Annotated in this window: 53 protein-coding genes and 2 pseudogenes (1 of these 55 only partly in view); 23 read left to right on the forward strand and 32 right to left on the reverse strand. The window is 63.5% G+C overall.

Translation table 11 applies throughout. The features are described from left to right. Window positions 1–365: 365 nt before the first annotated feature. On the forward strand, window positions 366–1,097 hold the full coding sequence (locus tag IAE33_RS09465; protein WP_201163379.1) for a hypothetical protein: 732 nt from the start codon (window positions 366–368) through the stop codon (window positions 1,095–1,097). Window positions 1,098–1,111: 14 nt separating this feature from the next. Here the strand turns inward: IAE33_RS09465 and IAE33_RS09470 are convergent, their stop codons facing one another. After that, complete coding sequence (locus IAE33_RS09470) at window positions 1,112–1,996, reverse strand: alpha/beta hydrolase (protein ID WP_201163295.1); 885 nt, start codon at window positions 1,994–1,996, stop codon at window positions 1,112–1,114. A 165-nt stretch (window positions 1,997–2,161) separates the two neighbouring features. Here IAE33_RS09470 and IAE33_RS09475 point away from each other — a divergent pair, with 165 nt between their 5' ends. Continuing rightward, window positions 2,162–3,238, forward strand: coding sequence for a metal-dependent hydrolase (locus IAE33_RS09475; protein WP_201163296.1), 1,077 nt, complete (start codon window positions 2,162–2,164; stop codon window positions 3,236–3,238). A 3-nt stretch (window positions 3,239–3,241) separates the two neighbouring features. Beyond that, entirely contained in the window at window positions 3,242–3,940 is a 699-nt protein-coding gene (locus tag IAE33_RS09480; protein WP_201163297.1) for a TraX family protein, read from the forward strand. Window positions 3,941–4,009: 69 nt separating this feature from the next. On the opposite strand, the gene IAE33_RS09485 is transcribed toward IAE33_RS09480, so the two are convergent. Beyond that, complete coding sequence (locus IAE33_RS09485; protein ID WP_201163298.1) at window positions 4,010–5,542, reverse strand: FAD-dependent oxidoreductase; 1,533 nt, start codon at window positions 5,540–5,542, stop codon at window positions 4,010–4,012. Between the two features lie 143 nt (window positions 5,543–5,685). After that, window positions 5,686–7,011, reverse strand: coding sequence for an MFS transporter (locus tag IAE33_RS09490; RefSeq protein WP_201163299.1), 1,326 nt, complete (start codon window positions 7,009–7,011; stop codon window positions 5,686–5,688). 161 nt (window positions 7,012–7,172) lie between these two features. On the opposite strand from IAE33_RS09490, the gene IAE33_RS09495 reads away from it, so the two are divergent. Then, entirely contained in the window at window positions 7,173–8,270 is a 1,098-nt protein-coding gene (locus IAE33_RS09495; protein WP_201163300.1) for a sugar diacid recognition domain-containing protein, read from the forward strand. Between the two features lie 108 nt (window positions 8,271–8,378). Then, complete coding sequence (locus IAE33_RS09500) at window positions 8,379–9,530, forward strand: glycerate kinase (RefSeq protein ID WP_201163301.1); 1,152 nt, start codon at window positions 8,379–8,381, stop codon at window positions 9,528–9,530. On the opposite strand, the gene IAE33_RS09505 is transcribed toward IAE33_RS09500, so the two are convergent. Further along, window positions 9,520–10,470 carry a site-specific integrase gene (locus IAE33_RS09505; RefSeq protein ID WP_201163302.1) on the reverse strand — a complete coding sequence of 317 codons (951 nt, stop codon included), beginning with the start codon at window positions 10,468–10,470 and terminating at the stop codon, window positions 9,520–9,522. The two genes, IAE33_RS09500 and IAE33_RS09505, sit on opposite strands and share 11 nt — an antisense overlap. 78 nt (window positions 10,471–10,548) lie before the next feature. Next, the gene (locus IAE33_RS09510; RefSeq protein ID WP_201163303.1) at window positions 10,549–12,789 is read right to left on the reverse strand and encodes a putative bifunctional diguanylate cyclase/phosphodiesterase; all 2,241 of its coding nucleotides are present in this window, start codon (window positions 12,787–12,789) and stop codon (window positions 10,549–10,551) included. A 162-nt stretch (window positions 12,790–12,951) separates the two neighbouring features. Between IAE33_RS09510 and IAE33_RS09515 the strand changes: the two genes are divergently transcribed. The 5 genes from IAE33_RS09515 (at window position 12,952) to IAE33_RS24555 (ending at window position 17,146) form a co-directional block, all read left to right on the forward strand. Further along, window positions 12,952–13,599 carry a TenA family protein gene (locus IAE33_RS09515; RefSeq protein WP_201163304.1) on the forward strand — a complete coding sequence of 216 codons (648 nt, stop codon included), beginning with the start codon at window positions 12,952–12,954 and terminating at the stop codon, window positions 13,597–13,599. Then, entirely contained in the window at window positions 13,596–14,258 is a 663-nt protein-coding gene (tenA, locus tag IAE33_RS09520) for a thiaminase II (protein WP_201163305.1), read from the forward strand. The genes IAE33_RS09515 and tenA overlap by 4 nt, the downstream gene beginning before the upstream one ends. A 57-nt stretch (window positions 14,259–14,315) precedes the next feature. Continuing rightward, complete coding sequence (codA, locus tag IAE33_RS09525) at window positions 14,316–15,557, forward strand: cytosine deaminase (RefSeq protein ID WP_201163306.1); 1,242 nt, start codon at window positions 14,316–14,318, stop codon at window positions 15,555–15,557. 373 nt (window positions 15,558–15,930) lie between these two features. Then, entirely contained in the window at window positions 15,931–16,917 is a 987-nt protein-coding gene (locus tag IAE33_RS09530; RefSeq protein WP_201163307.1) for a DNA-binding protein, read from the forward strand. A 55-nt stretch (window positions 16,918–16,972) separates the two neighbouring features. Next, window positions 16,973–17,146 carry a DUF6021 family protein gene (locus IAE33_RS24555; protein ID WP_236403970.1) on the forward strand — a complete coding sequence of 58 codons (174 nt, stop codon included), beginning with the start codon at window positions 16,973–16,975 and terminating at the stop codon, window positions 17,144–17,146. A gap of 57 nt (window positions 17,147–17,203) precedes the next feature. On the opposite strand, the gene IAE33_RS09535 is transcribed toward IAE33_RS24555, so the two are convergent. Further along, entirely contained in the window at window positions 17,204–17,473 is a 270-nt protein-coding gene (locus IAE33_RS09535; protein ID WP_201163308.1) for a hypothetical protein, read from the reverse strand. Window positions 17,474–17,731: 258 nt separating this feature from the next. On the opposite strand from IAE33_RS09535, the gene IAE33_RS09540 reads away from it, so the two are divergent. Beyond that, complete coding sequence (locus tag IAE33_RS09540; RefSeq protein ID WP_201163309.1) at window positions 17,732–19,288, forward strand: sensor domain-containing diguanylate cyclase; 1,557 nt, start codon at window positions 17,732–17,734, stop codon at window positions 19,286–19,288. On the opposite strand, the gene IAE33_RS09545 is transcribed toward IAE33_RS09540, so the two are convergent. After that, window positions 19,285–20,004, reverse strand: coding sequence for an MgtC/SapB family protein (locus IAE33_RS09545; RefSeq protein ID WP_201163310.1), 720 nt, complete (start codon window positions 20,002–20,004; stop codon window positions 19,285–19,287). The two genes, IAE33_RS09540 and IAE33_RS09545, sit on opposite strands and share 4 nt — an antisense overlap. Window positions 20,005–20,393: 389 nt before the next feature. On the opposite strand from IAE33_RS09545, the gene IAE33_RS09550 reads away from it, so the two are divergent. Further along, window positions 20,394–20,864, forward strand: a complete 471-nt coding sequence (locus IAE33_RS09550) for a sterol desaturase family protein (RefSeq protein WP_028634027.1) — start codon at window positions 20,394–20,396, stop codon at window positions 20,862–20,864. Window positions 20,865–20,867: 3 nt separating this feature from the next. Here IAE33_RS09550 and IAE33_RS09555 read toward each other — a convergent pair whose 3' ends face one another. Beyond that, window positions 20,868–21,767: a bile acid:sodium symporter family protein gene (locus tag IAE33_RS09555; protein ID WP_201163311.1), complete on the reverse strand. Its 900-nt coding sequence runs from the start codon at window positions 21,765–21,767 to the stop codon at window positions 20,868–20,870. A 181-nt stretch (window positions 21,768–21,948) separates the two neighbouring features. On the opposite strand from IAE33_RS09555, the gene IAE33_RS09560 reads away from it, so the two are divergent. The 6 genes and pseudogenes from IAE33_RS09560 to ku all read left to right on the forward strand — a co-directional run bounded on the left by IAE33_RS09560 (window position 21,949) and on the right by ku (window position 27,094). After that, entirely contained in the window at window positions 21,949–22,830 is an 882-nt protein-coding gene (locus IAE33_RS09560; RefSeq protein ID WP_201163380.1) for a Dyp-type peroxidase, read from the forward strand. A 91-nt stretch (window positions 22,831–22,921) separates the two neighbouring features. After that, a complete protein-coding gene (locus IAE33_RS09565) occupies window positions 22,922–23,827 on the forward strand; it encodes an aldo/keto reductase (protein WP_201163312.1) in 906 nt (301 codons plus the stop codon). Between the two features lie 4 nt (window positions 23,828–23,831). After that, window positions 23,832–25,115 (forward strand): NTP/NDP exchange transporter, encoded by a 1,284-nt coding sequence (locus tag IAE33_RS09570; RefSeq protein WP_201163313.1) that lies wholly within the window; start codon window positions 23,832–23,834, stop codon window positions 25,113–25,115. A gap of 204 nt (window positions 25,116–25,319) precedes the next feature. Next, window positions 25,320–25,439, forward strand: a pseudogene (locus tag IAE33_RS09575) (general stress protein); the annotation flags it as partial. A gap of 125 nt (window positions 25,440–25,564) precedes the next feature. Further along, window positions 25,565–26,152, forward strand: coding sequence for a 5'-methylthioadenosine/S-adenosylhomocysteine nucleosidase family protein (locus tag IAE33_RS09580; RefSeq protein WP_201163315.1), 588 nt, complete (start codon window positions 25,565–25,567; stop codon window positions 26,150–26,152). An 81-nt stretch (window positions 26,153–26,233) separates the two neighbouring features. Continuing rightward, on the forward strand, window positions 26,234–27,094 hold the full coding sequence (gene ku / locus IAE33_RS09585) for a non-homologous end joining protein Ku (RefSeq protein ID WP_201163316.1): 861 nt from the start codon (window positions 26,234–26,236) through the stop codon (window positions 27,092–27,094). 5 nt (window positions 27,095–27,099) lie between these two features. Here the strand turns inward: ku and IAE33_RS09590 are convergent, their stop codons facing one another. From IAE33_RS09590 to ligD, 5 genes are read right to left on the reverse strand one after another with little or no spacing between them, the layout of a single operon-like run. Further along, the gene (locus tag IAE33_RS09590) at window positions 27,100–27,759 is read right to left on the reverse strand and encodes a glycosyltransferase (protein WP_201163317.1); all 660 of its coding nucleotides are present in this window, start codon (window positions 27,757–27,759) and stop codon (window positions 27,100–27,102) included. Beyond that, the gene (locus tag IAE33_RS09595) at window positions 27,756–28,355 is read right to left on the reverse strand and encodes a class I SAM-dependent methyltransferase (protein ID WP_028634018.1); all 600 of its coding nucleotides are present in this window, start codon (window positions 28,353–28,355) and stop codon (window positions 27,756–27,758) included. The genes IAE33_RS09590 and IAE33_RS09595 overlap by 4 nt, the downstream gene beginning before the upstream one ends. Before the next feature lie 11 nt (window positions 28,356–28,366). Further along, on the reverse strand, window positions 28,367–29,122 hold the full coding sequence (locus tag IAE33_RS09600; protein ID WP_201163318.1) for a PIG-L deacetylase family protein: 756 nt from the start codon (window positions 29,120–29,122) through the stop codon (window positions 28,367–28,369). After that, the gene (locus IAE33_RS09605; protein WP_201163319.1) at window positions 29,119–30,162 is read right to left on the reverse strand and encodes an acyl-CoA dehydrogenase; all 1,044 of its coding nucleotides are present in this window, start codon (window positions 30,160–30,162) and stop codon (window positions 29,119–29,121) included. Before IAE33_RS09605 ends, IAE33_RS09600 begins: the two co-directional genes overlap by 4 nt. Window positions 30,163–30,193: 31 nt before the next feature. Then, window positions 30,194–32,683, reverse strand: a complete 2,490-nt coding sequence (ligD, locus tag IAE33_RS09610; RefSeq protein ID WP_201163320.1) for a DNA ligase D — start codon at window positions 32,681–32,683, stop codon at window positions 30,194–30,196. Window positions 32,684–32,828: 145 nt separating this feature from the next. On the opposite strand from ligD, the gene IAE33_RS09615 reads away from it, so the two are divergent. Together IAE33_RS09615 and IAE33_RS09620 are read left to right on the forward strand one after the other, a co-directional pair. Continuing rightward, window positions 32,829–33,293 (forward strand): hypothetical protein, encoded by a 465-nt coding sequence (locus tag IAE33_RS09615; protein ID WP_060483389.1) that lies wholly within the window; start codon window positions 32,829–32,831, stop codon window positions 33,291–33,293. After that, on the forward strand, window positions 33,290–33,514 hold the full coding sequence (locus IAE33_RS09620) for a metallothionein (RefSeq protein WP_028634013.1): 225 nt from the start codon (window positions 33,290–33,292) through the stop codon (window positions 33,512–33,514). The genes IAE33_RS09615 and IAE33_RS09620 overlap by 4 nt, the downstream gene beginning before the upstream one ends. 81 nt (window positions 33,515–33,595) lie before the next feature. Here IAE33_RS09620 and IAE33_RS09625 read toward each other — a convergent pair whose 3' ends face one another. From IAE33_RS09625 to IAE33_RS09640, 4 genes are read right to left on the reverse strand one after another with little or no spacing between them, the layout of a single operon-like run. Beyond that, window positions 33,596–34,549: a lysylphosphatidylglycerol synthase domain-containing protein gene (locus IAE33_RS09625; protein ID WP_201163321.1), complete on the reverse strand. Its 954-nt coding sequence runs from the start codon at window positions 34,547–34,549 to the stop codon at window positions 33,596–33,598. Next, complete coding sequence (gene clsB, locus IAE33_RS09630; protein ID WP_201163322.1) at window positions 34,549–35,751, reverse strand: cardiolipin synthase ClsB; 1,203 nt, start codon at window positions 35,749–35,751, stop codon at window positions 34,549–34,551. The genes IAE33_RS09625 and clsB overlap by 1 nt, the downstream gene beginning before the upstream one ends. Next, window positions 35,748–36,533 carry an endonuclease/exonuclease/phosphatase family protein gene (locus IAE33_RS09635; protein WP_201163323.1) on the reverse strand — a complete coding sequence of 262 codons (786 nt, stop codon included), beginning with the start codon at window positions 36,531–36,533 and terminating at the stop codon, window positions 35,748–35,750. Before IAE33_RS09635 ends, clsB begins: the two co-directional genes overlap by 4 nt. After that, the gene (locus tag IAE33_RS09640) at window positions 36,530–37,447 is read right to left on the reverse strand and encodes a DUF72 domain-containing protein (protein ID WP_201163324.1); all 918 of its coding nucleotides are present in this window, start codon (window positions 37,445–37,447) and stop codon (window positions 36,530–36,532) included. Before IAE33_RS09640 ends, IAE33_RS09635 begins: the two co-directional genes overlap by 4 nt. A gap of 181 nt (window positions 37,448–37,628) precedes the next feature. Here IAE33_RS09640 and IAE33_RS09645 point away from each other — a divergent pair, with 181 nt between their 5' ends. Next, window positions 37,629–38,180 (forward strand): ATP-dependent Clp protease proteolytic subunit, encoded by a 552-nt coding sequence (locus tag IAE33_RS09645; protein ID WP_201163325.1) that lies wholly within the window; start codon window positions 37,629–37,631, stop codon window positions 38,178–38,180. A 21-nt stretch (window positions 38,181–38,201) separates the two neighbouring features. Here the strand turns inward: IAE33_RS09645 and IAE33_RS09650 are convergent, their stop codons facing one another. Continuing rightward, entirely contained in the window at window positions 38,202–38,600 is a 399-nt protein-coding gene (locus IAE33_RS09650) for an NUDIX hydrolase (protein WP_201163326.1), read from the reverse strand. 91 nt (window positions 38,601–38,691) lie between these two features. Further along, complete coding sequence (locus IAE33_RS09655) at window positions 38,692–42,831, reverse strand: CheR family methyltransferase (RefSeq protein WP_201163327.1); 4,140 nt, start codon at window positions 42,829–42,831, stop codon at window positions 38,692–38,694. A 248-nt stretch (window positions 42,832–43,079) separates the two neighbouring features. Between IAE33_RS09655 and IAE33_RS09660 the strand changes: the two genes are divergently transcribed. Further along, window positions 43,080–43,349 carry a DUF6555 family protein gene (locus IAE33_RS09660; protein ID WP_028634005.1) on the forward strand — a complete coding sequence of 90 codons (270 nt, stop codon included), beginning with the start codon at window positions 43,080–43,082 and terminating at the stop codon, window positions 43,347–43,349. Between the two features lie 22 nt (window positions 43,350–43,371). Here IAE33_RS09660 and IAE33_RS09665 read toward each other — a convergent pair whose 3' ends face one another. Further along, window positions 43,372–43,542 (reverse strand): hypothetical protein, encoded by a 171-nt coding sequence (locus tag IAE33_RS09665; RefSeq protein ID WP_154660081.1) that lies wholly within the window; start codon window positions 43,540–43,542, stop codon window positions 43,372–43,374. A gap of 148 nt (window positions 43,543–43,690) precedes the next feature. Continuing rightward, window positions 43,691–44,305: a LuxR C-terminal-related transcriptional regulator gene (locus tag IAE33_RS09670; RefSeq protein WP_201163328.1), complete on the reverse strand. Its 615-nt coding sequence runs from the start codon at window positions 44,303–44,305 to the stop codon at window positions 43,691–43,693. A gap of 113 nt (window positions 44,306–44,418) precedes the next feature. Between IAE33_RS09670 and IAE33_RS09675 the strand changes: the two genes are divergently transcribed. Next, complete coding sequence (locus IAE33_RS09675; RefSeq protein ID WP_201163329.1) at window positions 44,419–46,041, forward strand: ATP-binding response regulator; 1,623 nt, start codon at window positions 44,419–44,421, stop codon at window positions 46,039–46,041. A gap of 19 nt (window positions 46,042–46,060) precedes the next feature. On the opposite strand, the gene IAE33_RS09680 is transcribed toward IAE33_RS09675, so the two are convergent. From IAE33_RS09680 to paaK, 11 genes and pseudogenes are all read right to left on the reverse strand, one after another. Continuing rightward, window positions 46,061–46,360: a hypothetical protein gene (locus tag IAE33_RS09680; protein ID WP_201163330.1), complete on the reverse strand. Its 300-nt coding sequence runs from the start codon at window positions 46,358–46,360 to the stop codon at window positions 46,061–46,063. Window positions 46,361–46,519: 159 nt separating this feature from the next. Then, window positions 46,520–48,574, reverse strand: coding sequence for a phenylacetic acid degradation bifunctional protein PaaZ (gene paaZ / locus IAE33_RS09685; RefSeq protein WP_201163331.1), 2,055 nt, complete (start codon window positions 48,572–48,574; stop codon window positions 46,520–46,522). A 35-nt stretch (window positions 48,575–48,609) separates the two neighbouring features. Then, window positions 48,610–49,842, reverse strand: coding sequence for an OprD family porin (locus tag IAE33_RS09690; protein WP_201163332.1), 1,233 nt, complete (start codon window positions 49,840–49,842; stop codon window positions 48,610–48,612). Between the two features lie 39 nt (window positions 49,843–49,881). Further along, window positions 49,882–51,450: pseudogene (locus tag IAE33_RS09695) on the reverse strand (cation acetate symporter); the annotation flags it as partial. Next, window positions 51,441–51,749, reverse strand: coding sequence for a DUF485 domain-containing protein (locus IAE33_RS09700; RefSeq protein ID WP_028633998.1), 309 nt, complete (start codon window positions 51,747–51,749; stop codon window positions 51,441–51,443). The gene IAE33_RS09700 and the pseudogene IAE33_RS09695, both read right to left, overlap by 10 nt. Before the next feature lie 173 nt (window positions 51,750–51,922). Then, window positions 51,923–52,999: a 1,2-phenylacetyl-CoA epoxidase subunit PaaE gene (gene paaE, locus IAE33_RS09705; protein ID WP_201163334.1), complete on the reverse strand. Its 1,077-nt coding sequence runs from the start codon at window positions 52,997–52,999 to the stop codon at window positions 51,923–51,925. Window positions 53,000–53,014: 15 nt separating this feature from the next. Next, the gene (paaD, locus tag IAE33_RS09710) at window positions 53,015–53,548 is read right to left on the reverse strand and encodes a 1,2-phenylacetyl-CoA epoxidase subunit PaaD (protein WP_201163335.1); all 534 of its coding nucleotides are present in this window, start codon (window positions 53,546–53,548) and stop codon (window positions 53,015–53,017) included. Then, window positions 53,535–54,293, reverse strand: coding sequence for a 1,2-phenylacetyl-CoA epoxidase subunit PaaC (gene paaC / locus IAE33_RS09715; protein WP_201163336.1), 759 nt, complete (start codon window positions 54,291–54,293; stop codon window positions 53,535–53,537). The genes paaD and paaC overlap by 14 nt, the downstream gene beginning before the upstream one ends. 8 nt (window positions 54,294–54,301) lie before the next feature. Beyond that, window positions 54,302–54,583 carry a 1,2-phenylacetyl-CoA epoxidase subunit PaaB gene (gene paaB, locus IAE33_RS09720; RefSeq protein WP_028633994.1) on the reverse strand — a complete coding sequence of 94 codons (282 nt, stop codon included), beginning with the start codon at window positions 54,581–54,583 and terminating at the stop codon, window positions 54,302–54,304. 25 nt (window positions 54,584–54,608) lie between these two features. Continuing rightward, on the reverse strand, window positions 54,609–55,598 hold the full coding sequence (paaA, locus tag IAE33_RS09725) for a 1,2-phenylacetyl-CoA epoxidase subunit PaaA (RefSeq protein WP_201163337.1): 990 nt from the start codon (window positions 55,596–55,598) through the stop codon (window positions 54,609–54,611). A gap of 189 nt (window positions 55,599–55,787) precedes the next feature. Next, on the reverse strand, window positions 55,788–55,791 hold the 3' end of the coding sequence (gene paaK, locus IAE33_RS09730; RefSeq protein WP_201163381.1) for a phenylacetate--CoA ligase PaaK. Its footprint extends 1,316 nt past the window's final position; only the last 4 of its 1,320 coding nucleotides appear in the window; the start codon falls outside the window, past its right edge — the gene reads right to left on this strand; the stop codon is at window positions 55,788–55,790.

Consider the following 55,791-nt stretch of genomic DNA (forward strand, 5'->3'; position numbering starts at 1 on the left):
TGGCCTCAAGGCTGCTAGCTGAAACTGTCCAACTTTTGTGGGGCAGTCCATCACTGTGGGAGCGGCTTCAGCCGCGAACACCGGCAAAGCCGGTGCCAAACACCGCGCTGTCTGCTTCGCGGGTAAACCCGCTCCCACAGGGATTGCACCAATTTTGAGATCTTGTGGAAGACAGTTGCTCTCACAATGGGCGTGGGTTGCCTGCGAAGCAAGTTGTCTGCCTAGCAGCCACGGTGCTAGGGCTGTTCACCCCGCCTTTAAGGGCCGCGCCCCACAGCCACCCGCACTTTTTCCATTTTCGGCGCTCTATCCTAGGCCCAGGCCGCTGCGATCCCCGCGTGGCCGCCGATTTCGACCCGGTGCCGATGGTTGCGTGCAAGCCCCACCTGTTACTCCGCCTGCTGCTGGCAGGTGCCCTCACATGCCTGTGCGCCTGCAGCCATCAGCAGGGGCGTGATATCGTCACCCAGTTCAGTGACGGCAAACCCAGCGAGCTGTTCCAGACCAGCGTAGACCGGCTGGCCACCTTGGCGATGCGCGACAACCTGCAAAGCCTGTACCTGCTGATGAACAAGCTGTACCTGCGCAACCCCAGCCAGTGGAAGCTGTCCGGCTACCTGGATGCCGCCACCGCCGAGCGGCAGATCCGTATTGCCATCGAGCAACGCCAGCCCCTGCCGCAGCTGGGTAACCGCCGCGACCTGGCGGCCCTGAGCTACGCCCTGAGCCCCGAATTTCGCGGTGACCGTGTGGGCGCCTTCATCTATGCCATTGGCAGCATGCTGATCACAGCGCACGGTGGGCGCACCGAGTTCTACATCACCGACACCATCGACCCGCTGTTCGTCAACAACGCCGCGCGCAACATCGAGAAGGCCACCTGGATGCTCAGCCAGCGCCAGGATGCCAATGGCGTACTGCTGTTGTTCTCCAACGAACTGTCAGAAGAGGGCAGCAACCTGAGCTTTGCCGTGGAGTTTGGCAAGGTGGTGGCCCGCCTTGACCTGCTGGCCGAGCTGCTGGATGAGCGCTACCGCCGTATTGGCCTGAACTATGCGCAGAGTTTGTTGCTGATGAACTTCCTGCCGGTGCAATGACTGTGGCCTGGGGCCTACAGCAACGCCTGGATGGCCTTGCGGTAGCGCTGGCCCGCCAGGCTCATGCTGTTGTTGTGGGTGGCGCCAGGTACCAGCAGCAAGGTCTTGGGCTCTTGCGCTGCTTCGAACAGTTGCTGGCTGAAGCGTGATGGCACGTAACGGTCGTCCAGCCCATGCACCAGCAGCACCGGCACCCCCACTTCGTGAATCTTGTTCAGCGAGTCGAATTTCTGCGACATCAGCCAGCGCACGGGCAGTGAAGTGTTGGCCACCACGGCGGCCACATCGCCGAGCGAGGTGAAGGTGGACTCCAGAATCAGCCCCCGTGCCGGGGCGACGGCCGCCTTGTGGCGTGCATCACGGGCCAGCTCGCTGGCCAGTTCCACCGCCACCGCGCCACCCAGTGAATGGCCGAAGATCAGCCGCTTGGCAGGGTCCGGCTGCAGCTGGGCGAACCGCTCCCAGGCAATGCGCGCATCCTCGTACACGGTGGCCTCCGAGGGCAGGTCGCCGCGGCTACGGCCAAACCCGCGGTAATCCACGGCGAGCACCGAAAAGCCCATGGCATGTAACTGCTCGATGCGAAACAGCTGGCCGGTGAGGTTCCAGCGCACGCCGTGCAGGTACAGGATGGCCGGGGCGTTGGCGCGCTGTGCGGGCCACCACCAGGCGTGCAGGCTCTGGTTGTCGGTGAAGGTACGCGGGCGCAGGTCCAGTTCCTGGATGCCGCTGGGCAGGCCATGGAACCAACTGGCCTGGCCCGGCTCGATACGGAACACCAGTTCCCGTTCCTTGTGTTGCAACACGGAGCAGCCGGCCGGCAGCCCGAGCAGCAACAGGGCGGCGCACAGCCAGCTGAACCAGCGGCGGCGCAGGTGGGCAAACATAAAAGTAGGCATGCGGGCTTTTTATCAAATGCACTGCCCCGAATGTGAGAAAAGTTACCGAACGGCCGCACCGCTTGTTTGCAAGCTGTTTCGGCACGTGCCTGAGCGACCCCGCAATTGCACTGGGCGCCCGTATGCAGGTAGCGTGCGCTAATACCCCCTGACAAAGGCCTTCCCTTGGACTCCATCACCCAAGCCGTTCTAGGTGCGGCGCTGCAAGGTACCGTACTGGGCCGCCTCCAGGGCCGCCGTTCGCTGCTCTACGGGGCAGCGCTGGCAACGGTGCCCGACCTGGACGTGGTCATCCGCTATGCTGACCCGGTGTCACGGATGACCTACCACCGTGGCTTTTCCCACTCCCTGTTCGTGCTCACCGGCCTTGCGCTGTTGTTGGCATGGCTGGTCAACAAACGCTGGCCTGGCAAGGGCTATACATTGCCCAGGCTGTTCCTGGCGTTCTGGCTGGTACTGGTAACCCACCCTGTGCTCGATGCCTTCACCGTGTATGGCACCCAGTTGTTCTGGCCATTGCAACTAACCCCACAAAGCTGGGCGGCGGTGTTCATCATCGACCCGGTCTACACGCTGCCACTGCTGGGGGCGGTGCTGTACGCAGCCAGCAAGGGGGTGACGTTGAAAGCCACCCGCCTGATGGCCCTGGCACTGGCATTCAGCACCGCCTACTTGGGTTTTGGCCTTGGCAGCCGCATGGTGGCTGAGCACCGCTTCCAGGCCGCACTGAATGCTCAGGGCATACAGGCCAGTGAAGTGCGCGCGGTCCCGATGGCCTTCAACAGCCTGGTGTGGCGCGTGCTGGCCAAGGCGCCCGGTGGCATCTACTACGAAGGCGTCAGCAGCCTGTTCGACCGCGGCCCGCCAGAAATGCAGCGCCTCACCCGCCACCTGCCGTTGGCCGAGGTATTGGCGAACGACCCGTTGCACCAACGGTTACGTTGGTTCACTGACGACTGGCTGCGCTATGACCAGGTGGGCCGCACGCTGGTGGTGACCGACCTGCGCATGGGGACGCCGGGCAACTACAGTTTCCGCTTCGACTTTGCCCACCTGGATGACCAGGGGCAGTGGGTGATCCAGGTGCCTACCGCGCACCAGGCAGGCGGCCCCGGGTCCATGTTCAACGGGCACGACCTGGCCCTGATCTGGCGGCGCATAGTCGCCCAGCAACCACCGGTCCCCCTGGCCAGCTGGACCTCTCGCTACCTGGGCGTGCAGCCTCCTGAAACCGGGCATTGACCCATGCGCGCACCCGGCCTGGACCTGGTGAAATGGCTGGCGATGCTGACCATGGTCGCCGATCACCTGCGCTTTGTCTGGCCGCAGGCCGACGGGCTGTTCGTGGTCGGGCGCATGGCCTTTCCTTTGTTTTGCCTGGCCATTGCGGTAAATGTGGCCAGGAATGAGGCGGGGCCGCTCTGTACCCGCAGCAACCTGCGGTACCTGGGTTTGATGCTGGTGTTTACCGTGCTGTCGGAACCGGTGTATCGCTGGCTGGACAGCGGGTCATTGACGTTCAGCATCATGCCAACGCTGGTGTTGGGGCTGCTGGTTGCCTGGGGTGTGCACTATCAACAGGGCTTGGCACGCCTACTGGGGCTTGCAGCACTGATAAGCGGCTGGCTGGCAAACGATCGGTTGATGTATGGCTTGCCGGGGGTGCTGCTACCCGCCGGCTGGCTGCTGGCACGTCGGCACGGTGGCGCTGGGTGGTTAGTGCCATGCCTGCTGGCCATGGCGGGGAACTTGACCAATGGCTGGTTGCGTGAGCATTTGCTGGCGCCGTTTACGTGGCTTGTGCTCACCACGGCACTGTTTTCAATCCCATTAGGGGTTGGCTTACTGCGCTGTACCAGGCCCGAAATACCGGCCGTGGGGCGGTGGGGGTATGCGTTTTACCCAGGGCACCTCGTGCTGATCAAGCTGATGGGTGGGGGTTAGGCTCACCGTGGTGGGTGGGCCGACGCTGGCAAGCCGGCTTGGGAGCCGGAACGCCAGCGGTCATCGGCTTCAACTGACGGGCACCACGATCAACTCAAGGGCTTCGGCCAGGTCCAGCGGCCGCCTCATACGCTGCGACAGCACCATCATCGCATCGGCATAACCCTTGGCGATCACGGCCTGCACTTGCCCAGCCGTACACTGCAGGGCAATGAAGTCACCCGATTCCGGTGCCCCCACGTACTCCATCTGGTCCCACGTCTGCGCATGCCCCAGCCTTTCGTAGCGCTGGCCATGATGGAAGGTCCAGAAGTAGGGCACATCTGCGTAGTGCCGCTTCTCACCGAGCATGTTCGCTGCCGCGATCACCCCGTGCTGCTGGGCCAGGCGCCAGTGCTCGATACGTACCGCGTGGCCTGAGAGCGGAAAGGTGGCAATGTCGCCTGCAGCCCACAGGCCGTCGGCCACGCGCATTTCACCATTGGCCTGCAGCGACTTGTCATCCGCCAGCGCCACGCCCTGGATGAAGCTTGTGACGGGCTCGACCCCGGTACCCAGCAGTACCATCGCGGTGGCCAACCGTTCACCTGTGCTCAGCAACACGGCTTGCGCCTGTTCATCGCCTTCAATTGCAACGACATCTGCCGGGCCGTGAAAGGTGACGCCCTTGCTTTGGTGCAGCGCACGGATGCTTTTACCAATTCGCTCGCCCAGTTGTTTGGCCAGGGGCACTTCGTGGCGGCTCACCACATGCACCTGGGCGCCGTACTCGCAGAGCGCCGAGGCAGCCTCCAGGCCGATGAAACCATCGCCGACGATAACCACGGGCTCCCCCGGGGTGGCTGCGTCGAGCAATTGCTCGGCGTCATCGCGGGTACGCAAGGTATACACGCCGGCAAGCGTGCTACCTGGCACGTCCACGCGCTTCGGCTTGGCGCCCGTCGCCACCAGGCAGGCGTCATAGTCGATGCTCTGCCCGTCAGCCAGCAGCAGCTGGCGTTTCTGGCTGTTCAGCGAGCGCACCTTGGCGTGCTTGCGTTCCAGCTGACCCTTGCGCAGGTCATCGGGCTCCAGCAACGCGGGTACTTCGTCAGGCGGCATTTTACCGGCAAGTACAAATTTGCTGAGTGCCGTGCGGTCATAAGCGGGGTGGCGCTCCTGGTCAATCCACACCAGGCGGCCGGCGAAGCCTTGATCCAACAGTGTGGCGACCGCCGCAGTACCTGCCGCGCCGGCACCAACCACCACGAAGCAGCGGGCATCGCTGCGCCGGGCTGGCTGGGGCTTGGGCATCGGGCGATCATCCACCCATACCCGTGCGTCCTGGACCCAGGCCTTGTAGCGTTGCAAGCCCGTGAGTGCCGGCGGCTCGCAGACTGCGCCATCGCCAAGGGCAAACGCGGCCTTGTGCCACGGGCAAATCAGCATGCCGTCACAGACACGGCCTTCGTCGAGCGGGGCGCCGGCATGGGGGCAGGTGCCTTGGAAGGCGTGTACCTGGTCACCTTGGCGCAGCAGGATGAGCTCTTCACTGCCAGCCTGCACACGCAGGGGGCGCTGATCATCGAGGTCGCTCAGATGGGCTACGGCGTGGTGGGTCATGGGCGTTTCTCCAGGGAGGGGCTCTGGAGGTTATGACGCCGGTCGGGGGAGGGTGATGCGTTGGGCTGACGACCGGCAGGGATGTTCCGTCTGTAGGATGGAGCGCCGCACGCGCGGCGCTCTATCTTCCAGGCGCTGAAACTCTACCGGTGAACACCGCCTACCACACCACTCCGGGTAACCCGCAGGGCCACCAGGCTGCCCAGCACGATCAGTGCCGCCAGGGAATACAGCGCAGCGTCGGTCGAACCGGTCTGGTCCTTGATGAAGCCCACCAGATACGGGCTGAGGAACCCGGCCATCTGGCCCACCGAGTTGATGATGGCCAAGCCTGCGACGGCGGCGCCTGCGCTCAGCAGGGCAGTGGGCATCGGCCAGAACATCGGCAGGCCGGTCAGTGCGCCCATTGTGGCAATGGACAGGCCCAGAATGGCGATGGTCGGCGTGCCGGCGAAGTTCACCGCGATCAGCAGCCCCGCGGCGCCCATCAGCATCGGGACGACAAGGTGCCAGCGCCGCTCGTTGCGCAGGTCGGCCGACCGGCCACACAGAATCATGAACACACCGGCCAGCAGGTACGGAATGGCACTGAGCCAGCCGATCAGCAGCGGGTTGTCGAAGCCCATGTTCTTGATGATCGACGGCAGCCAGAAGTTGATGGCGTAAACGCCACTCTGGATGCAGAAGTACACGAAACCAAACGTCCAGATCAGCGGGTTGGTCAACACCGCCCGCACAGTGTCGCCAGAGGTGCGGGGCTTGGCGTCGGCGTCGGCCTGCAGGTCGGCGGCGATCAGCTGGCGTTCGCGGGTACTCAACCAGTGGGCATTCTGGTGGCCATCACTGAGCAGGAACACCGCCAGCGCACCCAGCGCCACGGTCGGCAGGCCCTGAATCAGGAACATCCACTGCCAGCCGGCCAGGCCGTGCTGGCCGGCGGCGAAATGCTCGAGAATCCAGCCGGAGAACGGCCCACCCAGCAACCCCGAAACCGGGATGGCCGACATGAACAGGGCCATGATGCGGCCCCGACGCGCTGCCGGGAACCAGCGCGAGAGGTACAGCACCACGCCGGGGAAGAAGCCCGCTTCGGCAGCGCCGGTGAGCAGGCGCAGGGCATAGAACTCGGTGGGCGTGGTGACGAACAGCAGGCAGGTGGACAAGCTGCCCCAGGCGATCATCATCAGGGCAATCCAGCGCCGCGGGCCGAAGCGGTTGAGCGCCAGGTTGCTGGGCAAGCCGCACAGCACGTAGCCGATGAAGAAGATGCCGGCGCCGAGGCCGTAGATGGTTTCGCTGAAGTTGAGCGCGTCGAGCATCTGCAGCTTGGCAAAGCCGACGTTGACGCGGTCCAGGTAGTTGAACAGGTAGCAGATGAAAATGAACGGAATCAACCGCAGAGTAATGCGCCGGTACAGTGCGTTACGCTCGGTGTCCGTGCCGTGGTCAGGGGCGGGGCTGTGTGCCATGATCGGGTTCTCTGTTGTTATGGTTGTCGCCGCGTCGCCTGTGCCGGCGCTCGCCCCACCGAGTCTCGGGGACGGCGGCATGCCTGTCTTTGTGCTTTTGCACAGCACCGGCCAGCCACTGCTGTGCCCTGGCCCAATCGCTCGCTTGCAAGGACCCTTGAATGTTCGAACTCGACCACGACCTGGCGCAGGATATTGTCGACCGGGCGATGGCCATTCTGCCATGCAACGTCAATGTCATGGACAGCCAGGGGCTGATTCTGGGGAGTGGCGAGCCTGAGCGGGTGAACACCCGCCACGAAGGTGCGCAACTGGTGTTGGCCAACGGGCGCATCGTCGAGCTGGATACCGATGCTGCACGCTGCCTGAAGGGCGTGCAACCGGGCGTGAACCTGCCGCTGATGCTCGATGGCCGGCTGATGGGCGTACTGGGCCTTACCGGAGACCCGCACCAGGTGCGGACCTACGCCGAACTGGTGCGCATGACTGCCGAAATGCTGCTGGCCCAGCGTCACCTGCAGGCCGATCAGCAATGGCGCCGTCAGCGCTGCGATGACCTGCTGGCGTTGCTGCTGGGTGGCGCGGGCGATTCGCCACGGCTATTGGATGAAGCGCGGCAACTGGGCCTCAAGCCTCAGCTGCCGCGGGTGCCGTGCCTGTTTGAACTGGCCTCGGGCCCTGACGCCGAGGCGCTGGCCGCCTGGCTGATAAGCCGCTACCCCGACAGCTGGTGCGTGAGCCCTGCGCGCCAATCGCTGCTGTGGTGCCGCCCGGCAGGCGCGGCGCTGGATGAAGCACGCCTGCTCGAACGCCTGCAACGCCATGGCTGGGTTGTCGAGCGCCTGGCGCTTGGCAGCGTGGCCCAGGGGTTGGAGCAACTGCGCCGGGGCTATCGCCGGGTCCGCGACCTGCTCGCCTACGGCAGGGAAGTGCTGCCCGGCGAACAGTTATTGAGCCTGCACCGCTACAGGCTGCCGGCAATGCTGTGGCGCCACCGCAGCGATGACGCCCTGGACGAGCTACTGGAGCCGCTGCAACGCATCCGCGCCAAGGATGGCAACGGCCAGTTGCTTGCTACCTTGCGTGCCTGGTGTGCCCATGACGGGCAGAGCCAGGCCTGTGCCGACGCGCTGGGCATCCACCGCAACAGCTTGCGCTATCGCCTGGAGCGCATCGCCGAGCTGGGCGAGGTGGACCCGCTGCGCATGGAGGGCATGCTCAGCCTGTACCTGGGTTTGCAGTTGCTGCCCGCTGGCTGACCAGCACAGGCAGTTGCCCAAACTACCTCCGCGCAGCGTTGTGCATTTGACTGAGGCCGCTGGCGTTGCCAGGTGTCAGCATGCCGCTATCAGGACAGGAGTATCACCATGAAAATCGTCATCGCGCCCGACTCGTTCAAGGACAGCCTCGACGCGGCTGGGGTAGCCCGTGCCATTGCCAACGGCCTGCGCGAGGCGCTGCCCAAGGCCGAATTGATCGAGTGCCCGATGGCCGACGGAGGTGAGGGCACCATGGAGGCCATCCTGGCGGCAAGCGACGGCGAATTGCGCCGGAAGACCGTGCGTGGGCCATTGGGGCACAAGGTGGAGGCAGGGTGGGGCTGGCTGCCGCAGAGCCGCACCGCAATCATTGAAATGGCCCAGGCCAGCGGCCTCCAGTTGGTGCCTACCGGTCAGCGGGATGCCTGCCGCAGCAGCACATGGGGCACCGGTGAGTTGATTGCGGCAGCGCTGGCGGCTGGGGCCAGGCGTGTGGTGTTGGCGATTGGGGGCAGTGCCACCAACGATGCTGGCAGTGGCATGTTGCGGGCACTGGGCCTGCGCTTGCTGGACGCCCACGGGCAACCGCTGGTTGAGGGTGGTCTGGGCTTGGCAGGCCTGGCCAGGATCGACGCCAGCGACCTCGACCCACGCTTGGCCGAGGTGCAGTTCGAAGTCGCCGCAGACGTCGACAACCCACTGTGCGGCGCGCACGGTGCATCGGCGATTTTCGGGCCGCAAAAAGGTGCCAGCCCCGAGCAGGTGCAGGCGCTGGACAAGGCGCTCGGCCATTTTGCCGACCATTGTGCGCGCCTGCTGGGCCAGGATGTGCGCGACTTCCCGGGGTGTGGCGCCGCAGGCGGCATGGGCTTTGCCGCCAGGGCGTTCATGGGCGCGCAATTCCGCCCGGGGGTAGAGGTTGTGGCCGAACTGACGGGGCTGGATGCCTTGGTTCAGGGCGCGGACCTGGTCGTGACGGGCGAAGGCCGTTTCGACGCCCAGACCCTGCGCGGCAAAACGCCCATGGGCGTGGCGCGGGTCGCCCAGCGCCATGGCGTGCCGGTAGTGGTGCTGGCAGGTACGTTGGGGGAGGGCTACCAGCAACTCTACGCCCACGGGGTAGACGCTGCGTTTGCGTTGGCTGACGGGCCGATCAGCCTGGATCAGGCCTGTGCCGATGCGGCCCGGCTGTTACAGGCCCGCGCCTGCGATATCGGCCGCCTGTGGCAGTGTGCTCGCCAGTGGTCCGTCAGGGCGTAAGGGCCGGCAGTGGGCTGGCCGGCAGCAGGGCGAGTTCACCGAAACGCTGCGTGGCGTCGATGTAGCGCAACGCAGACTTGGCATCTTTCCAGCCCACATAGCTCATCAGCGCCTTGAGCTCCCAGCCGTTGGCCGTGGCCCAAGTGGCGAAACCGCGGCGCAGGGAATGCCCCGTGTACAACGCCGCCGGCACCCCGGCGCGCTCGAGCATGCGCCGCAACACGCCGACCAGGCTGTTGCTGTTGAGCGGGGCATCGCCCAGGTTGCCCCAGCGGTCGAGCTTGCGGAACACCGGGCCGTGGGCAATGCCCGCCACCTCCAGCCATTGCAGGTACGCCGTTACCGGGCACAGCGCCTTGAGGGCAGGGGTGCGGTGCTGCACCCCCAGCGCCTCTCTGTCACCTTTGCTGCGTGGCAGAAACAGGGTGATGCCGACACCGGGTTCGGCCTGAATGTGCTCCACCCGCAGCCGCGCCAGTTCATCCCCGCGAAAACCGCGCCAGAAGCCCAGCAGCAACAGGGCGCTGTCACGCCTCGCCCGCCGCAATGTGTGCAGGTCATGCTGTTCGCGGGCCAGGCGTGCCTCCTGCTCAAAGCAGCCCACTGCGGTTTGCAGGTGCTGCAACAGCAACGGCGCCGCCTGCCGTGGCGGCGCGGGGTGGAGGGTGCGGATACCGCGCAGCACCTGGCGCACCAGCGGCGCTTTGGTAGGGTCGGGAAAGCCTTGGCTGATGTGCCACTGGCTAAGCGCTGCCAGGCGCTGGCGCAACGTGCTCACCGCGTGCTGGCTGGCGTGATCGGCCAGGTAGCGGGCAATGCTGTCGGCCGTGGCCGGCAGGAAGCCGCCCCAGTGGGTTTCAAAGTGGTCGATGGCCGCCTGGTAGCTGCGCCGGGTGTTGTCACGGGTGGCAGCGCGCAGGTAGAGGTCTATATCGGTCATGGTCCGGGGCCGGCGGGGTGTGCGAGGCTTATACGATACCTACAAAATGCGCGGGTGCGGTAATTGGGGCTGCCGGTATCAGTAAGCGACTTTTTCTTCCGCCTCTTTGAACGGGGCATACTCGCGCAACTGCGCATCGGACAGCGGGCGGCTGAAGTGATAGCCCTGGGCGATATCGCACCCGGCCAGCTTCAAACACACCACCTGCTCACGGGTTTCGACCCCCTCGGCCACCACTGCCAAGCCCAACCGCTTGGCCAGAATAATGGTGGACGAGACGATCGGGCTGTCGTCAGGGCTGTTGGACAGTGAGGCGATCAACGACCGGTCGATCTTCAACTTGCTCAACGGCAGCGAGTGCAGGTGGGCAAAGCCAGCGTAGCCGCGGCCAAAATCGTCCAGGCTGATGCCGAGCCCCGCCAGACGCAGCCGATGCAGGTGCTCAACCCCCGGGCCTTCGGGGTCCAGGATGGTGGTTTCGGTGATTTCCAGTTCCAGTTGCCCCGGTGCAATGCCATGGCTGTGCAACCCATCGAGCAGGCGGCTGGCGAAGTCCGCCTGGCGCAACTGCAGGGCGGACACATTCACCGCCAGGCGTGCCTCCCGCCCTTCGGCGGCCCAGCCCGCCAGCGCCTCGCAGGCCAGGCGCAGCACTTCCCAGCCCAGCTCGACAATAAAACCGCTGCGCTCGGCCAGGCCGATGAACCGGTCTGGGTAGAGCAGGCCGAATTCGGGGTGGTCCCAGCGTACCAGCGCTTCGTAACCCACCACCTGGTGGGTATCCAGATGGATCTGTGGCTGGTAGTGCAGCACGAACTGGCGCGCCGCCAACCCGTTGCCGAACGCCTGTTCCAGGGTAAACGCCTGAATATCCGCCAGGTTCAGCGACGGGTCGAAGAACCGGTACTGCGCACGCCCGGCCTGCTTGGCCGAATACATGGCTGCGTCGGCGCTGCGGATCAGGCTGTCGATGTCCTGGCCATCGCGCGGGCAGATGCTGACGCCAACGCTGGGGCTGGTGTTGACCTCCTGGCCGTCCAGGGCATAGGTGGCCGAGAGCCTGCGCACCAGCTCACCGACCCAGGCGTTGATCTGGTCTTCGCTGCGCTCGCCGGCCAGCAACACCACAAACTCATCGCCGCCGAAGCGCGACGCCTCGTCCCCGGGCTCCAGCAAGCGCTGAATACGTCCGGCAACGGCCTGCAGCAGCAGGTCGCCAATCTTGTGCCCCAACGAGTCGTTGATCGATTTGAAGCGGTCCATGTCGATGAACAGGATCGCCATCAACTGCCGCCGCCCACGCTGGCGGGTCAGGGCCAGCCCGGCCACCTCAACGAACTGGCGACGGTTGTGCAGGCCGCTGAGGTGGTCGGTGGCAGCGGCATGGCTGCTACGCCGGTGTTCGTCCTCCAGGCGGCCGATCAACTGCTGGTTGACCTGCTGGGCATGCTCCAGCGCGCTGAACGCTTCCTGGCGTTTACGTAGCAGGCGCAAGGTCCAGGCCAGGCTGGCAAGAATCATCAGGGTCATGCCCAGGTTCAGCCAGAACTGCCTGGCGTAGGCCAGCTGCGAAGGGGTGACGATTTCCGCCTGGGGTTGGCTCACCACCACGCTAAACCCGCGTTCGGGTACCCGCCTGTACAGGCTTTGATAGGCCTCGCCTACGCCGTACTGGGTGAGCAACCCGGCGTCTGCACCGCGGCTACTCAAGACCGGCTGCAGCGGGCTTTCGATAGCCGTCACACCGCGGCCATCGATGCGCAGGCGCTCCAACCCGTCATCCTGCACGAGGCTGACCCTGCCACCGCTTCCCAGGTCGACAGGGTGCAGCAGTTCTGCCAGGTAGAGGGGCTGCAACTGAAGCAGCACGACCTTGCCATTGTCGCCGCCAAGGGGCACCAGGGCCCTCAGGGCTGCGCGTTCATCAGGCAGTACTTGAGCCAGAAACGGCTTGGCACCGTATACCGCCAGTTGCCTTTCCAACTGCGCGAGCCAGGGCTTGGGCAGCTGGGCGGGGGCGTCGGGCAGGGTAGCCGATAGCAGGCGGCCGTGCCGGTCATAAAGGCCAAGGCGCTTGAATGCGGCGTCGTTGGCCTCGCTGCCGGTGGCTGCCTGACCACGGTCGAGTGCCTGGCGCAGGTTCTGGCCGATGATGCTGGCCAGGTTCAGGTGTTCAGCAGCTTTGGCCGCCAGCGCGTCTTGCCCGGCCGACGCTTTCTGCGAGATATGCAGCCCCCAAAGGAACGCCAGCGTGGCAGCACACAGCAACAGGATCAGCAGCCGTAGCAGGCTGGCGGAAGAAAGCGAACGACGAATCACTTCTGATAGTTCCCGACCCTGGGTGAGGCCACAACAATACGACAGGAAGATGACAGCACGGTGACTGGTGGCAATTAGCCTTTATTCTTTTGCCTGGCGCGGCGTGACAGGGGCACAAGCATTGCGGTATAGGTCTGCCATCCCTTGATCGAAGGCACTCTCATGACCGAACGTTTCAACCAGGCCTTGCGCCGCCAGTGCGGGCCAACCTGGTGCGCGGCCACCGGCCACCGTTTCGTGACTCAACTGTGCGACGGCACCCTGCCAGACCGCGTGATGATCGACTACCTGGTACAGGACCACCGTTTTCTCGACAGCTTCCTGACCCTGCTGGGCGCGGCCATCGCCACCGCAGACACCTTCGAGGCGCGCCTGCGCCTCGGGCGTTTCGCCGGGATGATTTCCAGCGACGAGAACACCTACTTCCTGCGGGCCTTCGACGCACTGGCTGTAAGCCCGGCCCAACGCAGCGAGCCGGCGGATACGGTGCCCACTGCAGGGTTCAAGGCGATCATGCGCGAGGCGGCCGCCACCCGGTCGTATGCTGCAGCGCTGGCAGTGCTCAATGTGGCCGAAGGCCTGTACCTGGATTGGGCGCTGAAGGCACCGAAGCCGCTGCCGCAGCACTTTGTGCACGCCGAGTGGATCACGTTGCACGACAACCCCGCTTTTCAGGCCTTCGTTGCCTTTCTCCAGGCGGAACTTGACCGCGTCGGCCCGGCCGAAGCTGCCCTGGCTACGGACTTCTACCAGCGCACCGTAGCGCTGGAATTGGCATTCTTCGACGCCGTTTATCCGGAGGGCCAATGAGCATGGATATCTTCGCGCGCTTGAAAGCGGCCGCCACACCGCAGTGGCAGCGTTACGTGGACCACGACTTCGTGCGCCAGATGGGCGAGGGCACTTTGAGCGAGGCGGCGTTTCGTCATTACCTGGTTCAGGACTACCTGTTTCTGATCCAGTTCGCCCGGGCCTGGGCGCTGGCCGCCTACAAGAGCCGGCGCCCGGCGGATATCCGCGCAGCCCAGGCCGGGTTGGCAGCGATTCTGGACGAAACCGACCTGCACCTGCGCTTGTGCGCCCGGTGGGGCCTGAGCCAGGCGGATATCGAAGCGGCAGCAGAACACCCGGCCACCGTGGCCTACACCCGCTACGTGCTGGACTGCGGGGCGGCCGGCGACCTGCTGGAGCTGCACGTGGCACTGGCGCCGTGCGTGATCGGCTACGCCGAAATCGGCCAGGCGCTGGCCGAGCAGGTCGGTGACCTCAGCCAACACCCGTATCGCGAGTGGATAGGCGAGTACGCCGGGCCGGCATATCAGGCGGTGGCCGCGGCGGCGCGTACGCATCTGGACGAACTGGCCACCCGCAGCATGACCGAACAACGCTTCGCCGAGCTGGTGGGCACTTTCGCCCAGGCGTCGAGCCTGGAGGCGGATTTCTGGCAAATGGGGCTGGACGCAGCCTGAGCCCAGAGGGCAACCTGCCCGGCACGCAACCCCAGGTAGTGAACGAGGAGCAACGGCATGAACGTCATCAACGCCCGCCTGCGTGGCCGGCCTGGCCTGTTTCGCATCGAATTGAACGGTGCCGCCATCGCCGCCATCGTGCCCCAGCCCGACGTAGTCGCGCCTGGGGCTGCCGGTGACCTGGACGCGGCGCAGAACCTGGTAGTGCCGCCCTTCGTCGAGCCGCACATCCACCTGGACGCGACGCTGACGGCGGGGGAGCCGGAGTGGAACATGAGCGGCACCTTGTTCGAGGGGATCGAGCGCTGGGCACAGCGCAAAGAAACCACTACCCACGACGACATCAAGGCCCGGGCCAAGAAAACCATCGACATGCTGGTGGACCACGGCATCCAGCACGTGCGTACCCACGTGGATGTCACCGAACCTGGCCTGGTCGCACTCAAGGCCATGGTCGAGGTCCGCGAGGACGTGCGCCACCTGGTAGACCTGCAGATCGTTGCCTTCCCGCAGGAGGGCATCGAGTCCTACCCCAATGGCCGGGCGCTCATGACCGAGGCGATTGCCATCGGTGCCGACGTGGTGGGCGGCATCCCGCATTTCGAGAACACCCGCGAGCAAGGCGTGGCCTCGGTGAAGTTCCTCATGGACCTGGCTGAGCGCAGCGGCTGCCTGGTGGATGTGCATTGCGACGAAACCGACGACCCGCAGTCGCGCTTTCTCGAGGTGTTGGCCGAGGAAGCACGGGTACGGCAAATGGGCCCCCGGGTTACGGCCAGCCATACCGTGGCGATGGGCTCCTACGACAACGCCTACTGCTCCAAACTGTTCCGCCTGCTGAAACGCTCGGGCATCAACTTCGTCTCATGCCCCACCGAGAGCATCCACCTGCAAGGCCGCTTCGACAACTACCCTAAGCGGCGGGGCGTGACCCGTGTCGCGGAAATCGACCGGGCCGGCATGAACGTGTGCTTCGGCCAGGACTCGATCGTCGACCCTTGGTACCCGCTGGGCAACGGCAACATCCTGCGCATTCTGGAAGCCGGGCTGCACATCTGCCACATGCTGGGGTACGAGGACCTGCAGCGCTGTCTGGACCTGATCACCGACAACAGTGCCCGCACCCTCAACCTGGGCGAGCGCTACGGCATCGAAGTGGGCAGGCCGGCCAACCTGTTGCTGCTGTCGGCGCCCGATGACTACGAAATGGTCCGTAGCCAGGGCCATGCGCTGGTGTCGATACGCCACGGGGAGGTGCTGATGCGCCGCACGCCGGCCCAGGTGCACAGGCGGGGCTGAAGCCAAGCCTAGCGGGGCACCTATAGATGGCCTGGCTAAGGCGCTGAGCCAGATCCGCCCGCTGCACAGCCCGCTATTCGCTGAGCCTGCATTCGCGGCTCCTGATGCCGCCTACGGCGGCTGATTGCTTCCATTCACCACCATCTAATCGATGCCCGCGCACGTCGGCGCATTCGCATGCGCGCCAGATACCGATGACAGCTTTCGGCCCCTTTAAGCCTAGAGCCTGGTCCCTACCACGCAAAATACCCCTCAAATTCGATAAGCCGTGATTATTCCACCTTAGCCTAGGCTTGAAATATGTACTCCAGTACCTCAGAATTGGTATGTAATTACATGCTACGTACAACAGTACAAAATAGTAGGAGATCCCATGGCCCGCGGTGGCATAAACAAGGTTGTGGTGCAGCAGGCCCGGCAGGCGCTGATCGCCAGGGGCGAGAACCCCAGCATCGATGCCATTCGTATCGAGCTGGGCAATACCGGCTCAAAAACCACCATCCACCGCTATCTCAAAGAACTCACTGGCCAGCAGCCCGTGGCCTTAGAAGGCGGCGCACCGATCAGCGAGGTGCTCAGCCGCATGGTCGGGCAACTGGCGACCCAACTGCAGGACGAAGCCGACCTCTCTATCGAACAGGCTGAGCGGGTGTTCACCGAGCAGCGCGAACACCTGGAACAGGAACTCGCCACCGTTCGCCAGGCCCTGGCCGAGGCCCAGCAACTGCATCAGATTGATGTCGCTGCATTGGCAGCGGAGTCCGAGAAGCTGCAAACCGCGCACAGCACGCTACAAACGGAGCAGTTGCGCAACGCCAGCCTGAGCCAGTCGCTGGGCGAGTTGCAGGTCCGCCTGGCAGACAAGGAAACACAGGTCAGTTCGCTGGAAGACAAACACCGCCATGCCCGCGATGCGCTTGAGCATTACCGCAATGCTAGCCGGGACCAGCGTGAGCAGGAGCAACGCCGGCATGAAGCGCAGCTGCAGCAGATGCAGGTGGAGGTACGCCAATTACAGCAGGGCATGGTGGTGAAACAGGACGAGCTCACCCGCCTGCACCGGGATAACGAACGGTTGCTGGGCGAGCACCGCCAGGCCTCGGGCGAGAGCCGCGCACAGAAAGAACTATTGGAGCAGCGCGATGCGCAAATCCAGGGCCTGCGCACCATGCTGGCCCAGGCACAGGGCAGCAGTGATGAACTGCGCCGTCAGCTTGCCGTACAGGTGCAAAGCCTGGAGGACGAGCGAGGCATCTGTACCGAGCAGGCCAATCAGCTTGCGCAGTTGCGCGTGCAATTGCAGGGTAGGGATGAGGCGTTGGCGCGGTGCGAGGCTGCGCGCAGTGCTGTGCAAGATTAATCAAACTTTCGTGGGCGGGTGGTTTCTTCAATAGGGCAGCCATTGGAGAATAACCATGACCGGTAACGACAAAGCACCGAACCCCCAGCAGGGGCCTCATTCTACTGATCACGCTGACAAGCCGGACGACCTCGGGTTTGATCCGGATTCACCCAGCGTCGACGACTCTCAAGTGGACCCTCAGGGCCCCGCCAAACCGCCGCGTGACGTAGAGAAAGACACTCAATAAAAAGGGCGGCCATCAGGCCGCCCCTTCAAAACACTGCCAAACGGCCTCGCACGCCCGTCAGGACTCGGCTTTTTTGGCTGCCTCGGCCTTTTTCGCTGCATCTACCCCAGCCGCCGACAGTTTGATCGGGTAGCTGAGGCTCACATTTTCATCGCCGTCCTTCAGCACGCTGCCGTCGTGGATCAGGCCTTCTTGCTGCAGCGACATGAGCATGTTGGCCACTTCCTTCTCGCCCCGGTAGTTATCCAGCAGTTCCTTGCCGAGCCCATGCGGGTGGGCATGGTGCAAACGGGTAAGGACTTCGGATTTGAGTGCGTCGTTGCTCATGGTTACCTCACTTGTCGTATTGGCTCTGCAGCGCCGGTGGAAATAGCCCTGGAGGCATATCCAGCGGGCGCTGCGGTTTTCCTCTACTGCCTGACGATGGTGCCGTGCGCGTCTGCGTGATTGCACACGTCTTGCCAACGCCGCGTACTGTTGAGGCCAAGCCAGGCACAAAGGTTTAATCTTTTTTGCCACCCGTTGGCGCGTGCGTGGCTGGGCTATAGTCAACAGCGTTCAGCAGAAGACGACTTAGGGACTTGAATGCGTGCAGCCGGGGATCAGGATGACCAAGGCCCCCTCGCTCTGACGGGCGAGGGCATACCGGTGTCGCTGTTTCGCCTGGTGTTGGCGTTCATGTTGCTGGTGCTGGTGACATTTGCGACGGTCGAAGGCTGGCGCATCTGGCGCGATTATCGCGATGCCTTCATCAACGCTGAAAACATGGTCACCAACCTGGCACAGGCCACCGCACAGCACGCCGAAGACGCCATTCGCCAAGTGGATGCGATCACCGCCGCACTGGCCGAACGTCTTGAAGGGGATGGCTTCGATCACATCGACCGCCCCCGGTTGCATGCCCTGCTTGCACAGCAGAAGAGCATCATCCCGCAGTTGCACGGGCTGTTCGTGTACGGGGCCGATGGGCGCTGGATCGTCACGGACAAAACCGCCACCCCAGCTGCAGCGAACAACGCCGACCGCGATTACTTCATCTACCACCGCGACCACCCAAGCCGGGCGGTGCGCATCGGCTCAGTAGTGCGCAGCCGCTCTACCGGTAGCCTGATCATTCCCATATCCCGGCGCCTGCAGCATGCCGATGGGAGCTTTGCCGGGGTATTGCTGGGCACCATCAAGGTGGACTGGTTCGTGCGCTACTACGGTGAATTCAAGATCGATGAACGTGGCGCTCTGGTATTGGCCAAGCGCGACGGTACCATTCTGGTGCGGCGCCCCTTCGTCGAGCGGGTGGTGGGGCGCAGCCTGGCCAACAGCGAGATTTTCCGCAATCACCTGCCCTACGCGCCACAGGGCCTGGTGGAAGCCGTTGCGGTGGTCGATGGCACGCCGCGCCTGTATGCCTACCGCGCGTTGACCAGTTACCCGCTGGTGGTGGAGGCAGGGCTGTCCCGGGAGTCCATCGTGGCGCCCTGGCGGCAGGATGCCCTGAAATCGCTGGCTGTGCTGTTGCTGTTGGTGCTGGGCTTCGCAGTCTTTGGCTGGGTAGTGTTGCGCCAGTTACGTGAGCGCATTGCCATGGAGCGTGCCTTGCACCAGGCCCATCAGACATTGAAGGCGCTGGCGCTGACCGACAGCCTCACGGGCCTGGGCAACCGTCGCCGGCTCGATGCGGTGTTCGATGCAGAACTGCGCAGGGCCCGGCGCCAGGGCTACCCACTGGTGGTGGTGATGCTCGACCTGGACTACTTCAAGGCCTACAACGACCGCTACGGGCACCCGGCAGGTGATGCGTGCCTGCAGCGGTTCGCCGCGCTGTTGCGCCAAGCCATGCGCCGCCCGGCCGACCTGGCTGTACGCTACGGCGGCGAGGAATTCACCTTGTTGCTGCCCGATACCGACAGCCAGGGCGCCCAGGCGCTGGTGCGTGAGCTGCAGCAAGCATTGCGTGGGCAGATGCTGGAACATGCCGGCAGCCCGCTGGGCAGGGTTTCATTCAGTGCCGGTATTGCCGTGGCGGACCTTGCCCAGCAATCACTCACCCCGCAGCAACTGCTGGGGGCGGCGGACCTGGCGTTGTACGAGGCCAAGCACCAGGGCCGCGACCGTTACGAGGTGATGGAGCGGGTGGCGGGTTAATCTGCTGCCAGCGCATGCTGTTGCGCCTGCAACTGCCAGCGCACCGAGCTGACGCCTTTTTCCAGGCTTACACGGCTTACCAGCCGCTCCAATTGCGAGGGCGCCTCGGAAGTGCCCAGCAGTTCGGCGCGCACTTCCAGCCGGGAAGGGTCTGCCAGGTCTTCGCTGTGCAAGGACTGCAAACGCAGCCCAGGGTCGCTGAGGCTGTGGAGCATCAGGCTGCGCACCTGGATCTCATCCTGAGCCCGGCAGACGATACGCACCTCGAAATGTTGCTCCACCTCACTGGCAGGTAATACCTCCTGGCGGTCCAGCCGCTGGGCAATGTCACGCAGCAGAATATTGGCGCACAGCACCACCAGGCTGCCCAAGGCAGCTTCCAGCAACAGGCCAAGGCTGCACAATACGCCGATGGCGGCGGTGCACCACAGGGTCGCCGCAGTGTTCAGCCCACGTACGTTGAAGCCGTCGCGCATGATCACCCCGCCACCGAGAAACCCGATGCCCGACACCACGTAGGCAGCGATGCGTGAGGCATCGGTAGGCTGCATGCCCGGCACCGCCTGGGTCATCAACACGAACAGACAGGCACCGGTGCTGACCAGTGCATTGGTACGCAGGCCAGTGAGGCGCTGACGCAGTTGCCGCTCGGCGCCGATCAGGGCGCCCAGCAGCAGGGCAATGCTGACGCGCAGCAGAAAGACTTTCCAATCCATAGCAAACCTCATCCACGGGCAGGTGCTCGTGTTGGCGTCGATACGTTCGACGCGGTTAAGAAAACCAGAAATGCGCAGGACCACGAAGGGAGAGGGGGATGTTGAAACCGTCACCGCCTTGGCAAAGCCGCCAGGCAGTTGAAGCGCTGCCGGACTAGCGTGCCGCGTGGGCCTGTCGCAAGCGACTGGGGCTACTGTCCAATGCAGGACTCCTGTTCAGGGATGCAAAATTGCGGCGGGGACGTTACGCCCCAGTGCAGGGCAGGTCAAGGGTAAAAACATGACAATGGCTTCATCGGGAAAACCCCTACAGCATGCAGCGACTACGTGGAAAAACAGCGCACCAATCGGTAACCTTCACGTCTCTCACACACGTCGCGGAACGCTCCATGTTGCTCAACATCGCCATCCTGCTCGGCACCCTGGTGGCCATGGAAGGCGTCGGCACGCTGGCCCACAAGTACATCATGCATGGCTGGGGCTGGTGGCTGCACCGCTCCCACCATGAGCCCCACCTGGGCATGTTGGAAACCAACGACCTGTACCTGCTGGCCCTGGGGCTGGTGGCCGCTGCGCTGGTGGCGATCGGCAAGGCCGGGTACTGGCCGTTACACTGGGTGGGCGGCGGCGTGGCGGCCTATGGGGTGCTCTATGTTGCCGCCCACGATGGCCTGTTCCACCGGCACTGGCCGCGCAAACTGCGCCCGGTGGGCCGTTACCTCAGGCGCCTGCACCGCGCGCACCGCCTGCACCATGCGGTAAAGGGGCGCGAGGGCAGTGTCTCGTTCGGGTTCTTCTACGCACCGCCCTTGCAGGTTCTGGTGCGCCAGCTGCGACGTAACAGGCGCCCGCGCAACTGAACACTAGACGCGCTCACCCGTGTCCGCAGACGCTTCTGGGCTGACATGCCCACGGCTCACCCACCAGCCGAATGCGGCTGCGGTAAAGAACATGATCAGGCTGTACAAGGCTGCGGGCACGGCCATTGTCGCGTTGTTCAGCAACGAAGGGCTGAGGGCCAGGGCAATGGCCAGGGTGCCGTTGTGAATGCCGATTTCCATGCCAATGGCGATAGCCTGGCGCTTGGGAACATGCAGCCAACGAGGCACCCAGTAGCCCACCGCCAGGCTGAGCACATTGAACAGCAGCGCCGCCAGGCCCACTACGGGTGCGTACTCCACCACGGTCTGCCAGTCCTTGGCCAAGGCAAGCACGATGGTGAACGCCAGGAACAACGCCGCCACGATCTTCATCGGTTTTTCCATGCGCGCGGCGAATGCCGGCGCAACATGGCGGATCAGCATGCCCAAGGCCACGGGCAGCAACACGATCGCAAACACCTGCAACACCTTGGCAAATTGCAGCGGGATCGCCTGGTCAGAGGCCATGAACCAGCTCAGCGACAGGTTGACCAGCAGCGGCATGGTCAGGATCGCGATCAGTGAATTGACCGCTGTCAGGGTAATGTTCAACGCCACGTCGCCGTGCGCCAAGTGGCTGAAGAGGTTGGCGGTGGTGCCACCCGGTGACGCCGCCAGCAGCATCAAACCGACCGCCAGGGCGGCCTCCAGGCCCAGGCCGTTGGCGATCAGGAAACACGCTGTCGGCAACAGCACGATCTGGCAGGCCAGGCCGATCAGCACAGGCTTGGGGTATTTCACCACACGGGCAAAATCGGCCAAGGTCAATGACAGGCCGAGGCCAAGCATGATGATGCCCAGGGCCAGGGGCAGAAAGGTGGTCAGCAGAGGGGAGGCGGTCATGGCGCAGTCTCGGGCCGGGGGTGCCGAGCAGTTTAGGTGGCGCCGACCTGATAGCTAATTGCATATGGCCAGCTTTGGTAACCATTTGTTACCGCGGTCCCTTCACCCGCGCGCTTAACGCGCATTGCAGTAACCCAGGGTGCGCAGTAGCATGCGCGCTTTTACCCAGGACTCCCCCTTCATGCCGTTCCAGCAAGGTCTGCTCGCCACCCCCGTCCCCGTGCATGCTCGTCACCTGTTCTTTTCGATCAACTCCCCAGGCGCCATACCTGCGGCGCTCGATGCACTGCTCAACGAAGTGGATGGCTTGCGTTTGACGCTGGGGGTCGGCGCACCGTTGGCCAAGGTGCTGAACGCCCGCATCGAAGGGCTTGAGCCATTCCCCGTGCTGGACGCTGCCGTGGAGAACCCGAGCACCCAGCATGCCCTGTGGCTGTGGCTGCGCGGCGAAGAGCGGGGCGACCTGTACCTGCGGGCCCAGGCGCTGGAGCAATTGCTGAGCCCGGCGTTCAGCTTGGCTGACCATGTGGAGGGCTTCCTGCACCAGGGTGGGCGTGACCTGACCGGGTACGAAGATGGCACTGAAAACCCCAGCGATGACGATGCCGTGCACGCCGCGATCCTTGCCGAGGGTGTGCCGGGCCTGAAAGGCTCCAGCTTCGCCGCCTTCCAGCTGTGGAAGCACGACCTGCAGTATTTCAAGGCGCTGCCCCAAGAGGTGCAGGACAACATCATTGGCCGCCGGCTCAGCGACAACGAAGAGCTGGATGATGCCCCGGCGTCAGCCCATGTGAAACGCACGGCACAGGAAAGCTTTGCACCCGAGGCGTTCATGGTGCGCCGTTCGATATCCTGGGCCGATACCCGGGGTGCGGGCCTGGCGTTCGTGGCCCTGGGCAAGTCCTTTGCGGCTTTTGAGGTGCAACTGCGGCGCATGAGCGGGTTGGAGGACGGCATTATCGACGGCCTGTACCGCTTCACCCGGCCGCTGACCGGCGGCTACTACTGGTGCCCACCCATGGGCGAGGCGGGTGTGGATCTGCGCCTGCTGTTGCAAGGCTGATACGTCAAACATTCAGACACACATCTAGGCGCATCCGAAGGTATCAGGGGCTAGCCTGTGGGGGACACCGCTTCCTCAAGAGGGCCTGACCATGTACGCACGCCGCGATGTTCTGCGCGCCGGGGCGGCTATTAGCCTTATGGCGGCCGCACCGTGGCTGGCCGCCGCGCCCCCAGGCCTGCTCACACGCAAGATACCCGCCACCGGTGAAGCACTGCCCGCTATCGGGGCCGGCACGTCTGGTAGCTTTGAAGTAGAGCCGGGTTCTACGGCCTATCGCCAGCTTGAACAGGTGCTCTCGGCGTTCTTCCAAGGCGGCGGCCGGGTCATCGACACGTCGCCGAACTACGGCGGCGCCGACGCTATCCTGGGGCAACTTCTGGAAGAGGGCGGTTGGCACCGCCAGTGCTTCATCGCCACCAAGATTGCAGCCGACAGCCTCGCCGCAGCCCAGACCCAGTGGGCACAAACCCTGCGTAGCCTGCGCACGGAAAAGGTCGACCTATTGCAGGTACATAATTTGCGCGACTGGAAAACCCAGTTGCCCTATGCCCGCGAACTCAAGCAACAGGGCAAAACCCGCTATGTGGGCATCACCCATTACCTGAACAGCGGGCATGAGGAGGTTGCGGCCATCGTCCGCAGCGAGCCACTGGATTTCATCCAGATCAACTATGCAGTCAATGCCCCTCAGGCAGCGAAGACCCTCTTGCCACTGTGCCGCGACAAAGGCGTAGCGGTGCTGATCAACCGGGCCTTCGACGATGGCCGGCTGTTCGCCCAGGTCAAGGACCAGCCGCTGCCAGGGTGGGCCGAGCAGGCTGGCATTGGCAGTTGGGCGCAGCTGTTCCTCAAGTTTGCGATCAGCCACCCAGCGGTTACCGCCGTAATCCCTGCAACCGGCCGGCCAGATCGCCAGCTCGACCAATTGAAAGCGGGTCATGGCCCATTGCTGACCCCGGCGCAGCAACAGGCGCTGATTCAGCAATTTGCGTGACGCGATGACGAACCTGCGGCGCCGTCTGCAACAGCTGCTCGATATCCAGCCTGGTGAAGCACCCGCAGTGCTCGCCGGCCTGCTGTTGTTCTATCTACTGTTCACCGGCTACTTCATGCTTAGGCCCGTGCGTGAAACCATGGGCATTGCGGGTGGTGTAGACAACCTGCAATGGCTGTTCACCGGGACTTTCATCGTCACACTGGTATGCCTGCCGTTGTTCGGCTGGCTGGCCTCTAAAGTACCGCGCAGGCTGATCCTGCCGTGGACCTATGGTTTTTTCGCCAGCAACCTGGTGTTGTTCGCCCTGCTCATGGCCCGGTCGCCTGATGCGGTGTGGACGGCCCGCGCATTCTACATCTGGCTGTCGGTGTTCAACCTGCTGTGTATCTCGCTGGCGTGGAGCGTGCTGGCAGACCTCTTTTCCCCTGAGCAAAGCAAGCGCCTGTTCGGCCTGCTTGCGGCTGGCGCCAGTTTGGGTGGGCTCACCGGGCCCTTGCTGGGCGCATTGCTGGTGGCGCCACTTGGTCATGCCGGGTTGCTGGTGCTGGCGGCAGGCTTTTTGGTTGCAAGCATCCAGGCCACACGTTTTCTGCAGCGCTGGCGTGCTGCACAGCCGATCACAAAGCGAGCGCCTATGCCGTCCCGGCAGCCACTGGGCGGGAACCCCTTCGCAGGTGCGACAGCGGTACTGCGTTCACCTTATCTGCTGGGCACTGCCCTGTTCGTCGTTTTGCTCGCCAGTGTCAGCACGTTCCTGTATTTCGAGCAAGCTCGCATCGTTAGCCAGACCTTCACCGACAGTACCCGGCAGACACAGGTATTCGGCCTGATAGACAGCTTGGTGCAAGCACTGGCGATCCTCACCCAACTGTTCCTCACAGGGCGCTTGGCTCGGCGGCTTGGCGTGGGCGTGCTTCTGGTGGCAGTGCCCATGGTAATGGCTGTGGGCTTCATTTGGCTGGCGATGGCCCCCGTGTTCGCAGTATTCGTAGTGGTCATGGTTATACGGCGGGCCGGGGAATACGCACTGGTGCGCCCTGGGCGGGAGATGCTGTTCACAGTGCTACCGGCCGAAGACAAGTACAAGGCCAAGAACTTCATCGACACTGTGGTGTACCGAGGCGGCGACGCCATAAGCGGCTGGCTCAAACGTGCTCTGGATGTAATGGGCGACCACCCTCAGGCTGCCATGCTGATCGGTGCGGCTATCGCCACCGGCTGGGCTGTGACCGGGGCATGGTTGGGCCGGCGCCAGGCCCGCCTGGACACCCCGGCACCCCACTGACCGCCACGCCAAATACCCGACGACCGCATATTTAACGCCACCGGTCCGATGGCGGCTGTTTAAAGCGAATCACCGCTGATGGCCGCACTCTGAACCCATGTACGGCACAGTTGCCGTGCATCCCGAAGTCCTATGAGGTTTCAGACCATGGCCAACAAAGAGAACAGCCGCAGCGGCAATCAACAAGGCAGCCAGGGCGGTACCAAGAACCCAGGCAACTTTGCCAATGACCGTGAAAAAGCATCCGAAGCAGGGCGCAAAGGCGGCCAGCATTCCTCCAGCGACCAAACCGGTAAAGCCGGACCAAAAGGCGGCCGTTCGTAAGTGAGGCTACGCGGTGCCGGGTAACCCGGCACCGCGTATTACAGGTAGGCCACCACCCGCTTGCAATGCTGCTGAGTTGACTGACAATAGCCGGGCCCGTTCCTGTCGACTGGAATCAACGCCCGATGATGCTGACCCCGCTGTTCCCCCAAGTCTCGCCTGAAGACATCCTGTTTGTATTTGCGCTCGAAGCCGAAGCCGGCCAAGTATTCGGCCACCTCAATACCGTATTTACCGGCATTGGCAAGGTCAATGCGGCTATCACGCTCACCCGTGCCATCACCCGCCATAAGCCTCGGCTGATCGTCAACCTGGGATCTGCCGGAAGCAAACGCCATGGCAAAGGCACAGTGGTGTGCTGCAATCGCTTCGTGCAACGGGATATGGATGTCACCCCCTTGGGCTTCGCCCGCTACGAGACACCTTTTTCGGATACCCCAGCAGTGCTTGAGCATGGCATGGCCATCTCGGGCTTACCCCTCGAAGCCTGCGGCACCGGTGATAACTTCGAAGTGAGCCACGGCGACGCACCCTATGACGTGGTAGATATGGAAGCCTATGTGCTGGCATTGATCGCCCGCAGTGAAAACATTCCTTTTGTCTGCCTCAAATATATTTCCGACGATGCGGGCAGCGAAGCGGCGAGTGACTGGGCCGTGCAGGTGCACCTGGCCGCCGAGGCCTTCAAGCGGGTGCTCTTCCAGCCCCGGTGAGCCACCGGGCGAACAGGCTAAACCTTCCCTGGCCAATGCAGTCACTTGAGTTATCGGTCCATCATTCAGGGGGCATGCTCAATGGCCAGGGCAATCTGGAAAGGCGCAATCAGTTTCGGGCTGGTGCATATACCGGTCGCGCTGAACACGGCGGTAAGCACCGAGCGAGTCGATTTCGACTGGCTCGACAAGCGCAGCATGGACCCGGTGGGCTACAAGCGCATCAACAAGGTGACTGGCAAGGACATCGACAAAGAACACGTCGTCAAAGGTGTGGAGTATGAAAAGGGCCGCTATGTGGTTATCAGCGAAGACGAAATTCGCAAAGCGCGCCCGGAAGCCACCCAGACCATCGATATCTTCTCGTTCGTTGATGCCGGGGAAATACCCCTGCAGCACTTCGACACGCCTTACTACCTGAGCCCTGACCGCCGGGGCGGCAAAGTGTATGCGCTACTGCGCGAAACACTGGCAAGCACCGGCAAGGTGGCGCTGGCCACCGTGGTGTTGCACACCCGTCAGCACTTGGCCTTGCTCAGGCCGCTGGAGGACGCCCTGGTCATGATTACCTTGCGCTGGCCTGAAGAAGTGCGCGGCTTGGATACGCTGGAGCTGGACACCACCGTTACGCAAGCGAAGCCAGACAAGCGTGAACTGGACATGGCCAAGCGGCTGGTCAAGGACATGTCGGGTAGCTGGACACCCGATGAGTATCATGATGCGTTCAGGGAAACGATCATGGAGCTGGTAGAGGAGAAAGCCAGCAAAGGCAAGATTGAAACGGTCGAGAAGGGCGATGCAGGCGGCACCGAAAAAAGCGCCGATATCATCGACCTTACCGAACTGCTCAAACGTAGCCTCGGGGGGAAAGCAGCTGCGGCAACAAAGAAGAAAACCGCACCCGAGAAAAAGCCGGCCAAGCGTTCGCGCAGAGCGTCGTGAGCGCGTCAGAGGGTTTTCTGCAGCCCCGCCAGATAGTCGCCAAACCCTTCTCGGGCGCGGCTCTCGCGTCGGCTGCTGGTGGCCACGCTGTGCTGCCCGCTCCAGCTGATGGCAACCCCTAACGCCTCCAGCCCCCTGACCAGTTGCACATCCTCATGTGCCGCGAGCGCCTTGAAACCACCCACCAGTGCGTAAGCGTGAGCACTCACTCCAAGGTTGGCACCATGGATGTGGCGGTGCCCGTCCTTGTCGTCGTACCGGCTATGATACAGACGGCGCAGGGCTGCCCTCTGCCATGGCTCCCACCGCTGCACATGTACCGTCCCACAGACCACCTCTGTGCCGCAGCCCAGCTGCGATACCAGCCAGTGCAATGGCACCTGGCTGTCAGCATCGGTGCAGGCCAACCAGGTCGCGCCACGGTCGAGCATCCAGGCGGCGCCGGTCCGCCGGGCTTCGCCCACGTTACCGGCCTCAATCGCCACAGTTTCGATGCCATGGCGCAGCGCAACAGCGGCGGTGCTGTCGGTACAGCGGTCAAGCACCACAACGATTTCAACCCTGTGACCTGCATCGGCAGCGTATCGGGCAGCCAGCAGCGCAGCCTTGAGGCAGCGGCCCAGGCGCCGGGCTTCATTGTGGGCAGGGATGACGATGCCGATCATAAGCAAGTCTCGTCGAGGTCGACCACGCTTGGCTGGGCGGACCAGTAGGCCATGATGAAGTCCGCTTCCTCGTGGCAGAACAGAGGATAGAGGGGAAGGTGCTTTTCCAGCATGCGGTGTACCTCGCGGCCATCTTGAGGGCAACCTGCGATGGGGTGCTTCCAGTGGCAGGTCAGCAACCCGCCGTCATAGGTAAGGCTGGCGACCGACTGCTCGATAACCTGCAACCAGTCTGCAGGGTCCAGGTAATAGCCCACCTCGCTCAGTACGATCAGGTCGAACTGCCCCCCAGGCCAATCCGCTGGCAAACGCGCCACCTCTGCGTGCACATGGGGGGCCTCGGCGAGCCGGCCAAGGGTGAGCCTGATGGCGGTAGGGTCGAGGTCCTGGCACACCAGCGCTCCACAGCGCTCGGCCAGCATGACGCTGAGCTCGCCATTGGCGCACGCCGGCTCGAAGACGCGCTGGTAGCACTGCCGCGGCAGGCTGGCCATCAGCAGGTCCCGCTTGCGCTTCTCGTACCAGCGTGTTCGAAAAGCCCAGGGGTCTTCGTTCGTGGCATACAGGTCGGCGAAATACTCGGCGTCAATGCTCATGGCAGCTCCATTCACAGGAAGACCAGTTCGAAGGGTTGCAACAGGCAGTCCAGCAAGTCCGGGAGCAGCACCGGTGGGTTGCAACCATCCGGTTCAAACTGGCTGGCGTGCGCAGCGATTGCCTTGCGCTTGCGCCCCACCTGAGCTTCATCCAATTGCAAGCGATGGGCCCGTGGCCACGGCAGGCGGGGGTCATCGGGCTGGGCCCAATGCCAAGCCCAGACGGGCACCTCGGCCAGCTGCACTTTGCGGGCAAGGGCCGCCTGGGCCGCCGCCCGGCCGACCGCTTCGTGATCGCAGTGCCCATCGCCCCGCCAGGTGGCCATCAGCAAATCGTCAGGCCGCAGCAGCTGCGTGAGGTGGCTGACCAGAAACGCTTCTTCGCGGGGCAGCTGGCCATCTTTGAGATTGAGCCGTCGCCAGTCCAGGCGGCCGGGGTCCAGGTTAAGTTGCTGCAGTGCCAGGCGGCTTTCCTGAGGCCGCTGGCGGCGCAAGCGATGCTCGGTCCAGTGACTGGACCCAGGGTGGCTGCCTTCGCCATCGGTGGCCGAGACAAGCACCAAGTCCTCCTCTCGCCCCCTGAACCCGGCCAGCAGGCCGCCGGCCATTAGAATCTCGTCGTCCGGGTGCGGCGCGATCAGCACCAGGCGCCGCCCAGGTGGGCAAAGTTGGTGGGCATCCAGCCACGTGGCGCGGGCCAGATGGGCGGATTGCTGCCACGCAGACCACGGCGTGCCAGGGCTTTCTTCGATCAGGTTTTCGCTCATAACTGCCATGCTCCAGCGGGTACCTGTGTGAGTTGCTGGCCCAGTACGGCCAGGTCGCGCTCCGCGTGGCTCTGGCGGATGAACACCGGCAGGTCCGCGCTGAGGCGGGCGAAGTGGCTGTTGCGGCAGAACGGGGTGGCCCCCAGGGCTCGGCCGACGTGGCTGATAACCTGTTCGACCGCCTGTTCGACCTGCGCGCGGGCACGGCGCACCTGCAGGCTGGCATCGGCATGCGGGTTATGGTCGATCCAGGCGGCGCATTCACGCAGGGCTGCCTTGGCGCCGTACAATGCAGCATCCGCTGCGCCCAGGTGCGCATCGGCGTGGGGGTCAGGGTGCGGCTTGCGGCAGTGCTCGCGCAGGTAGCCAGCCAAGGCCTCGGCGGCGCCGTACCAACAGGCGGCGATACCACCGCCGCCGTGCCAGAAGCCAGGCCGTGACAGGTATTGGCCGGGCCGGCCGACCAGCACGCCTGGGGTATCGTCGAACTCGATTTCAACGCTGGCGGTAGTGGCCATGCCAACCGCCTGCCAGCGTTCGCTATTCAAGCCCTGGCCGGGCTGTGGTAGCTCGATGGCGACCAGTTGCGGACGCATTTCTTCGTCCCACGCTGTGATCAGCGCCCGGTCGACCTGTAGGGCACCCGAGCACCATGCCTTGCGGCCGCCCAGGCGAACCTGGGCGCCATCCCGCGCAACGATAATGGCCCGGGCGTCAGGGGGCTCGGCCGCCCACACGCCCCAGATTCCGTTCGCAGCGTAATGAGCGGCGCCACATTCGGCCATGATCGCCAAAGCATCGGTATGGCCCTCGTAAAGCTTCGCCAAGGCCAGATCGCACCCGGCCACTCGGGCAAGGGCTTGCCAGCGCCGCAACGTGTCGCCCTGGCCTGGCAGCGGCAACTGGTCCAGATGATCGGCTTGCAGAGTCTGGAGCAGTGACGGCAATTGCGTATCCAGGCTGAGCGGTTGCGGGCGCTCGCCGAAGGGGCGCAGCACGCGGTCCAGGTGGGTCAGGTCCAGGTCCTGCGCGGTGGTCATTGGCGTCCCTCCTTGGCTTGGTACTGGGCAATCATTGCTCCAGGCCCAATTGTCGGCGCATGCGCGCGGTAATGGACTGCCGGGTATTGCCCAGCGCTGCCCAGGGGTCGTCCACCTCGGCTAGACGCTGCGCGAGGTTGGCGATGGTCCACTGATTGGCGGCCTTGAGCTGGGCCAGCTCTTCCCGCCAGATAGGCACGGAAACCGGCAGGCCTTCGCGGGCACGCAGCGAATAGGCGCAGGCAGTAGTGGCACCTTTGCCATTGCGCAGGTAGTCGATGAAAATGCGGCCTACACGGTTTTTTGGGCCTGAGATTGCCGTTAGTCGGTCCGGGAACAACTGGGCTAGATAGGTCACGATGGCGTGGCTGAACGCTTTCACCTCTTCCCAGCCCGCCCGGCGCGTCAGCGGCACCACCAGATGAATGCCTTTGCCGCCGCTGGTCTTGATGAACACGGTGAGCCCTAGTTCATCGAGCAGGGTCAAGGTCAGCTGGGTAGCCTCGAGCATGGCTTTCCAGGGCAGGGCCGGGTCAGGGTCCAGGTCCAGGACGAACCGGTCCGGCTTGTCGAAGTTGCTATCGATTGCATTCCAGGTGTGCAGCTCAAGCATGTTCATCTGTACGGCCCCCAACAGGGAATCTGGCCGATTGATGACCATGGCAGCCTGGCCCGCTTCGGCCTTGTCGTAGCTGCGCAGGTGAGGGATGTGCAACTGCTCGGCGTTCTTCTGAAAGAACAGCTCACCCTCAAGCCCATCGGGGGCACGCACCAACGCCACGGGTCGGTGCTTGAGTTGCGGGATGATCCACTCACTGACAGCAGCGTAATAGTGGGCAATTTCGCGCTTGGTGACGCCCGTACTGGCGTCGATCACCCGGTCCGGGTGGGTCAGGCGCAGTTTGCCCAGATCTTCCGGTAGCTCAGTGGCTTTGCGCCTGGCGGTGCTTTTGCCGGACATGGGTTGCTCCAGGTCTATGTGGCGGGCGGGTTTATCGTGCCGCAGCCCATGGAACACCGCGTGGCGAACAATGCCGTCACGGGTCATCTGCGCGTAGGCAACTTCTGCCAGTAACACTGGTTGCAGCCAGTGAACGCCCCGCGCCTCTGCGCCAGTCGGTGGGTGGGCCAGCGCAGGCTCAGCCACCTGCAACGGTTCGAGGCGGGCAAGCAGGCTGGCCAGCGTTGCTGCGCTGAACCCGGTGCCCACCTTGCCGGCATAGCGCAGCTGATGCTTTTCACCGTCATGCAGGGCCAGGAGCAAGGCGCCGAAGCCTTTCCGGCTGCCTTTGGGGTCTGTGTAGCCAACCACTACAAACTCTTGGCGGCGACCGCACTTGAGCTTGATCCAGTCAGCGCTGCGCTTACCCAGGTAGGGGCTATCGGCGCGTTTGCCGATAAGCCCTTCCAGCCCAAGGCGACAGGCACTCTGGAGCAACGAATCAACCGGCTGATCGAAATCTGCCGAATACATCAGCCGCCCATCGGCACTGTGTTGTAGCAGCTGGTGCAGGGTGGCACGACGTTGCTGCAAGGGCAGGGGACGAAGGTCTTCACCGCCCAGGAACAGCAGGTCAAAGACGTAATAGACAATGGCATCATCCTGCTCGGTGTCGAACGCATTTTGCAGCGCCTGGAAATCGGCCACCCCCTCGGCATCGTTGACCACCATCTCGCCGTCGAGCCAGGCTGAATCCAACCCCAGTGCACGCAACGCCGCGACCTGGCCTTGCATCTTGGCGGTCCAGTCATGACCGTTACGGGTAAAAAGGCGGATATCCTCCCCGGCGACACGGGCGAGAATGCGGTAGCCGTCGAACTTCACCTCATAGCGCCATTCACCACGGGGCGCCGTTTCAACCAAGGTTGCCAGTTGTGGTTCAAGCGCTGTCGGCAGCCCGGCGCCCGTTGGCTTGCGTGCAGCCGCCTTGGCTCTCGGTTTTTTGGGCACTTTGGCTTTCGGTATCAAGGTGCGGTCACTGAGCACACTGTCGGGCTGCTCATCCACCACGACGTACTCGCTTTCGGGGCGGGCCTGGCTGTCATTGGATTTGACCAGCATCCACTGCTCTTTCTTGCCCGCCATCCGTGTGCGAAACAGGTTCCACACGCCGCCCAGCTTTTCGCCCTGCAAGCGGAAGCGCAGCTTGCCTTTGGCATAAGCCTCGGCCGGGTTGCCTTCGGGCTCCCATACGCCTCTGTCCCACACAATGACATCACCGCCACCGTAGTGGCCTTCAGGGATATGCCCCTCAAAGCTGGCGTACTCGAGCGGATGATCTTCTACGTGCACCGCCAGCCTTCGTACTTTCGGGTCCAGGGAAGGACCTTTGGGTATGGCCCAGCTCTTCAGCGTGCCTTCAAGTTCCAGGCGGAAATCGTAGTGGAGGTGGCTGGCATCGTGTTTCTGGATGCAGAACTGCAAGGCATGGGCGCGCTTGCGCTTGCCCCCTTGGCCACTGGGCTCCGGCGTGGCATCAAAATCGCGCTTGCGTGCATATTCCGCTAGGGACCTTGCCATCACTGGCTCCACACCATGAGTGTCTTGGTGTTGGGAGGCAACCGTGGAACAGGGAGTTCAATAAATCGGATGGCCCGGAAAAACTCTGAATCTTCCTGCGCCGGGCAGAGTCGACCACAAGTGAGCCACTTGAAGGAGACGCCACATGGCCAAGCCAAACGACCCCAAGCCCTACACACCGACTGAGATCGACAACATTGAAGACCGCATGGGCAGCGTTCACGAACTGGACTTCAGTGAGCGCCTGGACGAGCGGCGAGGGCGGGTGGGTGATGAACGGCCTGCAGGTGACATCGAGCAGGAGTTCCCCGCTGAGCGCGTGGCCGAAAGCGGCATGACCGGGGGCGAGGCCCTGACCGACAGCCTGCACGAAGACAACGTGACCTACGATGACCTGAGCCCTGACACGCTGCTGGATGAAACCGGCGCGCGCGACCCGCACGAACCCGGCCATGGTGGCCCGGCAGATATGGAGCTTACTGAGGTAGATGCCGACGAAATTGGTGGCGGTATCGGCCTGGATGAAGCTGAACTGGCCCGCTCCGCGCCGCTGGACGGCGAGCCATGGAGCGATGATGTAGTTGACGAAGATGACCGGAGCCCACAATGAGTGAATTACGATGCGCCTGCACTGAATGTTCCTGCACGGTCAATGCCGTGCCGCAGAATGGCAAGGCCTACTGCTGTGAAGCCTGCGCCACCGGCCACCGCAGTGGCGACCCATGCCGCATGCCGGGCTGCACCTGCGGCCAGGTAGCCCAGAAGAAAGAGAGCAGCGTCGATAACGCGCTCGATGAAACCTTCCCCGCCAGCGACCCCATCTCGCCCTGAGCATAGGCTGCCACGCGACCCTGCTGCTCAAAGCGGGGTCGTTAGCTGCTAGCCACTCCCCCCTCCCATCTGCCCCATGGCTTATGTCTGCGCAGGCTTCTCGTGCTGACGCATGGCCTTTGCACGCTTCTCCAGCACCAAGTAAGTGATCACTGCCAATACCAGAGGGATAAGGTAGTACAGCGTGCGGTAGGCCAACAGGGCTGCCACCAGGCTGCCCTGGGCCATCTGCCCTTGCAGCAGGCCAAGAAACACGGTTTCCAGCACACCCAACCCGGCAGGGATGTGGGCCACCACTCCCGCCACGCAGCTGATCAACAGAATGCCCAGAATGGACGGGTAGAAGGCCTGGTCTGGCAACAGCCAGAAGATAAGCAGCGCCATCATTGCCCAGTTGCTGGCGCCCAGCACCACCTGGCAAACCGCCAGGCGCAGCGAGGGCAAGGTGAGTTCATGCTCGCGCCAGCGCCAGGTACGCTTCGTCGCAAATCCGCACGCCATTACATAGCCTAACGACACCGCCAGCAACAGGAAGCCGATCATCTGCAGGCCGGTCGTGCCCACTGCCCAGTGGGACGGCAGCTCTACCAGACGCAGGGCAAACACGCTGCCGGCGATCAACATGTAGCCCATCCAGTTGGTCAACAGCCCCAGGGTCAGGATGCGGGTGATGGTGGGGGTGTCCAGCCCCAGGCGCCCGTACAAGCGGTAGCGCAGGGCAACACCGCCTACCCAAGTAGTGAAGTTGAGGTTGAACGCATAACACACGAACGCGATGGGCAGCACTTGCCTGGCCGGCAGCCGGTGGCCGGTGTAGGCACGCGCCAGCAAGTCGTAGCTGGCGAAGATCAGGAAACTGCACAACGCCATGACCAGCCCGATCGCCAGGGTGCCGGGTTTGTAGGCCATCAGCGACTGGCGCACCTCGTTCCAGTCCAGGTTGCGTGCCAGCGTGAACAGCAGTGCCGGGATCAGAATCAGGAACAATACGGTAAACAGGCGCTTGGCCCAGGTCTGCCAACGCTTGCGCTCCATCAGGTGTTGCCCTCGTTCAGGTTGCCTTGGGTGGCCACTTCCGGTTGCTGCGGTTCCAGCCGCTTGCGGTGGGCCGGAAACCAGCCGGCAATGCGCGGGAAGTGGCGTACTGCGTGGAAGCACAAGAAAATCAACGGTGCACGCCACCAGTAGCCCCGGATCATGCGCTCCAGGGTCACAGGCTTGCACTGCTCACTGGCCAGGGACTGCAAGTGCTGGTACAGCTGCTGGTTGAAGGCGTGGTCGCGGATAAACAGGTTGGCTTCCAGGTTGAACGACAGGCTCAGGGGGTCGAGGTTGCTGGAGCCCACCGTAGCCCACTGGTCATCGACCAAGGCCACCTTGCCGTGCAGGGGGCGGCGGCAATATTCGTGTATACGCACGCCATCGCGCAGCAGGTAGTTGTAGAGCAAGCGCGACAGTGCACGTACCCAGCGCATGTCCGGCTCGCCCTGCATGATCAGCGTGACCTCTACACCCCGCCGTGCGGCGTTACGCAGTTCGCGCAGCAGCCGGTAGCCCGGGAAGAAATAGGCGTTGGCCACCACGATACGTGAACGCGCATTGCGCAGTGCTTCGAGGTAATACGCTTCTATGGCGGTGCTGCGCTGCCCGTTGTCACGTTCCACCAGCACGGCAGTGATGTCGCCAGTGGGGGCGGTAACAGGGCGCACGTCACTCGGCGGTTCCAGCACCGGGGACATCAGCCGACGGCTCACCGCGTGCACCTGTGCGACCACGGGCCCTGTGACTTCAACGGCGTAATCCTGTTTGGCCATGGGCCCGAAATCACCGAGGTGATCGGCGCTGTAGTTGATCCCGCCAATGAAGGCGCGCTGGCCATCGATCACCACGAGCTTGCGGTGCAGCCGCCTGAACAGGTTGGTCCGCATGCCTGCCAGGCGCGGTTGCGGGTCGAAGAGGTGGAAACGCACGCCGGCATCGGTCATGGCCGCAATGAAATCGGCCGGCAAATCCGCCGTGCCGTAACCGTCAGCCACCACCTCGACCCGCACACCGCGACGGGCAGCATCCGCCAGCACCCGTTGCAGCTGCTGGCCCACCTTGTCGTCGTAGATGATGAAGGTTTCCAGCAGGATCTCTTCCCGGGCCTGGGCCATGGCCTCGAAAACCCGGGGGTAGTACGCCTCGCCATTGATCAACAGTTCGACGCTGTTGCCCTCTACCCAAGGTCTTTTCACACACTGATCTCCGCAGCCAGAGGGGCGTGGTCGGACAAGTGCGACCACGGGTAATTGGACAGCACCCGGGCCTTGGCCGGCATGCCGTTGCGCACGTAGATGCGGTCGAGCCGCAGCAGCGGCAGACGCGCGGGAAAGGTGCGTGCCGGCGCACCGAAGCGCTCGCCGAACGCCTCTACCAGCGACTGCGACAGCACCGCGTCAGCCTTCAGCCGCCAGTCGTTGAAATCGCCGGCGATGATCACGGGGGCTTTGGCCGGCAAGCGCTCCAGCAAGGCCAGCAGCAGTTTCACCTGGCTCTGCCGGTGGGCTTCCCGCAGGCCCAGGTGCACGCAAATGGCATGCACCTCATCGTGCCCGGGCACCTGCAGTTGGCAGTGCAGCAGGCCGCGCTCCTCGGTGCCGTGCACGGTCACGTCGAGGTTCTGCGAGCGCAGGATCGGGAACTTGGACAGCAGCGCGTTACCGTGATCGCCATGGGGGTACACGGCATTGCGGCCGTAGGCAAACTGCGGCCACATGCTGTCGGCCAGAAACTCGTACTGGGGGGAGGCCGGCCAGCCGGGGTGGCGCAGCGCGTGCTGCGCATGGCTGCCATGCACCTCCTGTAGAAAAACAAGGTCGGCACCGGTGGCCCTTACAGCCTCGCGCAGCTCCGGCAGGATGAAACGCCGGTTGAAAAAGGTGAAACCCTTGTGCACGTTAAGCGTGAGCACATTCAACCGATGCACGGCTGTGCGGCTGTCGGCGGCGGGGTGGGGCGCAGATAGCGTCGAATTCAAAGCTCTACCTCAGGTTCAGTACCGGGTTCGGTCATCAGGTCGTGGTCTAGGTGCAGTTTTTCCAGCAGGCGCCGTGCGTCATAGGGAGCGTGGACCTTTTGATCGTTATCGAAGTAGCAGTACACGTCACGCGATGCCTTGTGGGGCGGCGGGCCCGGTACGATCAGCCGTGCGTCGTCCGCCTGGTCGCCTTTGGTCCATTGCTCGATGCGGTGCTTCCAGCGGCGCAGTGCGGCAACCGTATAGCCGCTGCTGTACAGCTCCACATCGCCATGCAGCCGCATGTACACGAAGTCAGCCGTAAGGTCCTCGGCATAGGGCCACTTGCCTGCGCTATCGGCCACCACCAGGGCGAGGTTATGGGCGCGCAGCATGTCGATGAAGGTGTCGCACATGAAACTGTCGTGGCGTACCTCCACCGCGTGGCGCAAGGGCGTATTGCCGGTCATCTCAGCACCGCCATTGCCCTTCAGGCGTTCGCTGCAGTTCTTGGCACAACGCCGGGCCGCAGCCCGGTCGTGGGGCAACTGTTGGAAGAACTCGGCGAACCGGGCTTCATCGAACTTCATGTTGGGCGGGAATTGCCACAAAAAAGGGCCTAACTTGTCGCCGAGCATGAGCGGCCCAGACGCAAAGAAGTTGGACAGCGGCTCCTTGATGTCCTTCAACCGGCGCACATGGGTGATATAGCGCGGCGCCTTGACTGAAAACACGAAATCATCGGGCGTGGCCTGCGCCCAGCCAAGGTACCGCTCAGGTGTTTGCAGGCTGTAAAACGAGCCGTTTATCTCGATGGTGTTCACCGCCCGTGAGGCGAAGGCGAGTTCATCGTCCTGCCGCAAGCCCTGGGGGTAGAAATCCTTGCGCCATGGGCCATAGCGCCACCCTGAAATGCCAATGCGCACGTCGCTCACGGTCCCTCCTTACTGCTTGTCGCCCCGTTCATCCATGCGACCGATGCAGCTACCCGGTGGTTCAGCCACTGATGCCCAGCGGCGCATGGCGGGTGGATTGAACTTTGCCGGCCAGCACGCTTCCACCGTTCAGCAAGAAGGCAATGCACCACGCACTCAAACGAGCCTTCTGGAGACAGGCATGGCCAGACACATCATCCACTTCACCGGCCCCATCAACTCGTCGACGTGCGGCAACCTCATCAATACCTGCACCAAAGCTCTGAACCAGGGTGCAGACGTGCTGCAACTAAACATCGCGACCATGGGTGGTGAATGCAGTTACGGGTTTACCCTGTACAACTACTTGCGGGGCCTGCCTGTCAGTGTGCATACCCATAACCTGGGTACCGTGGAGTCGATGGGCAATATTCTGTTTTTGGCGGGCGATCACCGTACCGCCTGTACCCACAGCAAGTTCCTGTTCCACCCGTTTCACTGGACCTTGCACGGCTCGGTCGACCATGCGCGCATGGCCGAATACGCCATGAGCCTGGACTATGACTTGCGGCTGTACGCAGAAATCGTCTCGGAACGTACCCAGGGTGGCAGTGAAGTACTGGACGTGCCCCGTTACTTAATGGCGGCCCCGCGCATACTCGGCCCGCAGGAAGCGTTGGACAGTGGCCTGATCCATGGGATAGACGAGATGCCGATCGAGGCTGGCGTATGCCAATGGAGTGTTCACGCTTGATAACCGCGTTGTGGCAGCCTGCTAACGGACAGAGGCGGCGGTGGAGGCGTCACAGGCGAGCAGGGAGCGGATAAGGTCCTTTATTTCGCCTTTCAATGCCGCGACATGGTCGATATGGGCAAAGCGAAAGTCAGCGATCTCGTGCATGGCGCAGGGCTTTGGGGCATCGTCAAACTCCGCTTCGAACACGTAATGCATCCGTTCGGCGGACTCGTGGCGCATCAACAGCGTGAGGTTCATGGCCTGCAGGCCAGTTTCTTCGAGCAGCTCACGCTGCGCCGCCTGGGCAGGCGTCTCACCGGGTTCGACCTTGCCGCCGGGCAGCGTCCACGGCGCTTTGTGCTTGCGCACCCACAGCCATTTGTGGCCGTGCTTGCCATGGCGGCAGATGATGGTAGCGCGGGCTTTGGTCGATTTCATACAGGCTCCTGGTGACGCATATTCCTATGAGGAATTAGTCACCAGGAGACACACATTGGTGTCTTGAGGGCACGTCAATCCCGACGAACGGTCAGTACGGCACCGATCCGTGCAAGTTTTCGATAGCCTCTACCAATTCGTCGTAGCCAACCGGCTTGTTCAGGTGGCGGTCGAACCCGGATTGCCGGGACTTGTGCTGGTCGGCGCTGGCCCCGTAGCCCGTCAGGGCAATTGCCGGCACATGCTTGAGATGGTCCAGCGCACGGAGTGCCCGAATCAGTGCATGGCCATCCATCACCGGCATACCGATATCGGACAGGATCATGTCGTAATTCCCCGTTTGCGCGGCCGCCAGGGCCTGCTGCGGGTCAGTGAAGGCACTCACCCGGGCGCATTCCATTTCCAGCAACTGCTGCATTACATCCAGCACCTCCGGCGAATCGTCCACCAGCAACACATGGATGCCGGTCAGCCGGCCATCGGTGTCGGGGTCGCTGGGTGCCACCGGTGTGGCTTGGCCGGCGTGCGCCAAGGGCAGGGTAACGGTAAAGGTGCACCCCTGGCCGATGCCAGCCGACTGCGCATGCACAGTGCCGCCGTGGGCTTCGACCAGTTGCCGCACCAGCGACAGCCCGATGCCCAGGCCCTCGCGGGCCGGGTGCCCCCCTTGGGGCACAGCCTGGCTGAACAGGTCAAAGATGTGCTCCAGGCTATCTGGCGTGAGGCCGATGCCCTGGTCGACGACGCGCAGCGACACCTTCGCCTCGTCGTGGCTCAGCGCCAGGCGGATCGGGCTGCCGGGCGGGCTGAACTTGATGGCGTTGTTCAACAGGTTCCAGATCACCTGTTCCAGGCGGGTGTTGTCGCCGTCGATATACAGCGGCAAACCGTCGGCTGGCAGCTCCAGCAGTACGCCTGAGGCCGGCTGCTCACTCACCACCACGGCGTGGATGCCTTGCACGATGGCCGACACATCCACGGGCTCGGTCTTGAGTTTGAGCTTGCCGGTGCGAATGCGCGCCACATCCAGCAGGTCATCGATGATACGTGCCTGGCTGGTGACCGCATCACGTATGGTCGCCACCGCCTTGCTCGCAGCGCCCATGTGCACCACAGATGGCAAGCGCCGAAGGATCTCGGCGTTGAGCTGGATGAGGTTGAGCGGGTGCTTGAGCTCGTGCGACATGATGGCGAAGAACTCGTCCTTCAGGTGGCTGTTGCTCTGCGATTCGGCCAACTGCTTGCTCTGCTCGTCGTGCAGGCGTTTGAGGCCGGTGAGATCGCGGGCGATCTTGACGAAGCCGCGCAAGGAGCTGCCTTTGAGGCGCGAGATTTCACCGCTGGAGAAGAAGCGGCTGCCGTCCTTGCGCACATGCCAACGCTCGTCCTGGCCCCGGCCATTCACCCGGGCGGCGTGCAGTTCGTGTTCGGGCACACCGTGCTGGCAGTCTTCTTCAGTGAAGATGAGCTGATAGTGCTGGCCCATCACCTCGGCCTTGCTGTGGCCGAAAATCAGCGTGGCACCGGTGTTCCAGTCGGTGATCAGGCCCTGTTCGTCCAACAGAATGATGGCAAATTCATGGGTGCTTTCGGCCACCACCCGCATGCGCTCTTCGCCCAGGCGTACGCGCTCTTCGGCGGCGCGGCTCTTGCTGATGTCGATGAAGGTGAGTACCGCGCCGTCGATCTTCTTTTCGCTGGACCGGTAGGGCAGCAACCGCGCCAGGTACCAGTGCTGGTCCTTGCCGCCAATTTCCCGCTCGATGATGTGCTCGCCTTTGACCACGGCCCGGGCATCATCCCCCAGGGCGGGGTAGTCCAGCCGGTGGGTGATGTCGAGCAGGGAGCGGCCAGTGTCCACCGGCAGCATATTGAACAGGTCGGTAGCGCGGGGGGTGAACCAGCGGATGTGCAGGTTGCGGTCGACAAACACCGTGGCGATATCGGTACTGGCGATCAGGTTACTCAGGTAGTCGTTGACCTTGTCGGTTTCCTCGACCTTGTTCTTCAGCTCGTAATTGACCGTCAGCAGTTCTTCGTTGATGGACTGCAGCTCTTCCTTGCTGGTTTCCAGCTCTTCGCTGGCCGAGCGCAGCTCTTCGTTGATCGCCTGCATCTCTTCGTTGGAAGCGGTCAGCTCTTCGCTGGAAACTTCCGACTGCTCAATGGTTTCCTGCAATTGCAGGCGCGTGCGTTGCAGCTCGCGCTCAAGGTTGTTCAGAACCATGCTGTCGGTTTGGCGGATGGCGCCCGGCAGCGGTAGCGACAGGTCTGGCGCGCGCTCGTCGAACACCACCAGCAGGTACTCGCCGGTGCTGAACTCATCCTTGTGGGGCTGAACCGTTATTTCCACCTGGGAGCGCTGTTCACCTTCGCCCAGGTCAACCGGCCGGGAAGTGACGGCTTCGCTACCCTGGCGTGCCTGGAATAACGAACTGCGCAGGGCCAGGCGCAAGCTGGGCAACACCAGGTTGAGCAGGTTACGGCTCAGCTCGCCGCCACCTAGCTGCATGTAGCGGCCAACCCCTTCACTCAGGTGCAGGATGGTGCCTTCGCCGTCGATGATGAGGCTGGGTGGGGTGCATCGCGCCAACGCCCGATGGTGGACTTCGGCGAAATCAGGCTTGCGTGCTGCTTTTGCCTTGCCTGGAATACGCACCTGCAGGTTGGGCAGGTCGGCCCCCGTCAACTGGCGCCCGGAACGCGGGTTGCCATGGTTGACTTCGCGCGCGCGGTAAATACGGTTGCGTTTGTCGACCACGGCAAACAGCTCACTGGCGAGCTCGGCGGACTCGGATGTGCCCAGAAACAGGAAGCCGCCCGGGCGCAGGGCAAAATGGAACATCCGGAGGATGTCCTTCTGGATCTCCCGGTCGAGGTAGATGAGCAGGTTGCGGCAGACGATCAGGTTCAACTGCGAGAACGGTGGGTCAGATAGCAGGTTGTGCCGCGCAAACAGTACCTTCTCGCGGATTTCCTTGCGCACGTGGTAGTGCTGGTCTTCCCTGACGAAGAACTGGCGTAGCCGGGAAGGCGGCACGTCGGTCACGATCGATTCCGGGTACGACCCCTGGCGGGCATTGACGATGGCCCGTTCGTCCAGGTCGGTGGCGAACACCTGCACCTGGCTGGCGCGCTGTTCCACGGCAAGTTGCTCGCAGGCAAGGATGGCCAGGCTGTACGCTTCTTCGCCGGTGGAGCAGCCGGCAGACCAGATGCGAATCTCGCCTGCACCTTCGCAGGGGTCCGGTTCGCTGACCAGCTGTGGCAACACGTGCCGCTCCAGGGCCTCGAAGGCTTCCCGGTCGCGGAAGAAATTGGTAACGCCAATCAGCATGTCGGCGAGCAGGGCTGCCGACTCGTCCTGGTGTTCTTCAAGGTAATGCAGGTACGCGGCCAGGTCGGGCTGACCGGTGACGTGCAGGCGCCGTTCGATACGGCGCAGCACGGTCGCGCGTTTGTAATGCTGGAAGTCGTGGCCGGTGACGCTGCGCAGTTGCAGCAGTATTTCCTCAAGCAGGGGCTCGGAGGCTTGCGGGTCGCCTGCCCGAGTACCCAAGGCAGGTGGCAGCGTGTCGTCGTCAATGCGAGGCAGCTTCACCTGGCAGGCGTTGTGCCACAGTTCCATGAGCTTCTGCGCCAGTTCCGCAGCCGGCAGCACCACATCCACCAGGCCAGTCTCGATGGCGGCCCGGGGCATGCTGTCGTATTGCGCATCGTCCGGGCTCTGCACCAGGGTCACGCCGCCTTGCTCCTTGATACGCGAGAGGCCCACCGCGCCGTCCGCACCGGTACCGGACAACACGACGCAGAACGCATGGTCCTTGTGCACGTCGGCCAGGTCACGGAAAAACAGGTCGATCGCCACGTGATCGCCGCGGCGCCGGTTGGCCGGTGCCACACGCAGGTAACCGTCGTTGGTCGAGAGCCGATTGGCAGGCGAAATGACGTAGACGTGGTTGCGCTCGATAGGCACCGGCTCGGTGACTTGGCGCACGGGCATGCTGGTGGTTTCCTGGATGATGCGGTCGGCGACGCTTTGATGGTCGGGCGACAGGTGCAGCACGATGACAAAAGCCATGCCGGAGTCTGCCGGCATTTGCCGGAACAGGGTGCAGATGGCCTCCATGCCACCCGCCGAGGCGCCGATGCCGACCACGGGGAAGTCCAGGTGGCTGGGGCTGAGATTCGACGGGTGGGGCGCGGCGGGCTGGTTAGCGGTCGACTTCATGGCGGTGCCTTGTACAGACCTGACAGACAGCCCATCGACGCATCGCCGGGCAGGAAGGCGGCCATTATAGGCACTGCACCTGAGGATTCGCGAGCGCTCTGATTTTACGCCAATGGTTGGCCCGCAAGTTTTTGGCGCCATGGAGCGCCGGGTCCACTGTGCTGCCCAGGCCTCACATCCGATGGAATTTTTGGCCCACCCCAGCACTCCATCCTTGAGTCATCCATGGAAAAGAGGAGGGTCGAGCGATGCCTAGTCCCCAGCTGTACATCATCGACTACAAGCTTCACGGGGAGCTGCGCAGTTTCATCATCCGCCTGGAGCGCATGGACAATGCAGAGGCGTGGCACTGGGCGAGCTGTGATGCCGGCATTGGCATCATCCCGAAATTCGGGCGCGAGAAAATCCGCAAGGTCAGCCGGCCAATGGCTGAACGGTACGGTGTTACCGACGTGAGCTGGCGTATTTCAGGCAGCAAGCCCAACCAGTCAGTTGAAGACCCGGCGACCACTGCCTGAAACCACAGTTGATAACGCCCTGTCAGGCCCCTGACTCGGGATCACTGGCAGGCACGGCTGGCCGGTTTTGCTCGTCATCTGCTATGCCAGGGTCTGTGTCAGGGTCATCCACCCGGTCGTTACGCCGGTCTGGTTCGAGTTCCGGCCAATCATCCTGCACGTTACCGCCACCCATCCAGTGCCTGGTGCTCATGTTTGCGCCCTCCGTCCGGGTAAAAGGGCCCGCCTATGGGCGGGCCAACACAGGAGTGAGAGGCCAAGCCACCGATGACCTCTCATAGTGTGAGAAGCGCTTAACGTGTGAGAGGTCCCCGTCAGTTGGCTCAACCCGGACCAACGGTTCAACTGCCGGTGTACTTGACTGCGGCCGCGGTGCGGGAGCTGACGTTCAACGCTTTCAACAGTGATGACACATGGATGCGCACGGTAAACGGCGAGATGTCCAATTCCTTGGCGATTTCCTTGTTGGTCTTGCCTTGGGCAATGAGTTGCAGCACTTCCTGCTGACGCTGGGTGAGCTGCTCCACCCCCTGCTCGGCGTCGAGGCTGGGCAGGAACCCTGAAGGCAGGTACCGAACCAGCACATCGCCCTGGCGAATGGCCAGGATGGCCGCCCCGATTTCATCAGCGCCCAGGCTCTTGCCAATAAACCCGTCCACGCCCGTGGCCATGACCTGCTCGATGATCACCGGGTCATCGACCATGGACACGATGATCAACGTAGTGCGCTGCCACTGCCGGCGCAGCTGCGCCAGGCTGGCGACGTCTGCCAAACCAGGGAAACGCAGGTCCAGTATCAGCGTGTCTGGCACGTCCCCGACCACGGCCAGGGCGATCACCTCGTCCAGCCTCCCTGCTTCTTCCACGCAAGCACCCGGCAGCACGCGCTGCACGGTGCGCACCATGGCTTCCCTGAACAGCGGATGGTCATCCGCCACAATGATGCGACACTTCACGCCTGGCAACTCCCTATGGCCGCGGTTGGATCCAACCATGTTAACTTAGCATGCCCTCCCCGAAGGGCCTGCTCGCGCCCGCACGAAGTAGCCGCACGAAAAGGACAATGCCCATGGAACTGGACAAGAACAACGAACTGGACCAAGCCAACCTGCGCCTGGTGGTGGGCAGTTGTGCACTGGTGTACGTCAGCCTGCTGGTGTTTCTGCCCGGCAGCACGCCTGGCGTCCATCTCATCGTAAGCTGCTACATTTTCATTTTTCTGTTGGTGTCGGTGGCTTTGCGCCAGGCCATCGCCCGCTGGCCCGGCCACTACCCCTGGCGGCGGGTGCTGGGCATGGTGCATGACTACACCGGCACCTGCTTTGGCCTTGTGGTAGGCGGCGAGCCCGCATTGCCGCTGTATGCAGTGATGGTGTGGGTGAACCTGGGCAACGGCATGCGCTTTGGCTCGCGCTACCTGGCGATTGCCACTGGCCTTGCGCTGGTGGCGCTGCTGGCCGTGTACCAGATTACCCCGTACTGGCAGGCCAACCCGTTCATGGTGCTGATGCTGCTGGTCACCAGCACGGTGATACCCGGCTACGCCCACTTGCTGCTGGAGCGCACCCGCAAGGCGTCGGAGCAGGCGGCGGCGGCCAACCGCGAAAAATCGCGTTTTCTGGCCCAGGCCAGCCATGACCTGCGCCAGCCGATTCACTCCATCAGCCTGTTCACGGCGTGCCTGCGCGAGGCACGGCTGGGGGAAGAAGAGCGCAGCTTGGTGGACAGCATCGACCGCTCGCTGTTGAACGTGTCGCAGCTGTTCCGTTCGATTCTGGACCTGTACACCCTGGACAACGGCCGTGTGCAGCCTCGCTACGAGACCTTTGCGCTGGGCGAATTTCTGGCCGAGCTGTTGCGCCAGAACGCCGAAGCAGCCCGGTGGGCCGGCGTGGACATGCGCCTGCGCCCCTGCACCCACTGGACACGGGCTGACCGCGGCATGCTGGCCACCATGGTGCAGAACGTGCTGTCCAACAGCTTCAAGTACGCCGCGCAACGCCCACTGCTGATTGCCGTAAGGCGCTGTGGTAACGGGCTGGCCATTGTCATCTGCGACCAGGGCAGGGGTATCGACCCGGCGCACCAGGCGCTGGTGTTCGAAGAGTTCTATCGGGTACGGCAGGTGCGTGACAAGGACATCGAAGGCGTGGGGCTGGGCCTGTCGATTGTGCGCAGGCTGGGCCGGTTGATGGGTTTGCACGTGCAATTGCGCTCGCGGCCGGGGCATGGCACCACAATGGCACTGCAAGGCTTGCCGCGCCTGGCTGCGCAAACCCAAAAGGCCGTTACCGAACAGGCACTGGCAGCGCCCGGCATGCTGAGCGGCTTGCGGGTGTGCCTGATCGAGGATGACCATAACGTGTTGCGCGCGACCACCGGGCTGCTGCAGCGCTGGGGGTGCGAGGTGGCTGCGCACAGTTCGGCGCAGGTCACCAACCGTGACTGCGACGTGATCGTGGCGGACTATGACCTGGGACAAGAGGCGACCGGTGTGGATTGCATTGAACGGTTGCGGGCGCAGCGGGGGTGGGCAGTGCCAGCGCTGATCATGACCGGCCATGACCCGGACAGAATCCAGGCAGTGGTGCAGGGTCGCGACATCGCGGTATTGTCCAAACCCGTGCGCCCAGCCGAGCTGCGGGCCGCCCTGCGCACGTTGCGCGAAGGTTCGGCGGCGCCGGTCGGTTAAACCAGCGCTGTATCAGCTGCTACTGCAGCCTCGGGGTTTCGCCTTCCTTCACGCAGCTGGGTGACGGTTGGTAGATACCCATCCCCGCCACCGCCACCAGGGCGCCGCTCGGGATCTGACATTCGAATCGTCCTTTGCCAGTGGCTGCCGTGTAATAGGTAATGGTGCTGTCGTTGCGCACGTCCGCGATCCGGGAAACCTTGGTGTTCAGCACCAGTTCGGTACGTTGCTTGAGGGTTTCGTCAGAAGGCTTGACGGTCTGGCAGCCGGCCACGCCGACCAGGACGGCAGCACTGATAAGCAGTTTGAAGGGGGTCATGAAGAAGCTTCCTTGGCGGTGTTATCCCCGGACTATAAACCCACGAGTCAGGGGGGGCGATTAGGACGGATGTACTACATAGCCAAAGGCCACCACCTTGCTGAATCGCTTGTGCAGCCGCCGCGGCGCACGGCTCGGCGCCACGATGGCCGCCGCCGCCTATACAGGCTGCTTGAGCACCAGCGTCAGGATGTCATAACTGGCAACCACTTCCCCCAGCTGGTTAGTCACCTCCACATCCCAGGCCACCACCCCCTGGGGTTGGCCCAGCGGGCTGGCCTTGCCCTGGTCGATCTTGCGCTTGCAGGTCAGGCGCGCCTGGATGGTATCGCCGATGCCTACCGGGTTGATGAAGCGCAGGGTGTCCAGGCCATAGTTGGCCAGCACGGGCCCTTCTCCAGGGGAGACGAACAGCCCGGCGGCGGCCGACAACACGAAATAGCCATGAGCAATGCGCTTGCCAAACTGCGAGGCCTTGGCGGCAATCTCGTCGAAATGCATGTAGAAATGATCGCCCGACAGGCAACCGAAGTTGACCAGGTCGGCTTCGGTGACCGTGCGCCGGTGGGTCAGTAGCGACTCACCGATTTGCAGCTGTTCGAAATAGCGGCGGAAAGGGTGCACCTCTGTTTCGATCACTTTGCCGCCACGCACATACTCTCCGGTGACTGCGCTGAGCATGCTCGGTGAGCCCTGCACGGCGGCGCGTTGCAGGTAATGCTTGACCGCGCGCAGGCCGCCCAGTTCTTCACCGCCACCGGCGCGCCCAGGCCCGCCATGCTTGAGTTGCGGCAGTGGCGAGCCGTGGCCGGTGGATTCCTTGGCCGCTTCGCTGTCCAGCACCAGCAGCCGGCCATGCCAGGCGGCTGCGACGGGAACCGCCTTGGCTGCCACTGCGCGGTCGCTGGTCACCAGGGTGGCCACCAGGCTGCCCTTGCCACGGGCCGCGAGGGCCAGGGCTTCGTCCAGGTCGTGGTAGGCCATCAGCGTGCTCACCGGGCCGAAGGCCTCGATGTCGTGGGCGCCGCCTTCTGCATGGGGGTCGCGGGCCTGGAGCAAGGTCGGCGCGAAGAATGCGCCTTCGGCAACGCCTTCGCCGCGGGGGGCGAACCCGTCGCTGGCCCCGAACAGCTGATCGCAACTGTGCAACAGGCTGCGCACACGCTCGGCCACATCGCGCTGCTGGTCATGAGACGCCAGGGCGCCCATGCGCACGCCCTCCACCGAAGGGTCACCGACCACCACCTTGGCCAGGCGCTCACGCAGGCGCGTGGCAACGGCGTCGATATGCCTGGCCGGCACGATGGCGCGGCGGATAGCGGTGCATTTCTGGCCGGCCTTGGTGGTCATTTCGCGCACCACCTCCTTGATGTACAGCTCGAATGCCTCGCTGTCCGGGCTGACGTCGGGCCCAAGAATGGCGCAGTTGAGCGAATCGGCCTCGGCGGTGAACGGTACCGAGTGGCGTATGAGGTTAGGGGTGACGCGCAGCTTGGCGGCGGTGTCTGCGGAGCCGGTGAACGTCACCACGTCCTGCTCTTGCAGGCGATCGAGCAGGTCGCCGGTGCTGCCGATCACCAGTTGCAGGCTGCCTTCGGGCAGAAGGCCGGAGGCCTGCATCAGGCGGACCACCGCTTCGGTCAGGTAGCTGGTCGAGGTGGCTGGCTTGACGATGCACGGCATGCCAGCCAGGAAGGTGGGCGCGAACTTTTCCAGCAGGCCCCAGATAGGGAAGTTGAAGGCGTTGATGTGCACCGCCACACCCGCAAGCGGCACCAGGATATGGGTGCCGGCGAAGTGCCCGAGCTTGCCCAGTGCCATGGCCGGGCCCTCGTGCAGCACATTGCCGGACGGCAACTCCCGGCTGCCGATACCGGCATAGGAAAACAGCGTGGCATTACCACCTTCTATGTCGATCCAGCTGTCGGCGCGGGTGGCGCCGCTGTGGTGAGACAGGGCATACAGCTGTTCCTTGCGCTCGGCCAGGTACAGTGCGATGGCTTTGAGGCGTGCAGCGCGCTGCTGGAAGTCCATGCCCATCAGGCTGGGCAGACCGCGTTGGCGGGCGAAGTCCACAGCCTCGGCGAAGTCGGGGCGTTCTTCATGGCTGTAGGCGAGTATGTGCCCGTCAAGGGCGCTGCGCAGGGCCTGGGCACCGTGTTGGCCCAGCCAGCGGCCGGCGATGAAGCTTTGCAGGGTAGGGGCGGCAGACATGCGTTTCTCCAGGCGAGTCAAGTGAGGGGGCGCGCTTACCACAGCGCCAGGGTGTAGCCGATGATCAGGCGGTTCTCGTCAACGGCATTGGTCTGCCCGTTGCCGGAGCGGAAGGTGACGTTGCGCCAGCGCAGGCTCACGTCCTTGAACGGGCCACTCTGGATCACATAGGTGAGGTCCGTGTCGCGCTCACGCTCACGGCCGTTGCTGATGGTGGCGGTGTGTGCACCGCGGCCATCGGTGTAGCGGGTCATGAAACTCAGACCGGGGATGCCCAGCGCGACGAAATCGTAGTCGTAGCGCAGTTGCCAGGAGTCCAGCCCGGCGCGGGTGAAGGTGTTGTAGGTGACCAGGTTCACGGTGAACGGGTCGCCGCCATTGACGAACGGGAAGGCGCTGCCCCCCGACATCTGTTGCCAGGTGGCAGTGAACTTGTGGGCACGTACCCCCAGGGTGAACATGGCGTTGAAGTTGCGGTTGTCGATCTCGCCCGCACGCTGTGCGCCATCGCTGCGGCTGTCGAAATAGCGCAGGTCGCTGCGCAGGCTCAGCCCTTCGCCCAAGGGGCGAGTGTCGACCAGGCCGATGAACTGCTGGCGGTAGATGTCCTGCAGTTTGGCGTAGTAGTAGCTGACGCTGGTCTGCGGGGTGAGGGCATAGCTGCCGCCCGCCAGGTCGAGGTGGTCGCTGCTGGCGGCGCCGTAGCCGATATCATCGCGGCCTGAAGAATCGCGCAGGTTGGCCTTGGTCAGCCGGCCCGCATTTATGGTCAGGCCGTCCAGCTCCTGGCTGGTGAGCAAGCCGCCCTGGAAGGTGGAGGCCAGCAGCCGCGTGTCGTTGAACACCACCACCGGCAATATCGGCTGCAGCGTGCCCAGGCGCAGGGTGCTTTTCGACACCCGGGCTTTTGCGGTCAGGCCCAGTTCGCTGTAGTCATCCACCGGTTCATGGCTGCGCGGGCCAAAGGGCAGCAGGCCGGTGTTACGCCGATCGCGGCTGCTGTCCAGCTTGAGGCCCAGCTGGCCCATGGCATCGACGCCAAACCCGATCGGGCCTTCGGTGAAGCCCGACTCCACACGGGCGGTAAAACCCTGTGCCCATTCTTCGGCCTTGGCCTGGGGCGCGTTGGCCTGCCTGAAGTCGCGGTTGATGTAGTGGTTGCGCAGTTCAAGCCGCGCATGGCTGTCGCCGATGAAGTCGGCAAAGGCCGGCAAGGGCAGGGCGAGGGTGGCCAGGCACGCTGCTGACATGAAAGGGGTACGGGTCATTGTTGTTGTTTTATCCGACATGGTGGTAGGCCTTGGCTGTCAATGCTTGCTGGCGCCGGCAGCGCCGATGCCGGTCATGGAGCGGATGAACTGGGCCAGGTAGCGGCCGCGCTCCTCGCGTGCACGCTCGGAGGAGTCAGTTACCGAGAATGCCCAGGCCCCCAGAAACGCCAGGCTCATGGAAAACAACGCCGGGTTGCTGTAGGGGAACAACGGCTGCTCGTGGTGCAGTACGTTCACCCACACCGCAGGGCCCAGCACCACCAGCAGTACCGCCGACACCAGCCCGGCCATGCTGCCGCACACCGCACCGCGGGTGGTGAGGCCTTTCCAGAACATCGAAAGCAGCAGCACCGGGAAGTTGACCGAGGCGGCCACGGCCAGTACCAGCCCGGAAAGGAAGGCGATGTTCTGCGATTCGAACAGCAGGCCCAGGATGACGGCGAGCAGGCCGATCATCAGCGTGGCGATGCGCGACACGCGCATTTCTTCCTGCTCGGTGGCCTTGCCCTGGCGAACCACGCACGCATACAGGTCGTGGGACACGGCAGAAGCGCCCGACAAGGCCAGGCCGGCCACCACCGCCAGGATGGTGGCAAAGGCCACGGCGGAGATGAAGCCCAGGAACAGGTTGCCGCCTACGGCCTGGGCCAGGTGGACGGCCACCATGTTGCCGCCGCCGATGATGGCCCCAGCGGCATCACGGTAGGCAGGCTCTGTACCGACCATGACGATGGCGCCGAAGCCGATCACGATCAGCAACAGGTAGAAGTAGCCGATGAAGCCGGTGGCGTAGAACACGCTCTTGCGCGCTTCCTTGGCATCGCTGACGGTGAAGAAGCGCATGAGGATGTGCGGCAGCCCGGCCGTGCCGAACATCATGCCCAGCCCCAGGGAAATGGCGTCGATCGGGTTGGACAGCAACCCCCCGGGCGCCATGATCGCCTGGCCCTTGGCGTGCACGGCCACGGCACTGGCGAACATGGCCTCAGTGCTGAAACCGAAGTGTTTGAGCACCATGAATGCCATGAAGCTGGTGCCCGAGAGCAGCATCACCGCCTTGATGATCTGCACCCAGGTGGTGGCCAGCATGCCACCAAACGTGACATAGGCGACCATCAGCACACCCACCAGCATGACCGCGTACAGGTAGCTGATGCCGAACAGCAACTCGATCAGCTTGCCGGCCCCCACCATCTGCGCCACCAGGTACATCAGCGCCACCACCAGGGTGCCGAAAGCGGAGGTCAGGCGCACGGGGGTTTGTGCCAGGCGGTAGCTCACCACATCGGCAAAGGTGTACTTGCCCAGGTTGCGCAGCCGTTCGGCGATCAGAAACAGGATGATCGGCCAGCCTGCCAGCACACCCAGGGCGTACAGCAGCCCGTCGTAGCCGTTCATGAACATCATGGCCGAGATGCCCAGGAACGAGGCTGCGCTGATCATGTCCCCGGCGATGGCCAGGCCGTTCTGCATGCCGGTCAGGCCGCCGCCAGCAGTGTAGAAGTCGCTGGCCGAGCGGGTGCGCAGGGCAGCCCAGCGGGTCACCAGCAGGGTGAAGCAGACGAACACCATGAACATCGAAATGGCTGTCCAGTTCATTGTGCGCACTCCTGGCGGACCTTGTCGTTGAGCGGGTCGAGCACATGGTTGGCGCGGTGCACATAAATGCCGGTAAGGGCGAAGGACAACAGCACCATGAGCACCCCAACCAGCATGCCGACGGTGGTTACGCCACCACTGAGTGACTGGCCCAGGGTGCTGGGGGAGAAGGCCACCAGCAGCACGAAGCCGTAGTAGATCACCAGCATGGTCAGGGTCAGGCTGCCATTGAGGCGGCGCTTACGCCGCACCAGGTGCTGGAAATCGGGGTGATTGGTGATGCTTTCTATGTGCTCGGGGGTCATGGCAAGCGATCTCTTGGTTTTGTAATTGTTTTGTTGAGGTCACGCAGGTGTTGCGGTGTTGCTCAGGGCCTCTTCGCGGGTAAATCGGATTGCCGCACCGCCGCTCCTACAGGGGTTTGCACAAGCGCCTTATCTGTGGGAGCGGGTTTACCCGCGAAGCAGGCGGCGCGGTTTTAAAGCTGGTCGAAATCGAGGACTACCTTGTCGCTCACCGGGTACGTCTGGCACGAAAGCACATACCCGGCGGCCACTTCGTAATCTTCCAGGGCATGGTTGCTGTCCATCTCCACCTCGCCCTCGACCACGCGGCACTTGCAGGTGGAACACACCCCGGCCTTGCACGAATACGGCAACTCGGCACCCATGGCATTGCCTGCATCCAGCACGCTCTGGGTGTTGCGCGGCAAGTCGAAGGCCAGCGCCCGGCCATCGCTGATCACGGTGATATGGCTGACGGCAGCGTCCACCTGGCGGGCCGCCGCCCGCGCCTGGCGGCGGGCGTGGCTGCCTTCAGCGGCGAACAGTTCGAAGTGGATGCGATCCTTGGCCATGCCATTGGCCTGCAGGCTGGCCCGCACCGTCTCGGTCATGGCCTGTGGCCCGCAGATGAACGCGGCGTCCAGGGCCGTCACATCCAGCCAGCGGGTAAACAACTGGCCGCACTTGTCTGCGTCGATCCGGCCGTTGTACAGGTCCACGTCCTGCTGCTCGCGGCTGAACACGAAGATCAGGTTGAGGCGGTCGAGGTACTGGTTTTTCAGGTCTTCGAGCTTGTCGCGAAACAGTGCACTGGCGCTGGCGCGGTTGCCGTACAGCAAGGTGAAGCGGCTGTGGGGCTCGGTAGCCAGGGTGGTGGCGATGATGGACAGCAACGGCGTGATGCCGCTGCCGGCCGCCACACCCAGGTACTGAGCGTGGCGGGCTGGGTCCAGCAACACGAAGAAGCTGCCGGCGGGCGGCATTACGTCCAGTTGCTGGCCGGGCTGAAGCACTTCATTGGCAAACGCCGAAAAGCGCCCGCCCGGCACGCGCTTGACCGCAACCCGCAACTCGCCGTCCTGCACAGCGCTGCAGATGGAATAGGAACGGCGCACCTCTTGGTCATCCAACTGCGTACGCATGACCAGGTACTGACCTTGGGTGAAGCGAAACTGCGCCTGCAGATGCTCGGGCACGTCGAAGACGATGGACACCGCATCGCGGGTCTCGTTGCGCACTTGCTTGACGGTCAGGCTGTGAAACTGGCTCATGGTGCTCTCCACGGCTCAAATGCATTTGAAATAGTCGAACGGCTCCAGGCACGCGCGGCAGCGATACAGCGCCTTGCAGGCCGTGGAACCGAACTGGCTGAGCAGCTCGGTATGGGCGCTGCCGCATTGCGGGCAGCGCACCTCGGGCGGCTTGCCCAACAAACTGGCCTTGCTGGTGCTGCCTTCGGGCGGGGCAATGCCGTAGGCGTGCAGGCGCTGGCGGCCCAGCTCGCTGATCCAGTCGCTGGTCCAGGCCGGGGTCAGGCGCCGCTCCAGCGCAGGCGCACTAAACCCGGCCTGCTCCAGTGCCTGGCGGATATCGCCTTCGATCACTTCGGTGGCCGGGCAGCCGGAGTAGGTGGGGGTCACGACCAGGTGCAGGTGCCCGTCACGCCAGGCCACATCCCGCACCACGCCCAGGTCCACCACGCTGACAACCGGTACCTCCGGGTCCATGACCTGGGCCAGTACGCCCCAGGCACGGGCCAGGTCGCCCTCGCGCAGGGCCCGGGCGCCGCGGTCACCGGCTATCAGCTCACCAGGTTGCATCGGGGTAGGCCCTCGGCAGGAACTGCATCTCGGCCAGCAACAGGCCCAGGTGCTCGGTGTGCAGGCCCTTGCGCCCATCCAGGTAAAAATGGCTGGCAGGCTGGGGCACGGGCAGCTCCACGGCGGCGAAGGTGGCGGCCACCTGCTCGCGCCAGGCATCTGCCACGGCGACCGGGTCTGCGGCCACGCCCGCTTCGGCAAGCTGCACTTCGTCATCACTGCCTGCGGTCAATTCGACGGTGAAGCGCCACAGCAGCGTGATGGCGGCCAGCATGCGCCGGCGGCTTTCATCGGTGCCGCCGCCCAGGCGCTGCACCCATTCACTGGAACGGCGCAGGTGGTAGGTCGCCTCTTTCAGTGCCTTCGCCGCGATACCGGCGACACGTGCGTCGCTGGAACCCGCCAGGCCCTGCAGCACGGCATGGTGCCAGGCGTCGTAAAAAAACTGCCGGGTCATGGTGACGGCGAAGTCACCATTGGGCTGCTCGACCAACAGCAGGTTGCGGTATGCGCGCTCGTCGCGGCGCATGGCCAGGTCATCGGCATCGCGACCGTCGCCCAGCAGCTCGGCGGCGTAGTCCAGCCAGTTGCGGGCCTGGCCCACCAGGTCGAGGCCGACATTCATCAGCGCGAGTTCTTCCTCGATGGCCGGTGCCCGCCCGCACCATTCGCACAGCCGTTGGCCATGCACCAGGGCACTGTCGCCCAGCAGCAGCAAGTAGGGAATCAGGGGTTGTGTATGCATGGCCGACCTCACATGTGCCCCACTTCATCGGGCAGCTCATAGAAGCTGGCATGGCGGTACACCTTGTCATCGGCGGGGGCAAACAGCGGGTCCTTTTCATCCGCCGCAGAGGCAGTGATCAAAGCCGAAGGCACTACCCACAGGCTGACGCCTTCACTGCGACGGGTGTACAGCTCGCGGGCGTTTTCCATGGCCATGGCCGCATCGGCGGCGTGCACGCTGCCCACATGCTTGTGGTTCAGCCCGTGCTTGCTGCGCACGAACACTTCGTAGAGGGTCCAGACAGACATTTTCGATCTCCGCATCATTCGCCGCTCAGGCGGCGTTCTTGTTCTGCTGCTTGCGCGCATAGGCCACCGCGGCCTCGCGTACCCAGGCGCCGCCTTCGATGGCTTGGCGCCGGGTGCCCACACGTTCCTGGTTGCAAGGGCCATTGCCCTTGATCACCTCGTAGAATTCGTCCCACTGGATGTCGCCAAAGTCGTAATGGCCGCGCTCGGCGTTCCATTTCAGGTGCGGGTCCGGGGCAGTGCAGCCCAGCAGTTCGAGTTGCGGCACGGTCTGGTCGATGAAGCGCTGGCGCAGCTCGTCGTTGGTCTGGCGTTTGATTTTCCAGGCCATGGACTGGGCGCTGTTGGGCGAATGCTCGTCGCTTGGGCCGAACATCATCAGGGCCGGCCACCACAGGCGGTTGATGGCGTCCTGCACCATGTCCCTTTGAGCCTGGGTGCCCTGGCGCATCATGGTCAGGAGGATTTCGTAGCCCTGGCGCTGGTGAAAGCTTTCTTCCTTGCAGATGCGCACCATGGCCCGGGCGTAGGGGCCATAGGAGGTGCGTTGCAGCACCACCTGGTTGACGATGGCAGCGCCGTCCACCAACCAGCCCACAGCGCCCATGTCGGCCCAGCTGAGGGTGGGGTAGTTGAAGATGCTGGAGTATTTGGCCTTGCCGCTGTGGAGCTTGGCGATTTCATCATCGCGGTCGGCCCCCAGGGTTTCCATGGCGCTATACAGGTAGAGCCCGTGGCCGGCTTCGTCCTGGATCTTGGCCATCAGTTGCAGCTTGCGTTTGAGGCTGGGGGCGCGGGTGACCCAGTTGCCTTCGGGGAGCATGCCGACGATTTCTGAGTGGGCGTGCTGCGAGATCTGCCGGATGAGCGTTTGGCGGTAGGCCTCGGGCATCCAGTTCTTGGCCTCGATCTTGATTTCAGCGTCGATCTTTTCCTGGAAATGCCGCTCTTCTGGGGACATTTCTTCCAGGGCCTTGACGTGCTTGACGCCGGTTTCCACTAGCTGTGCGTACATGGGAGCGACTCCTGCTGGGGCATGCGTCATTTGTAGGCGATACATAATACATCGTCAAACAGTTTATGCTGTATCGAATGAGATTTTTGTATCGGTTCAGGTCTTTTCGCGGGCAAGCCCGCCCCACCGGGGGCACGACGTGCAAAAAAAAGCCCCGAACAGGCCGGGGCTCGGGGGCCGCTGGATTAGTCAG

It is taken from the genome of Pseudomonas sp. S60 (assembly GCF_016647865.1).
GTDB lineage: Bacteria > Pseudomonadota > Gammaproteobacteria > Pseudomonadales > Pseudomonadaceae > Aquipseudomonas > Aquipseudomonas parafulva.

What these genes read in the sequence shown, in the direction of transcription:
- IAE33_RS09645 (WP_201163325.1), top strand. Translation starts at nt 37,629, where the DNA reads ATGGCCAGACACATCATCCACTTCACCGGCCCCATCAACTCGTCGACG.
- IAE33_RS09540 (WP_201163309.1), top strand. Translation starts at nt 17,732, where the DNA reads ATGCGTGCAGCCGGGGATCAGGATGACCAAGGCCCCCTCGCTCTGACG.
- IAE33_RS09690 (WP_201163332.1), bottom strand. Translation starts at nt 49,842, where the DNA reads ATGACCCGTACCCCTTTCATGTCAGCAGCGTGCCTGGCCACCCTCGCC.
- IAE33_RS09620 (WP_028634013.1), top strand. Translation starts at nt 33,290, where the DNA reads ATGAGTGAATTACGATGCGCCTGCACTGAATGTTCCTGCACGGTCAAT.
- ku (WP_201163316.1), top strand. Translation starts at nt 26,234, where the DNA reads ATGGCCAGGGCAATCTGGAAAGGCGCAATCAGTTTCGGGCTGGTGCAT.
- paaZ (WP_201163331.1), bottom strand. Translation starts at nt 48,574, where the DNA reads ATGTCTGCCGCCCCTACCCTGCAAAGCTTCATCGCCGGCCGCTGGCTG.
- IAE33_RS09700 (WP_028633998.1), bottom strand. Translation starts at nt 51,749, where the DNA reads ATGACCCCCGAGCACATAGAAAGCATCACCAATCACCCCGATTTCCAG.
- paaA (WP_201163337.1), bottom strand. Translation starts at nt 55,598, where the DNA reads ATGTACGCACAGCTAGTGGAAACCGGCGTCAAGCACGTCAAGGCCCTG.
- IAE33_RS09500 (WP_201163301.1), top strand. Translation starts at nt 8,379, where the DNA reads ATGAAAATCGTCATCGCGCCCGACTCGTTCAAGGACAGCCTCGACGCG.
- IAE33_RS09550 (WP_028634027.1), top strand. Translation starts at nt 20,394, where the DNA reads ATGTTGCTCAACATCGCCATCCTGCTCGGCACCCTGGTGGCCATGGAA.
- paaB (WP_028633994.1), bottom strand. Translation starts at nt 54,583, where the DNA reads ATGTCTGTCTGGACCCTCTACGAAGTGTTCGTGCGCAGCAAGCACGGG.
- IAE33_RS09570 (WP_201163313.1), top strand. Translation starts at nt 23,832, where the DNA reads ATGACGAACCTGCGGCGCCGTCTGCAACAGCTGCTCGATATCCAGCCT.
- IAE33_RS09535 (WP_201163308.1), bottom strand. Translation starts at nt 17,473, where the DNA reads ATGAGCAACGACGCACTCAAATCCGAAGTCCTTACCCGTTTGCACCAT.
- IAE33_RS09625 (WP_201163321.1), bottom strand. Translation starts at nt 34,549, where the DNA reads ATGGAGCGCAAGCGTTGGCAGACCTGGGCCAAGCGCCTGTTTACCGTA.
- paaD (WP_201163335.1), bottom strand. Translation starts at nt 53,548, where the DNA reads ATGCAACCTGGTGAGCTGATAGCCGGTGACCGCGGCGCCCGGGCCCTG.
- IAE33_RS09600 (WP_201163318.1), bottom strand. Translation starts at nt 29,122, where the DNA reads ATGAGCGAAAACCTGATCGAAGAAAGCCCTGGCACGCCGTGGTCTGCG.
- IAE33_RS09665 (WP_154660081.1), bottom strand. Translation starts at nt 43,542, where the DNA reads ATGAGCACCAGGCACTGGATGGGTGGCGGTAACGTGCAGGATGATTGG.
- IAE33_RS09655 (WP_201163327.1), bottom strand. Translation starts at nt 42,831, where the DNA reads ATGAAGTCGACCGCTAACCAGCCCGCCGCGCCCCACCCGTCGAATCTC.
- IAE33_RS24555 (WP_236403970.1), top strand. Translation starts at nt 16,973, where the DNA reads ATGACCGGTAACGACAAAGCACCGAACCCCCAGCAGGGGCCTCATTCT.
- paaC (WP_201163336.1), bottom strand. Translation starts at nt 54,293, where the DNA reads ATGCATACACAACCCCTGATTCCCTACTTGCTGCTGCTGGGCGACAGT.
- IAE33_RS09675 (WP_201163329.1), top strand. Translation starts at nt 44,419, where the DNA reads ATGGAACTGGACAAGAACAACGAACTGGACCAAGCCAACCTGCGCCTG.
- IAE33_RS09505 (WP_201163302.1), bottom strand. Translation starts at nt 10,470, where the DNA reads ATGACCGATATAGACCTCTACCTGCGCGCTGCCACCCGTGACAACACC.
- IAE33_RS09530 (WP_201163307.1), top strand. Translation starts at nt 15,931, where the DNA reads ATGGCCCGCGGTGGCATAAACAAGGTTGTGGTGCAGCAGGCCCGGCAG.
- tenA (WP_201163305.1), top strand. Translation starts at nt 13,596, where the DNA reads ATGAGCATGGATATCTTCGCGCGCTTGAAAGCGGCCGCCACACCGCAG.
- IAE33_RS09680 (WP_201163330.1), bottom strand. Translation starts at nt 46,360, where the DNA reads ATGACCCCCTTCAAACTGCTTATCAGTGCTGCCGTCCTGGTCGGCGTG.
- IAE33_RS09590 (WP_201163317.1), bottom strand. Translation starts at nt 27,759, where the DNA reads ATGATCGGCATCGTCATCCCTGCCCACAATGAAGCCCGGCGCCTGGGC.
- IAE33_RS09615 (WP_060483389.1), top strand. Translation starts at nt 32,829, where the DNA reads ATGGCCAAGCCAAACGACCCCAAGCCCTACACACCGACTGAGATCGAC.
- IAE33_RS09555 (WP_201163311.1), bottom strand. Translation starts at nt 21,767, where the DNA reads ATGACCGCCTCCCCTCTGCTGACCACCTTTCTGCCCCTGGCCCTGGGC.
- IAE33_RS09465 (WP_201163379.1), top strand. Translation starts at nt 366, where the DNA reads ATGGTTGCGTGCAAGCCCCACCTGTTACTCCGCCTGCTGCTGGCAGGT.
- IAE33_RS09560 (WP_201163380.1), top strand. Translation starts at nt 21,949, where the DNA reads ATGCCGTTCCAGCAAGGTCTGCTCGCCACCCCCGTCCCCGTGCATGCT.
- IAE33_RS09650 (WP_201163326.1), bottom strand. Translation starts at nt 38,600, where the DNA reads ATGAAATCGACCAAAGCCCGCGCTACCATCATCTGCCGCCATGGCAAG.
- IAE33_RS09565 (WP_201163312.1), top strand. Translation starts at nt 22,922, where the DNA reads ATGTACGCACGCCGCGATGTTCTGCGCGCCGGGGCGGCTATTAGCCTT.
- IAE33_RS09480 (WP_201163297.1), top strand. Translation starts at nt 3,242, where the DNA reads ATGCGCGCACCCGGCCTGGACCTGGTGAAATGGCTGGCGATGCTGACC.
- ligD (WP_201163320.1), bottom strand. Translation starts at nt 32,683, where the DNA reads ATGGCAAGGTCCCTAGCGGAATATGCACGCAAGCGCGATTTTGATGCC.
- IAE33_RS09490 (WP_201163299.1), bottom strand. Translation starts at nt 7,011, where the DNA reads ATGGCACACAGCCCCGCCCCTGACCACGGCACGGACACCGAGCGTAAC.
- IAE33_RS09660 (WP_028634005.1), top strand. Translation starts at nt 43,080, where the DNA reads ATGCCTAGTCCCCAGCTGTACATCATCGACTACAAGCTTCACGGGGAG.
- IAE33_RS09580 (WP_201163315.1), top strand. Translation starts at nt 25,565, where the DNA reads ATGATGCTGACCCCGCTGTTCCCCCAAGTCTCGCCTGAAGACATCCTG.
- codA (WP_201163306.1), top strand. Translation starts at nt 14,316, where the DNA reads ATGAACGTCATCAACGCCCGCCTGCGTGGCCGGCCTGGCCTGTTTCGC.
- IAE33_RS09605 (WP_201163319.1), bottom strand. Translation starts at nt 30,162, where the DNA reads ATGACCACCGCGCAGGACCTGGACCTGACCCACCTGGACCGCGTGCTG.
- IAE33_RS09545 (WP_201163310.1), bottom strand. Translation starts at nt 20,004, where the DNA reads ATGGATTGGAAAGTCTTTCTGCTGCGCGTCAGCATTGCCCTGCTGCTG.
- IAE33_RS09595 (WP_028634018.1), bottom strand. Translation starts at nt 28,355, where the DNA reads ATGAGCATTGACGCCGAGTATTTCGCCGACCTGTATGCCACGAACGAA.
- IAE33_RS09470 (WP_201163295.1), bottom strand. Translation starts at nt 1,996, where the DNA reads ATGCCTACTTTTATGTTTGCCCACCTGCGCCGCCGCTGGTTCAGCTGG.
- IAE33_RS09495 (WP_201163300.1), top strand. Translation starts at nt 7,173, where the DNA reads ATGTTCGAACTCGACCACGACCTGGCGCAGGATATTGTCGACCGGGCG.
- IAE33_RS09515 (WP_201163304.1), top strand. Translation starts at nt 12,952, where the DNA reads ATGACCGAACGTTTCAACCAGGCCTTGCGCCGCCAGTGCGGGCCAACC.
- IAE33_RS09485 (WP_201163298.1), bottom strand. Translation starts at nt 5,542, where the DNA reads ATGACCCACCACGCCGTAGCCCATCTGAGCGACCTCGATGATCAGCGC.
- paaE (WP_201163334.1), bottom strand. Translation starts at nt 52,999, where the DNA reads ATGAGCCAGTTTCACAGCCTGACCGTCAAGCAAGTGCGCAACGAGACC.